Annotated in this window: 55 protein-coding genes (2 of these 55 running past the window's edge); 30 read left to right on the top strand and 25 right to left on the bottom strand. The window is 63.0% G+C overall.

Annotation, left to right across the window (positions count from 1 at the left end):
* The 4 genes from AB7A72_RS12955 to AB7A72_RS12940 form a co-directional block, all read right to left on the bottom strand.
* On the bottom strand, positions 1 to 1145 hold the 5' portion of the coding sequence (locus AB7A72_RS12955) for an MFS transporter (RefSeq protein WP_369460217.1). It extends 499 nt beyond the left edge of the window; only the first 1145 of its 1644 coding nucleotides appear in the window; its start codon is at positions 1143 to 1145; its stop codon lies off the left edge, out of view.
* Between the two features lie 44 nt (positions 1146 to 1189).
* Complete coding sequence (locus AB7A72_RS12950; RefSeq protein ID WP_369460216.1) at positions 1190 to 3088, bottom strand: amidohydrolase; 1899 nt, start codon at positions 3086 to 3088, stop codon at positions 1190 to 1192.
* Positions 3089 to 3177: 89 nt separating this feature from the next.
* Positions 3178 to 3873 carry a hydrolase gene (locus AB7A72_RS12945; RefSeq protein WP_239809874.1) on the bottom strand — a complete coding sequence of 232 codons (696 nt, stop codon included), beginning with the start codon at positions 3871 to 3873 and terminating at the stop codon, positions 3178 to 3180.
* A 65-nt stretch (positions 3874 to 3938) separates the two neighbouring features.
* Positions 3939 to 4649, bottom strand: coding sequence for a pirin family protein (locus tag AB7A72_RS12940; protein WP_312527860.1), 711 nt, complete (start codon positions 4647 to 4649; stop codon positions 3939 to 3941).
* Positions 4650 to 4770: 121 nt separating this feature from the next.
* On the opposite strand from AB7A72_RS12940, the gene AB7A72_RS12935 reads away from it, so the two are divergent.
* Positions 4771 to 5718 carry a LysR family transcriptional regulator gene (locus AB7A72_RS12935; RefSeq protein ID WP_369460215.1) on the top strand — a complete coding sequence of 316 codons (948 nt, stop codon included), beginning with the start codon at positions 4771 to 4773 and terminating at the stop codon, positions 5716 to 5718.
* Positions 5719 to 5732: 14 nt separating this feature from the next.
* Here the strand turns inward: AB7A72_RS12935 and AB7A72_RS12930 are convergent, their stop codons facing one another.
* Positions 5733 to 6689, bottom strand: a complete 957-nt coding sequence (locus AB7A72_RS12930; protein WP_369460214.1) for a DMT family transporter — start codon at positions 6687 to 6689, stop codon at positions 5733 to 5735.
* A gap of 292 nt (positions 6690 to 6981) precedes the next feature.
* Between AB7A72_RS12930 and AB7A72_RS12925 the strand changes: the two genes are divergently transcribed.
* Positions 6982 to 7365: a VOC family protein gene (locus tag AB7A72_RS12925; RefSeq protein ID WP_312412072.1), complete on the top strand. Its 384-nt coding sequence runs from the start codon at positions 6982 to 6984 to the stop codon at positions 7363 to 7365.
* A gap of 53 nt (positions 7366 to 7418) precedes the next feature.
* On the opposite strand, the gene AB7A72_RS12920 is transcribed toward AB7A72_RS12925, so the two are convergent.
* Both AB7A72_RS12920 and AB7A72_RS12915 read right to left on the bottom strand, forming a co-directional pair.
* Entirely contained in the window at positions 7419 to 8615 is a 1197-nt protein-coding gene (locus AB7A72_RS12920; RefSeq protein WP_369460213.1) for a multidrug effflux MFS transporter, read from the bottom strand.
* A 206-nt stretch (positions 8616 to 8821) separates the two neighbouring features.
* Positions 8822 to 10846 carry an acetoacetate--CoA ligase gene (locus AB7A72_RS12915; RefSeq protein WP_369460212.1) on the bottom strand — a complete coding sequence of 675 codons (2025 nt, stop codon included), beginning with the start codon at positions 10844 to 10846 and terminating at the stop codon, positions 8822 to 8824.
* A gap of 746 nt (positions 10847 to 11592) precedes the next feature.
* On the opposite strand from AB7A72_RS12915, the gene AB7A72_RS12910 reads away from it, so the two are divergent.
* From AB7A72_RS12910 to AB7A72_RS12895, 4 genes are all read left to right on the top strand, one after another.
* Positions 11593 to 12651 carry an acyltransferase family protein gene (locus tag AB7A72_RS12910; RefSeq protein WP_407064979.1) on the top strand — a complete coding sequence of 353 codons (1059 nt, stop codon included), beginning with the start codon at positions 11593 to 11595 and terminating at the stop codon, positions 12649 to 12651.
* Between the two features lie 104 nt (positions 12652 to 12755).
* Positions 12756 to 13388 (top strand): DUF924 family protein, encoded by a 633-nt coding sequence (locus AB7A72_RS12905; protein WP_369460210.1) that lies wholly within the window; start codon positions 12756 to 12758, stop codon positions 13386 to 13388.
* 106 nt (positions 13389 to 13494) lie between these two features.
* Positions 13495 to 14037: a ferritin-like domain-containing protein gene (locus tag AB7A72_RS12900; protein ID WP_239809865.1), complete on the top strand. Its 543-nt coding sequence runs from the start codon at positions 13495 to 13497 to the stop codon at positions 14035 to 14037.
* Between the two features lie 61 nt (positions 14038 to 14098).
* Positions 14099 to 14341, top strand: coding sequence for a hypothetical protein (locus AB7A72_RS12895; protein WP_312527879.1), 243 nt, complete (start codon positions 14099 to 14101; stop codon positions 14339 to 14341).
* 418 nt (positions 14342 to 14759) lie between these two features.
* Here AB7A72_RS12895 and AB7A72_RS12890 read toward each other — a convergent pair whose 3' ends face one another.
* The 7 genes from AB7A72_RS12890 to AB7A72_RS12860 form a co-directional block, all read right to left on the bottom strand.
* Complete coding sequence (locus AB7A72_RS12890) at positions 14760 to 15086, bottom strand: DUF4148 domain-containing protein (RefSeq protein ID WP_312412051.1); 327 nt, start codon at positions 15084 to 15086, stop codon at positions 14760 to 14762.
* Between the two features lie 147 nt (positions 15087 to 15233).
* On the bottom strand, positions 15234 to 15551 hold the full coding sequence (locus AB7A72_RS12885) for a DUF4148 domain-containing protein (RefSeq protein ID WP_239809862.1): 318 nt from the start codon (positions 15549 to 15551) through the stop codon (positions 15234 to 15236).
* 371 nt (positions 15552 to 15922) lie between these two features.
* Complete coding sequence (locus AB7A72_RS12880) at positions 15923 to 16708, bottom strand: tRNA-uridine aminocarboxypropyltransferase (protein ID WP_369460209.1); 786 nt, start codon at positions 16706 to 16708, stop codon at positions 15923 to 15925.
* Positions 16709 to 16775: 67 nt separating this feature from the next.
* Positions 16776 to 17387 carry a class I SAM-dependent methyltransferase gene (locus tag AB7A72_RS12875; RefSeq protein ID WP_312412043.1) on the bottom strand — a complete coding sequence of 204 codons (612 nt, stop codon included), beginning with the start codon at positions 17385 to 17387 and terminating at the stop codon, positions 16776 to 16778.
* Between the two features lie 104 nt (positions 17388 to 17491).
* Positions 17492 to 17836: a hypothetical protein gene (locus AB7A72_RS12870; RefSeq protein WP_369460208.1), complete on the bottom strand. Its 345-nt coding sequence runs from the start codon at positions 17834 to 17836 to the stop codon at positions 17492 to 17494.
* 39 nt (positions 17837 to 17875) lie between these two features.
* Positions 17876 to 18409 carry a hypothetical protein gene (locus AB7A72_RS12865; protein ID WP_369460207.1) on the bottom strand — a complete coding sequence of 178 codons (534 nt, stop codon included), beginning with the start codon at positions 18407 to 18409 and terminating at the stop codon, positions 17876 to 17878.
* A gap of 55 nt (positions 18410 to 18464) precedes the next feature.
* A complete protein-coding gene (locus AB7A72_RS12860) occupies positions 18465 to 21401 on the bottom strand; it encodes a DNA topoisomerase III (protein ID WP_369460206.1) in 2937 nt (978 codons plus the stop codon).
* A 162-nt stretch (positions 21402 to 21563) separates the two neighbouring features.
* Between AB7A72_RS12860 and AB7A72_RS12855 the strand changes: the two genes are divergently transcribed.
* Genes AB7A72_RS12855 through AB7A72_RS12845 form a run of 3 tightly spaced genes read left to right on the top strand, consistent with a single transcriptional unit; the run spans position 21564 to position 23978 of the window.
* A complete protein-coding gene (locus AB7A72_RS12855; protein ID WP_369460205.1) occupies positions 21564 to 22268 on the top strand; it encodes an SET domain-containing protein in 705 nt (234 codons plus the stop codon).
* On the top strand, positions 22265 to 23116 hold the full coding sequence (locus AB7A72_RS12850; RefSeq protein ID WP_369460204.1) for a biotin--[acetyl-CoA-carboxylase] ligase: 852 nt from the start codon (positions 22265 to 22267) through the stop codon (positions 23114 to 23116). Before AB7A72_RS12855 ends, AB7A72_RS12850 begins: the two co-directional genes overlap by 4 nt.
* A gap of 40 nt (positions 23117 to 23156) precedes the next feature.
* The gene (locus AB7A72_RS12845; protein ID WP_369460203.1) at positions 23157 to 23978 is read left to right on the top strand and encodes an SPOR domain-containing protein; all 822 of its coding nucleotides are present in this window, start codon (positions 23157 to 23159) and stop codon (positions 23976 to 23978) included.
* On the opposite strand, the gene AB7A72_RS12840 is transcribed toward AB7A72_RS12845, so the two are convergent.
* Positions 23975 to 25429 carry a sensor histidine kinase gene (locus AB7A72_RS12840; protein WP_239809853.1) on the bottom strand — a complete coding sequence of 485 codons (1455 nt, stop codon included), beginning with the start codon at positions 25427 to 25429 and terminating at the stop codon, positions 23975 to 23977. The two genes, AB7A72_RS12845 and AB7A72_RS12840, sit on opposite strands and share 4 nt — an antisense overlap.
* Before the next feature lie 64 nt (positions 25430 to 25493).
* A complete protein-coding gene (locus tag AB7A72_RS12835) occupies positions 25494 to 26180 on the bottom strand; it encodes a response regulator (RefSeq protein ID WP_369460202.1) in 687 nt (228 codons plus the stop codon).
* A gap of 277 nt (positions 26181 to 26457) precedes the next feature.
* Here AB7A72_RS12835 and AB7A72_RS12830 point away from each other — a divergent pair, with 277 nt between their 5' ends.
* Positions 26458 to 27399 carry an SdiA-regulated domain-containing protein gene (locus AB7A72_RS12830; protein WP_369460201.1) on the top strand — a complete coding sequence of 314 codons (942 nt, stop codon included), beginning with the start codon at positions 26458 to 26460 and terminating at the stop codon, positions 27397 to 27399.
* Positions 27400 to 27418: 19 nt separating this feature from the next.
* Here the strand turns inward: AB7A72_RS12830 and AB7A72_RS12825 are convergent, their stop codons facing one another.
* On the bottom strand, positions 27419 to 27907 hold the full coding sequence (locus AB7A72_RS12825; protein ID WP_239809850.1) for a MarR family winged helix-turn-helix transcriptional regulator: 489 nt from the start codon (positions 27905 to 27907) through the stop codon (positions 27419 to 27421).
* 186 nt (positions 27908 to 28093) lie between these two features.
* Between AB7A72_RS12825 and recA the strand changes: the two genes are divergently transcribed.
* The 5 genes from recA to AB7A72_RS12800 all read left to right on the top strand — a co-directional run bounded on the left by recA (position 28094) and on the right by AB7A72_RS12800 (position 31691).
* Positions 28094 to 29170, top strand: a complete 1077-nt coding sequence (gene recA / locus AB7A72_RS12820) for a recombinase RecA (RefSeq protein ID WP_239809849.1) — start codon at positions 28094 to 28096, stop codon at positions 29168 to 29170.
* 87 nt (positions 29171 to 29257) lie between these two features.
* Complete coding sequence (gene recX, locus AB7A72_RS12815; protein ID WP_369460200.1) at positions 29258 to 29707, top strand: recombination regulator RecX; 450 nt, start codon at positions 29258 to 29260, stop codon at positions 29705 to 29707.
* A 97-nt stretch (positions 29708 to 29804) separates the two neighbouring features.
* Positions 29805 to 30782, top strand: coding sequence for a tripartite tricarboxylate transporter substrate-binding protein (locus tag AB7A72_RS12810; RefSeq protein WP_369460199.1), 978 nt, complete (start codon positions 29805 to 29807; stop codon positions 30780 to 30782).
* A gap of 71 nt (positions 30783 to 30853) precedes the next feature.
* A complete protein-coding gene (locus tag AB7A72_RS12805; protein WP_312450940.1) occupies positions 30854 to 31105 on the top strand; it encodes a VF530 family protein in 252 nt (83 codons plus the stop codon).
* 106 nt (positions 31106 to 31211) lie between these two features.
* Entirely contained in the window at positions 31212 to 31691 is a 480-nt protein-coding gene (locus AB7A72_RS12800) for a VOC family protein (RefSeq protein ID WP_369460198.1), read from the top strand.
* 20 nt (positions 31692 to 31711) lie between these two features.
* On the opposite strand, the gene yddG (AB7A72_RS12795) is transcribed toward AB7A72_RS12800, so the two are convergent.
* From yddG (AB7A72_RS12795) to AB7A72_RS12775, 5 genes are all read right to left on the bottom strand, one after another.
* On the bottom strand, positions 31712 to 32632 hold the full coding sequence (gene yddG, locus AB7A72_RS12795) for an aromatic amino acid DMT transporter YddG (RefSeq protein WP_369460197.1): 921 nt from the start codon (positions 32630 to 32632) through the stop codon (positions 31712 to 31714).
* Between the two features lie 130 nt (positions 32633 to 32762).
* Complete coding sequence (locus AB7A72_RS12790; protein ID WP_239809843.1) at positions 32763 to 32912, bottom strand: hypothetical protein; 150 nt, start codon at positions 32910 to 32912, stop codon at positions 32763 to 32765.
* Positions 32913 to 33068: 156 nt separating this feature from the next.
* Positions 33069 to 34007, bottom strand: coding sequence for an aromatic amino acid DMT transporter YddG (yddG, locus tag AB7A72_RS12785; RefSeq protein WP_239809842.1), 939 nt, complete (start codon positions 34005 to 34007; stop codon positions 33069 to 33071).
* A 166-nt stretch (positions 34008 to 34173) separates the two neighbouring features.
* Positions 34174 to 35130 (bottom strand): 2-hydroxyacid dehydrogenase, encoded by a 957-nt coding sequence (locus AB7A72_RS12780; protein ID WP_369460196.1) that lies wholly within the window; start codon positions 35128 to 35130, stop codon positions 34174 to 34176.
* Positions 35131 to 35180: 50 nt separating this feature from the next.
* Positions 35181 to 36026, bottom strand: a complete 846-nt coding sequence (locus AB7A72_RS12775; protein ID WP_239809840.1) for an IclR family transcriptional regulator — start codon at positions 36024 to 36026, stop codon at positions 35181 to 35183.
* Positions 36027 to 36226: 200 nt separating this feature from the next.
* Between AB7A72_RS12775 and AB7A72_RS12770 the strand changes: the two genes are divergently transcribed.
* Genes AB7A72_RS12770 through AB7A72_RS12740 form a run of 7 tightly spaced genes read left to right on the top strand, consistent with a single transcriptional unit; the run spans position 36227 to position 42939 of the window.
* Complete coding sequence (locus AB7A72_RS12770) at positions 36227 to 37300, top strand: ABC transporter ATP-binding protein (RefSeq protein ID WP_239809839.1); 1074 nt, start codon at positions 36227 to 36229, stop codon at positions 37298 to 37300.
* Positions 37297 to 38154 carry an ABC transporter permease gene (locus tag AB7A72_RS12765; RefSeq protein WP_239809838.1) on the top strand — a complete coding sequence of 286 codons (858 nt, stop codon included), beginning with the start codon at positions 37297 to 37299 and terminating at the stop codon, positions 38152 to 38154. Before AB7A72_RS12770 ends, AB7A72_RS12765 begins: the two co-directional genes overlap by 4 nt.
* 17 nt (positions 38155 to 38171) lie before the next feature.
* On the top strand, positions 38172 to 38966 hold the full coding sequence (locus AB7A72_RS12760) for an ABC transporter permease (protein WP_369460195.1): 795 nt from the start codon (positions 38172 to 38174) through the stop codon (positions 38964 to 38966).
* Positions 38966 to 39319: a (2Fe-2S)-binding protein gene (locus AB7A72_RS12755; protein ID WP_230779845.1), complete on the top strand. Its 354-nt coding sequence runs from the start codon at positions 38966 to 38968 to the stop codon at positions 39317 to 39319. Before AB7A72_RS12760 ends, AB7A72_RS12755 begins: the two co-directional genes overlap by 1 nt.
* Positions 39316 to 40749, top strand: coding sequence for an FAD/NAD(P)-dependent oxidoreductase (locus AB7A72_RS12750; protein ID WP_369460194.1), 1434 nt, complete (start codon positions 39316 to 39318; stop codon positions 40747 to 40749). Before AB7A72_RS12755 ends, AB7A72_RS12750 begins: the two co-directional genes overlap by 4 nt.
* Complete coding sequence (locus tag AB7A72_RS12745; RefSeq protein WP_369460193.1) at positions 40742 to 41866, top strand: NAD(P)/FAD-dependent oxidoreductase; 1125 nt, start codon at positions 40742 to 40744, stop codon at positions 41864 to 41866. The genes AB7A72_RS12750 and AB7A72_RS12745 overlap by 8 nt, the downstream gene beginning before the upstream one ends.
* Positions 41867 to 41877: 11 nt before the next feature.
* Positions 41878 to 42939: an ABC transporter substrate-binding protein gene (locus AB7A72_RS12740; RefSeq protein ID WP_312411961.1), complete on the top strand. Its 1062-nt coding sequence runs from the start codon at positions 41878 to 41880 to the stop codon at positions 42937 to 42939.
* 99 nt (positions 42940 to 43038) lie between these two features.
* Here AB7A72_RS12740 and AB7A72_RS12735 read toward each other — a convergent pair whose 3' ends face one another.
* The 3 genes from AB7A72_RS12735 to argC all read right to left on the bottom strand — a co-directional run bounded on the left by AB7A72_RS12735 (position 43039) and on the right by argC (position 45923).
* Positions 43039 to 44169, bottom strand: coding sequence for a c-type cytochrome (locus AB7A72_RS12735; RefSeq protein ID WP_369460192.1), 1131 nt, complete (start codon positions 44167 to 44169; stop codon positions 43039 to 43041).
* Between the two features lie 12 nt (positions 44170 to 44181).
* A complete protein-coding gene (locus AB7A72_RS12730) occupies positions 44182 to 44850 on the bottom strand; it encodes a c-type cytochrome (RefSeq protein WP_369460191.1) in 669 nt (222 codons plus the stop codon).
* Between the two features lie 140 nt (positions 44851 to 44990).
* The gene (gene argC / locus AB7A72_RS12725) at positions 44991 to 45923 is read right to left on the bottom strand and encodes an N-acetyl-gamma-glutamyl-phosphate reductase (protein ID WP_369460190.1); all 933 of its coding nucleotides are present in this window, start codon (positions 45921 to 45923) and stop codon (positions 44991 to 44993) included.
* Positions 45924 to 46483: 560 nt separating this feature from the next.
* On the opposite strand from argC, the gene sucC reads away from it, so the two are divergent.
* From sucC to AB7A72_RS12685, 8 genes are all read left to right on the top strand, one after another.
* Positions 46484 to 47644 carry an ADP-forming succinate--CoA ligase subunit beta gene (gene sucC / locus AB7A72_RS12720; protein WP_021026617.1) on the top strand — a complete coding sequence of 387 codons (1161 nt, stop codon included), beginning with the start codon at positions 46484 to 46486 and terminating at the stop codon, positions 47642 to 47644.
* A gap of 16 nt (positions 47645 to 47660) precedes the next feature.
* Positions 47661 to 48557, top strand: a complete 897-nt coding sequence (sucD, locus tag AB7A72_RS12715) for a succinate--CoA ligase subunit alpha (RefSeq protein WP_021026616.1) — start codon at positions 47661 to 47663, stop codon at positions 48555 to 48557.
* 112 nt (positions 48558 to 48669) lie between these two features.
* Positions 48670 to 49353 carry a TerC family protein gene (locus AB7A72_RS12710; RefSeq protein ID WP_239809830.1) on the top strand — a complete coding sequence of 228 codons (684 nt, stop codon included), beginning with the start codon at positions 48670 to 48672 and terminating at the stop codon, positions 49351 to 49353.
* 336 nt (positions 49354 to 49689) lie between these two features.
* Positions 49690 to 50370: an FHA domain-containing protein gene (locus tag AB7A72_RS12705; protein ID WP_369460189.1), complete on the top strand. Its 681-nt coding sequence runs from the start codon at positions 49690 to 49692 to the stop codon at positions 50368 to 50370.
* Between the two features lie 303 nt (positions 50371 to 50673).
* The gene (locus tag AB7A72_RS12700; RefSeq protein ID WP_369460188.1) at positions 50674 to 51174 is read left to right on the top strand and encodes a pilin; all 501 of its coding nucleotides are present in this window, start codon (positions 50674 to 50676) and stop codon (positions 51172 to 51174) included.
* Positions 51175 to 51366: 192 nt separating this feature from the next.
* The gene (locus AB7A72_RS12695; RefSeq protein WP_369460187.1) at positions 51367 to 53313 is read left to right on the top strand and encodes a FoF1 ATP synthase subunit a; all 1947 of its coding nucleotides are present in this window, start codon (positions 51367 to 51369) and stop codon (positions 53311 to 53313) included.
* A complete protein-coding gene (locus AB7A72_RS12690; RefSeq protein WP_369460186.1) occupies positions 53285 to 54148 on the top strand; it encodes a glycosyltransferase family 2 protein in 864 nt (287 codons plus the stop codon). Before AB7A72_RS12695 ends, AB7A72_RS12690 begins: the two co-directional genes overlap by 29 nt.
* A 69-nt stretch (positions 54149 to 54217) precedes the next feature.
* Positions 54218 to 55306, top strand: the 5' portion of a protein-coding gene (locus AB7A72_RS12685) for a glycosyltransferase family 4 protein (RefSeq protein ID WP_369460185.1). Its footprint extends 114 nt past the window's final position; 1089 of the gene's 1203 nt are visible here — the first part of the coding sequence; it begins with the start codon at positions 54218 to 54220; the stop codon falls past the right edge of the window.

Genomic DNA, 55306 nt, shown 5'->3' with positions numbered 1-55306 from the left:
CTCAGGCTGCCGAAAGTCATCGCGCCGTTGAACACGGTCAGGTAGACGGCCAGCGCACGGCCCCGCACCCAGTTGGGCAGGATGGCCTGGGCGGCACCGTTGAGCGTGGTGAGCGCGGTGATCCAGGACTGGCCCAGCAGCAGCAGCGCCAGCACGGCAGCCCATTGGGGCGGCGACACCGCCAGGAAGGCCATCACGGCAGCCGACACCAGGGCCGACATCAGCAGCAGGCCATCGGACGACAGGCGGGCGCGCAGCTTGGGCAGCAGGAAGGCACCGCCAATGGCACCGACACCAACGGCGCCCAGCAGCACACCGTAGAAGCCGGCACCACCGTCCAGCAGCTGGCGGGCCACCAGGGGCAGCAGCGCCCAGACCGAGCTGGCCAGTGCAAAGAACAGGAAGGCACGCAGCAGCACCACATGCAGCTCGCGGCTGGAGCGGGCATAGCGCAGGCCGGCACGGAAGGCGCCTGCAAAGCGCTCGCTCAGGTCGTCCTGCTCGGCCTTGGGGCGCGGCCACCACAGCAGCGCCGCAATCACAAAGGCGTAGCTGATCACATCCACCCCGTAGGTGACCGAGGCACCCAGGCCGGCCAGCACCACACCACCCAAAGCCGGGCCAATGGCGCGGGCAATGTTGATGCCCAGCGAGTTGAGTGCCACCGCTGACTTGAGGTCGCGCTTGGCAACCAGCTCGGGCACGATGGCCTGCCAGGTCGGGCCCATCAGCGCGGCGCCAATGCCACCCAGAAAGGTCAGTGCCACGAGCGAGCCCACGGTCTGCATGCCCATCGCCGACAGGGTCATCAAGGTGATGCTGACGCAGGCCAGCAGCACCTGGATGGCAATCAGAAACTTGCGGCGGTCCAGGATATCGGACAGCACGCCTGCCGGGATGGCCAGCAAAAAGGCCGGGGCCGAGGCTGCCGCCTGCACCAGCGCGACTGCCGTTGGCGATGGCGACAGGTCGGTCATCAGCCAGGCGCTGGCCACATCGCGCACAAAGCTGCCGGTGTTGCCGACGACGGTGGCGATCCATAGCACGGCAAACAGCTTTTGCTGCAAGGGGGCAAAGCTGCCGCCGGCAGGCGGGGCCGGGGCAGCGGGCTGCGCCGGGGGATGGTCGGGGTGGGAGTGGTTCATGGCGGGTCTCGGATCAGCAGAATTTAAAAACGAGGGTAGGTCGCTCAGGACATCCAGCAGGAGCAGCCCAGTGCGCCAAAAAAGCCTTGCATGTCAGAGGCCGGCACCTTGGAGGCCCAGGCATCGGCATGCTGGTGGCCGTGCATGCCGCAGTGGCTGCCACAGCCGCAACCAGCAGCCAGGCTGCGGTAGCGGGCGGGGTTCAGCGAGTGTTTGCCGGCACCTTCGGGCTCGCCCCAGGCGCCATAGCCACCAAAGCGGCGCACGGGCGACCAGTCGGGCATCGCAGGGGGCAGCGGGTTGTCGTCATGGTGGGCAAAGCTGCCTGCGCCGTACACCACCCGGCCACCGACCACGGTCAGGTCCGAGGTGAGGAAGGAGATTTCATCCTCGGGCACCTGGAAATAGTCCTTGCTCGGCACGATCAGGTCGGCAAACTGGCCCACCTGGATGCGGCCACGCGCACCTTCCTCGTTGGAGAACCAGGCCACGTTCTCGGTCCACATGCGCAGCGCGGTTTCGCGGTCGAGCAGGTTGCGCTCGGGGTACATCTGCATGCCGCCGACGGTCTTGCCGGTCACCATCCAGGACAGCGACACCCAGGGGTTGTACGAGGCCACGCGGGTGGCATCGGTACCGGCGGAGACCTTGACGCCTTTTTCCAGCATCTTCTTCACAGGCGGCGTGGCTTCCATCGCCTGGTGGCCATAGCGCTCGGCAAAGTACTCGCCCTGGTAGGCCATGCGGTGCTGCACGGCAATGCCGCCGCCGAGCGCGGCAATGCGGTCGATCGAGCGGTCGGAGATGGTTTCGGCATGGTCAAAGAACCAGTTCAGGCCGTCGATGGGCGTTTCCTGGTGCACCTTTTCGAAGACATCGAGCGCACGGCTGATGGTCTCGTCATAGGTGGCATGCAGGCGCCAGGGCCATTGGTTCTGCACCAGCACGCGCACCACGTCTTCGAGCTCGGTCTCCATCTGCGGGGGCATGTCGGGGCGGGGCTGGCGAAAGTCTTCAAAGTCGGCCGCCGAGTACACCAGCATCTCGCCAGCGCCGTTGTGGCGGAAGTAGTCGTTGCCCTGCTTGTACTTGACCGACTGCGTCCACTGCAGAAAGTCGTCCTTCTCTTCCTTGGGCTTTTGCGTGAACAGGTTGTAGGCCAGGCGCACGGTGATCTGGCCTTGTTTGTTGAGCTCATCGATGACCTGGTAGTCATCGGGGTAGTTTTGCGAGCCGCCGCCGGCGTCGATGACACCGGTCACGCCCAGGCGGTTGAGCTCGCGCATGAAGTGGCGCGTGGAGTTGACCTGGTACTCGAAGGGCAGCTTGGGGCCCTTGGCCAAGGTGGAATAGAGGATGGTGGCATTGGGCTTGGCCAGCAGCAGGCCCTGCGGGTTGCCCTGGCTGTCGCGCACAATCTCGCCGCCCGGTGGCTGGGGCGTGTCGCGGTGGTAGCCCACGGCGCGCAGCGCAGCGGCGTTGAGCAGGGCGCGGTCATACAGGTGCAGCAGGAACACGGGGGTGTCCGGCGCAATCGCATTGATCTCGGCCAGGGTCGGCAGGCGCTTTTCGACAAACTGGTGCTCGGTAAAACCGCCCACCACGCGTACCCACTGCGGTGCCGGCGTGATCGCCACCTGCTGGCGCAGCATCTCCAGCGCATCGGCGAGTGAGCGCACGCCGTCCCAGCGCAGCTCCATGTTGAAGTTCAGACCGCCCCGGATCACATGGGTGTGGTTGTCAAACAGGCCGGGCAGCGCACTGCGGCCTTGCAGGTCGACCTTGCGGGTGCCGCTGCCGGCCAGCGCCAGCACCTCGGCATCACTGCCCACGGCGACAAACTTGCCATCGCGGATGGCCACGGCGCTGGCCGTGGGTTGGGCCTTGTTCAACGTGGTGAAGCGGCCGTTGTGAAAGATGGTGTCGGGGCTGGAGGTGGTCATGGCAGTGGCGTGCTGGGTGGGTGGTGAGGGGTGGCGGCGGTGGGAGTCTGGGCCTGCGTGCGAAGACGCCAACCCCCACCTGGAAGCAATTAAACAGCAGGCTTGGGGCCGATGGTGTTGCCGTGCTGTGCACGCTCGGGCGCCTTGTGCACCATCGTGTAGGCATAGTCCACGCCCATGCCGTAGGCACCGGAGTGTTCGCGCACGATGTCCATCACCGCGTCATAGGTCTCGCGCTTGGCCCAGTCACGCTGCCATTCCAGCAGCACCTGCTGCCAGGTGACGGGCACCACACCGGCCTGCACCATGCGCTGCATGGCCTGGTTGTGCGCTTCGAGCGAGGTGCCGCCCGAGGCGTCGGCCACCATGTAGATCTCGTAGCCGGCGTCGTGCATGGCGCTCAGTGCAAAGGTGGTGTTGCAGACCTCGGTCCACAGGCCGGAGACGATGATCTTCTTGTGGCCCTTGGCGACGTTGGCAGCCAGCGCATCACGCACATTCTGGTCGTCCCAGGAGTTCATCGAGGTGCGCTCCAGGATGGGGTTGCCGGGGAAGACGTTCAGCAGCTCGGGGTAGGTGTGGCCGGAGAAGCTGTGCGTCTCGACCGTGGTGATGGTGGTCGGCACGCCGAACACCTTGGCCGCCTTGGCCAGGCCCACCACATTGTTCTTCAGGGTCTGGCGGTCGATGGACTGCACGCCGAACGCCATCTGGGGCTGCTGGTCGATGAAGATCATCTGGCTGTTGGCGGGGGTCAGGACTTCGAGGAATCGTTTGTTGGTCATGGTGCGTGCTCCTGGAAAAGTGAAAACGGGGACGGCGTGTGTTTAAAAAAGGAATCTAGGCTGACTTAGTTCAGAGCCGGTGCATCCACCAGCACGATTTCGGTGTCTTCGGTGGCAGTGATGCGGATCGTGGTTTCGCCATGGATGGCGGCACCATCGCGGCTGGACAGCGCCACACCATTGACTGAGGCACTGCCCTTGGCAAGGACCAGGTAGCCATAGCGGTCGGCATGCGCAAAACCGTAGTCCAGGCTCTCACCCGCCTTGATCGTGGCACCCAGCACCCGGGCATTGGCTCGGATGGGCAGCGCGTCGCTGTCGCCATCCATGCCGCTGGCCAGGGTCACGAACTTGCCGCTGCGGTCACCCTTGGGGAAGGGCTTGGCTCCCCAACTGGGCTTGTCGCCCTGGCGGTCGGGCAGGATCCAGATCTGGAAGATGCGGGTCGTCGTGGGCTCCAGGTTGTATTCCGAGTGGCGCACGCCGCTGCCGGCGCTCATCACCTGCACATCACCGGCTTCGGTGCGGCCCCGGTTGCCCAGGCTGTCTTCGTGGGTGATGGCACCTTCACGGACATAGGTGATGATTTCCATGTCGGCATGGCCGTGCGGTGGGAAGCCGGTTTGCGGCGCGATGGTGTCATCGTTCCAGACCCGCAGAGCACCCCAGTTCACGCGCTGGGCGTCACGGTAGTCGGCAAAAGAGAAGTGGTGCTTGGCATCGAGCCAACCGTGGTTGGCACCGCCCAGGCTGTCAAAGCTGCGTCGTTCAATCATGTCTTTCTCCAGGTGTTTGTCGTCGATGAAGAAAGTGTAGGCCGCGTTGACTATGATTAAAATAGAAAATATAGAAAAGCATTCATTCCATATTTGATGTGATCGAGAAAGCGATGAATCCATGAGCAAACTGCCTGACCTGGAAGCCTGGGCCATTTTTGCCAAGGTGGCCGAGACCGGATCGTTCGCGCGCACCGCTGCCGAGCTGGCGCTGTCGCAGGCAACGGTATCGAAGGCCATCACGCGGCTGGAGGGCCGCATGAAGACCAGCCTGTTCCACCGCACCTCGCGCCGCATGGCGCTGACCGATGCTGGCAGCAGCGCGCTGGAGCGGGCCACGCGCATCCTGCAGGAGGGCGAGGCGGTGGAGGCCGACATCACCGACCGATCCACCAGCCTGCGCGGCCAGATCCGCATTGCCGCGCCGATGTCGTTCGGCATCGCGCGGCTGTCGCCGATCCTGCCCCGGTTCATGGCGATGCACCCGGATGTGGAGCTGAACCTGCACTTTGCCGACGAGCAGGTGGACCTGATCCGCGACCGCTTCGACCTGGCGCTGCGCATTGCCAACCTGAGCGATTCGAGCCTGATTGCGCGCACCTTGTGCAAGGTGCGCATCTTGCTGGTGGGGTCACCCGCCTACTTCGAGCGCTATGGCCGCCCGGTGCACCCCCGTGATCTGGCCAAGCACAAGGGCCTGCAGTACAGCCTGGCGCGCTATGGCACCAGCTGGCGCTTTCGCCATGCAAGGCATGGCGAGTACACGCAGGTGATGCCAATACAGATGCAGGTGAACAATGCCGAGGCGCTGCAACCGGCGCTGCTGGCCGGCATGGGCCTGGCCTTGCAGCCCTCGTTTCTGGTGTGGCAGGAGCTGCGCGATGGCAGCCTGCAGACGGCCATGCCGGGCTGGGAGGCGGATGTGCTGTCGCTCAACATCGTCACCCCGCCGGGCCGCAGCCGGCCCGCGCGCGTGCAGGCCTTCATGGACTATGCGGCCCAGCAGTTCATCAACGAGCCCTGGGCAGAGCTGCCGCCGCAGCTGGACGAGAACCCGCTGGCGGTCTGAGGCGAGATAGACCTTTAGCGCGCTCCGGCTGCGGCCACGGCAGCACGTGGCGTGCGCCGGCCCCAGTTCATCACCACGGTGCCGGCAATGGCCATCGCACCGCCGGCCAGCATCGATGCATCGATCTGCTCGCCCAGCAACAGCGCCGAGCAGGCCACGCCAATCACCGGCACCAGGGTGATATAGCCCGATGCCGCGCCAGCGCCCAGTGCCTTGACACCATCAAAGTACCAGGCATAGGCCAGCGCCGTGGAGCCCCAGGCCAGGAACAGCAGCGCGCCCCAGGCGGGTAGGCCGGCATCGAAGGCCTGGGCCATGCCCTGCGTCCCTTCCACCACCAGACTGGCGGCCAGCAGCATGACGGCGCCCATGGTGGCGGTGACCGCAGTGGTGGACAGCGCATCGACCCCGGCCAGAATCGCCCGGCCCAGCAAGGTGTAGCTGACCCAGCAAGCCACGCAGCCCAGGATCAGCAGCTCGCCCTTGCCCAGGCCGCCGGCCAGCAGCTGGGCCGGATCGCCATGCGAGATGACCAGCACGGCACCGAGGGCGGCCAGCACCATGCCCAAGGCGATCGTGCGATTGATGCGTTCCTTGAAAATCCATACCGCCAGCAGCAAGGTCAGCACCGGGTTGAGCGTGATGACCAGCGCCGCCTTGCTGGCGGGCAGGTACTGCAGGCCGCTCAAAAAGCAGGCCGCGTAGCCAAACACCCCGGTGGCCGCAGCGGCCGCCATGCCCAGCCAGCGCTTGGGCGACCATTGCCGGAGCCCGGCCATGCCGCCTGCGGCATACAGCCAGACCAGCAGCACCACAGCGGCGAGCACAAAACGCAGGCCTGACGCCGCCAGCGGCGGCATGTGCTGGGCGACGATGCGGCCGCTGGGCCAGGAGGCGCCCCAGAGCAAGGCCATGCCGATCAAACGCAGGTGCGAGGCGGCCTGCGGGCCGAAGGTATTTTGTAAATTCATGTGTGGATTGCCCGGCCGAACCCGGCACGCACAACGCACCCCAGCAGGCCCGGGGGCGACTATAGCGACTGTGCGGGCTGGGTAGTTGGCAGGCCGGCGACAGGTGACCAGAGCGAGGGGCTAAGCAGTGGCGCAGGCACAGCCCGGCACTGTTGTGTGTTGGCTGCAAACCGGCAGCGATGATGGTGGATACTGCGCGACAAGCGTGCGTTTTCAGCCGCTTGGCAGCGCCGCTATAGTGGCGGCTGCCCGACCGACCCCCTTCTTTTCCCACCCCTGCAAGGAGACTTTCATGTTCAGCCACATCATGCTCGGCACCAGCGATCTGGAGAAATCACGCCAGTTCTACGATGCCTTCCTCGCCGAGCTGGGCGTGCCCCCGGGTGCTGCCAACAAGAACCGCTATTTCTGGCGCGGCAATGGCGGCACCTTCAGCGTCAGCACCCCCATCAATGGCGAGGCAGCCAGCATCGGCAATGGCAGCACCACCGGCTTTGCCGCCAGCAGCACCGAGCAGGTCGACAAGGCGCATGCGGTGGGCGTGGCCCATGGCGGCGTGGCCTGTGAAGACCCACCGGGCTGGCGCGGCGAAGGCCCTGCAGCCCTGTACCTGGCCTACCTGCGCGATCCCGATGGCAACAAGCTCTGCCTGGCCTACCGCCAGCCCAAGGTTTAATCCGCCCCCGTAAAAACGCCCCGCAGCTGCGGGGCGTTTTTCGTTGGCGGGTGTCAGACCTTTGCGCCGCGCCGCCCGCCCAAGGTGATCCAGGTCAGCAGCACGCCACACAGCGCGCCGGTGGCCATGCCCACCACCATCGGCAGCGGTTTGCCGCTGGAGAACACGCCCACAATCTGCATCGCCACCGCACCGGTCAGCATCTGCAAGGTGCCCAGCAAGGCCGACGCTGTGCCGGCGATCTGGCCATGCGCCTCCAGCGCCAGCACCGAGGTCGTCGGGATCACCAGGCCCATCAAGCCGCTGGCAACAAAGTACAGGCCAATCAACACGGCGAGCTGGTCGCCGCCCATCAGGTAATAGGCCAGCAGGCAGCACATCACCACGCCGCTGGCGGTGGCGGCCAGTTTGACAACGGGCACCAGCCCAAAGCGTTTGCCCAGCATGCCGGTGAACTGCGCCGCACCAATGAACGCAATCGCATTGAACGCAAAGGCCATGCTGTACTGCGTGGTGCTGAGGCCATAGTGGTTGATCAGCACAAAGGGCGAACCCGCCAGGTAGACGAAGAAGCCGGCCATCGCGCAGGCGCCGATGAACACCAGCCCCAGGTAGTACCAGTCACGCAGCAGCAGGCCATAGGCTTTGAGCACGCCGCCGAGGCTGCTGTCCACCCCATGGCTGGCCGCGCGGGTCTCGGGCAGGCCACGCGCCATTGCGGCCATGCCGATGAGGGCGGCAGCGGCCACCACCCAGAACACCATGCGCCAGCCGCCGACCGCAATCACCCCGCTGCCGGCCAGCGGCGCGAGGATCGGCGAGACGCTGAACACCAGCATCAGCAGCGACATCATGCGGGCGGCTTCATGGCCGGTGTGCAGGTCACGCACCACTGCACGCGGAATGGCCATGCCCGCTGCAGCGCCCAGGCCCTGGATAAAGCGCAGCACCACCAGGGTGTGAATATCCTGCGCCAGCGCGCAGCCGACACTGGCCAGCACAAAAATGGCCAGGCCCAGGTAGAGCGGCTTCTTGCGGCCCCACATGTCGGCGAGGGTGCCAAACAGCGGCTGGCCCACGCCCAGCGCCAGGAAGAAGGCCGTCAGGCTGGCTTGCACGGCCCCAACGGGCGCTTGCAGGCTGGCGCCAATCTGCGGCAGCGCCGGCAGGTACATGTCGATGGCAAAAGGGCCAATGGCCGATAGCAGGCCCAGGATGAAAACCAGGCGCAGGGAGATGGCTGAAGACATACGCGTTACAGACACGCAGGCCGTGGGCCTGCGGTCGTTCATAGGGTTCGGTGTCGGAAAAGGCCTGTGGGTGCGGAACGCGAGGGTTCAGGCACCCAGGCCGGATGCAGCGTGTGCATCGAGAAGGATCTGCATTATTGCACCAGGCCGCCGCCATCGTCCGTTGCAAGGCTGCTTGGCAGCACCTGCCTCTGCCCCCGTGCCGGCTAGGTGGCGGTCTGCGCGCTGTGCTGCGCCAGATGCCGGGCGGCATAGGCCTCGTACCAGGGCAGGCAGCCGGGGTTGGCCATGGTCTGGGGGTTCAGCACCTTGCCCGCAGGCTGGCCCAGGAGCAACTTCTTGATCGGCAGCTCCAGCTTTTTGCCAGTGAGGGTGCGCGGCACTTCGGCCACCTGCACGATGGTGTCGGGGACAAAGCGGGGTGACAGCGCGGTGCGTATCGCCTGCGCGATGCGGTCCTGGAGGGCGGCATCCAGCACCAGGCCCTCGCGCAGCACGACAAACAGCGGCATATAGCTGTCGCGGCCCAGGTACTCCAGGTCGATGACCATCGAATCCTGCACCTCGGGCAGCGCCTCGATCGCGTTGTAGATTTCGCTGGTGCCCATGCGCAGGCCCTGGCGGTTGATGGTGGCATCGCTGCGGCCATAGATCACGCAGCTGCCGTCGCTGTTGATCTGAATCCAGTCGCCGTGGCGCCAGATGCCGGGCCAGTGGTCGAAATAGCTGTCCAGGTAGCGCTGCTTACCCGGGTCGTTCCAGAAGTACAGCGGCATCGACGGAATGGGCCGGGTACACACCAGCTCGCCCACCTCGTCGCGCACGGGCTGGCCCTGCTCGTTCCAGGCCTCGACCGCATGGCCCAGCCAGCGGCACTGCATGCGCCCAGGTGCCTGGGGCAGGCTGCGGTTGCCGCCGATGAAGGCGCCGCAGAAATCGGTGCCGCCCGAGATATTGCACCAGAACACCTCGGCAGCCCCCGCAGCCGCCAGCTGGGCGCTGCCCCAGCGCTGCACTTCGGGGGCGAGCGGCGAGCCGGTGCTGCCCAACGTGCGCACCTGTTGCAGGCCTGCGATGGCGCCCACGTCCAGACCGGCTTTCATGCAGTTGCTGTAATAGGCGGCCCCTGCGCCAAAGATGGTGGTGCGATGCCGGGCCGCAAAACGCCACAGCACCCCCCAGTCGGGCTGGCTGCTGCTGCCTGCCGGATGCCCGTCGAAGATGGTGATCGTGGTGCCAAACAGCAGGCCGCTGACCTGGATGTTCCACATCACCCAGCCGGTGGAGCTGTACCAGAGAAAGCGCTCGCCGGCATGGCTGTCGCTGTAGCTGGCGCCCAGGTCGTTGTGCAGGCCCGCCACATGCAAGGCCAGCAGGATGCCGCCGGTGCCGTGCACGATGGGTTTGGGCAGGCCGGTGGTGCCGCTGGAGTAGACGATCCAGATCGGGTGGTCAAAGGGCAGCCATTCGGGCTCGAAGCCGGCCACAGCCTGCGCATCCTGGCCGGTGGTGGCCCAGTCCCAGTGGTGGCTGCCCACCGGGGCGGCGGCATAAGGGGTCTGCACGGTCAGGCAGTGCTGCACCGTGGGCAGCTCGGCCAGCAAGGACTGCACCACGGCACTGCGGTCCAGCGGCTTGCCGCCGTAGTACACGCCATCGACGGCGATCAAGGCCTTGGGCTCGATCTGCTTGAAGCGGTCCACCACGGCAGCCACGCCCATGTCGGGGGCGCAGACGCTCCAGACCGCGCCGAGGCTGACGCAGGCCAGCATCGCGACCACCGTCTCGGGGATATTGGGCATGTAGGCGGCCACCCGGTCGCCCCGGCCAATGCCCAGGCTGCGCAGCGCCACCGCCACCGAGGCCACCTGGCGCTGCAGCTCGGGCCAGGCCATCTCGCGCACCTGGCCCAGCTCGTTGTCGCTGACGATCGCCGGCACCCCGGCTTGATGGGCTGCTGCCGCATGGCGCAGCAGCTGGCGCGGCAGGCTGACCTGGGCACCGCTGAACCAGCGCGCATCGGGCATTGGATCGGCGCTCAGTACCTCGGTGATCGGCGTCGGGGATTCGAGCTGGTAATAGTCCCAGATGCTGCGCCAGAAATCGGCCAGATGCGCCACGGACCAGGCGTGCAGGGCCTCGTAGTCCTCAAACTGCAGGCCATGCTGCTGGCTGAGCCATTGTTCGTAGTGCTGGATCTGGGGCAGGGGGGAGGAAGCAGAGGTGGTCATGGCAGATGAGAAAGCTTTTGCCGAGCGTACGCAAAGCGGGGCCCGCTTGCACGAGGGGAAGCACGCAAGCTGTCACCCTGGCAGCAGGGACTGTTTTTCACAGGGATGGACCCGCCGCTGCTGCTTTGCAATGTTATTTTTTGTCAGCCTGCTCAAGCCCTTTGCCGGCGCAGCGATTGGCTTGCTGGCACAATTCGCGCCCGGGTGCTGACGGGCGCCTTTCGTTTTTTCCTACACGGCGCTGACCTGCCTGCAAGCGATCATCACCACGCAGGCGCTGCATGTCGTGCAGCGCAGGCAGAGGCCCCGGGCGCAGACCCCGGGAGCCAGGCAAGGCAGAGGGGATGGAAGGCGAGGAGCCCGCGTGCTGCGTCCAAGGACGCAGCGCTGCAAGGTGACTGCAAGATGCATGCAATTGCACTGCATTGGTCACAAAATAAAGCATCCACGCCGGAACTTACTCGATAGGCTCGGGTTCTCAACCGTCGCGCTTTGGCGCATGGTTGGTCTTCCCTGCACGCCCTGTAAACCAGTGGCAACGCGGGAACCGCAAAGCCCGATGGGTCAGCTTTCGTGCCGCTTGGCGCGTTAAGCACAGATGTTTAATTCCCAGCAAGCACTGCTGGGGGCGGCCTTCGGGCCTGGCCCCGGCAGCGCAAAGAAACGACACCCAGTCTGGGAGCGCAGCAACGGCCATGGGGCCTGCTGCGGTTAGATGGAGATCATTGGTTTTGTCTGGATTCCGTATGAAATACAACCCTGCGCTGGACGGTATGCGCGCAGTGGCAATCGTCCTGGTGTTTCTGTCGCACGCCCATGCGCCGATGTTTGATGGCGCTTTCTTTGGCGTGGATCTGTTCTTTGTGCTCAGCGGTTTCCTGATCACCTCGCTGCTGCTCAAGGAGCACCAGCAATCGGGCCGCCTCGACTTCTGGCGCTTTTACAAGCGCCGCTTCCTGCGCCTGGGCCCGGCGCTGCTGCTGTTCCTGGCTGCCTACTGGCTGTTTGCGCCGCTGATCTGGCCGGGCCTCGATGATGTAAACCAGGATGTGGTGGTCTCGGCGCTGTACCTGGCCGACTACGGCATCGCCTTCTTTGACAGCCCGGACACCCTGCTGCACATGTGGTCGCTGTCGGTGGAAGAGCACTTCTACCTGATCTGGCCACCGCTCCTGGTGCTGCTGCTGGCGCATACCGCGCGCAAGCAGCTGTGGCGCCCGGTGCTGCTGCTGGTGGTGCTGATGTTTGTCTGGCGCGCCTACTGGGTGGCCCAGGGCCAGCACTTCTATGAAATCTTCTTCCGCTTCGACACCCGCGCCACCGGCATGCTGCTGGGCAGCGCGCTGGCCGCTGTCGCCGTGCACCGCCCCGAGTGGATGGATGCCCTGCATGCCCGCCAGAAATACTTGCTGTGGCTGCTGCCGGTGCTGCCCTTTGCGGTGATTGGCTACGGCTGGGACGACGCCGGTGCGCTGCTCTGGGGTTTTGCGCTAGTCGAACTGGTCGCCGCCGCCATCATTGTTGCGGTGAGCAAGCAAAAGGGTGTGTTGTTTGACATGCTGAGCCTGCCGGCGCTGGTCTGGGTCGGCAAGATGTCCTACGGTATCTACCTGTGGCACTACCCTGTGGTGCGCCTGCTGCGCGCCCATACCGACTGGCAGTGGGTGGTGATTTTGGGCCTGCCGATCTCGGCTGCCTTTGCTGCGCTGTCCTTCTACACGATCGAGCGCTGGGCACTGGGCCTGCGTGACCGCTCCGGCAGCAGCAAAACGGTGGCGCAGCCAGCGGGCTCGCGCACCGCATAAGCGGCCGTCTCTCCCCACAAAGCCGGGCCTTGCCCGGCTTTGTGGTTCTTGCAAGGCACTCCTGCATGGTAAAAAAGCGGGGTTTGATTTACACAGGCCTTGCCATGACCTCAGCGTCCCCCTCAGCACCCATCGCCTCATCCGACGAGGTACTGCAATTCTGGTTGGGCAGCACCCGCCCCAGCAACGGCGAGGCCTTGCAGCACAAGCAGCAATGGTTCAGCAAGTCCGATGCATTCGATGCGCGCATTCGCGAACGCTTTGGCACGACCGTGCAGGCGGCGTTGAGCGGCGAGCTGCCTGGCTGGACCGATGGCGTCTGTGACACGCTGGCCCGCATCCTCTTGCTCGACCAGTTCACGCGCAATATCTACCGGGGCACGCCGCAATCCTTTGCCGGGGATCCGCAGGCGCTGCAGCTGGCCCTGGGCTTGTGCGACAGCGGCCTGGACCAGCAACTGCCGGCAGTGGTGCGGGTATTTGTTTATCTGCCACTCGAGCATGCCGAGGATGCGGTATTGCAGCAGCGCAGCGTGGATCTGTTCACCCGATTGCGGGACAGCCACCCCGAACCTGCCGAGCTGCAGACCTACCTGCAGGGCACCTGGGACTATGCGCTGCGCCACCAGGACGTCATCGCCCGGTTTGGGCGTTTTCCACACCGCAATGCGGTCCTGGGCCGCAGCAGCACCGCCCAGGAGCAGGCCTATCTGGCCCAGCCCGGCGCCGGCTTCTGAACTTTTTGCGCAAGCACTGTAGACCTTGTCTCACAGACGCGGACGGTGTGGGCGCGTACCTTGTCAGGGTAGTGTTCAATAACAGCCACCCCCAAAGGAAGCCGCGATGCTAGACAAAACCCGCACCCCGCTGGCGCTTGATACCAAGCGTCTCGACGCCGCCAAGAACAGCCTGGAAGAAGGCGCCGTGCTGCCGGATGACACGCCTTTCCGCGAGGACATCATTCGCCTGCTCAACGATTCTCTCGCCACCGAGCTGGTCTGCGTGCTGCGCTACAAGCGCCACCACTTCACCGCCACCGGTCTGGAATCGCCTGCGATTGCAGAGGAGTTTCTGGTGCATGCGCAAGAAGAGCAGGCCCATGCCGACCGCATTGCCACGCGTATCGTGCAACTGGGCGGCGAGCCGGACTTCAATCCTGACAGCCTGAGCGGCCGCAGCCATGCCGACTACAACGACGACATGGACCTGCATTCGATGATCCGCTCCAACCTGGTGGCCGAGCGTGTCGCCATCGAGGCCTACACCCAGATGGTCGATCTGATCGGCGACAAGGACCACACCACGCGCCGCCTGATCGAGCAGATCCTGGAGCAGGAACAGGAACATGCCGATGAGCTGTCCGACTGGATGAAAAAGGCCCAATAAGGACCACCACCCGAGCCGCAACCGAGTTGCGGTTTTTTTATGCCGATGGAGAACGACAGGGATGACCGATACCGAAGCAACACGCAAGAATGCCAAGCACCTGCTCTACCTGATGGTCAATGAGGAACTGCTGCGCGCAGGCGATGGTCTGGACGCGGAGTCATTGGGCAACGTGCTGGAACGCCATGGCGTCGGCGCCGCCGAGCAGCAACCTGCACTGGACTATGCCTGTGAGCAAGGCTGGTTGCAGAAAGGCGAGAACGGCCAGCTGCAGATCACCGAAACCGGTTTTGCATTGGATTGAAAGCCGTGAGCGCAGCCCAGCAAACCGCAGGTTTGCGGTTGAAGCTGGGCGTCCCCAATGAGGCGCCCCTACTAGCGTCCCCTACTAGGCCTCCCCGACTAGGCGTCCCCGACCAGGCATCGAGCCGCAGACCGTACGGGCGTACGACAAGGTGAGGTGCGGCCGGCCAGGCAACCACGTGCCGAGGCTGGTGGTCGCGGAGCGAGACGTAAAAAGACCACTGCCGGCGAACCGGCAGTGGCTACCAAGAGCACGGCCCAGACACAATGGGACAAGGTCTGGCCGGGCTACGCACTAAATGCGTTTTCGTTGTGTGGCGGGCGATGCCCGCTGTCATGCTTCTCCAGGCCTCAGCTTCTACAGAGAGCCTGGAATCTGACCGCTCTGCAAGCGTCTGCGTTGCAGAGCGATTTTTCACTTATTCGCCGAAGGACTCGCCTTCAGGCAAGGTGCCAGCAACCAGGGCGTCATGGGCTTGCTGTTGCACCTGGGCGCGGCTCAACGTGGAGGGGGCGCTTTCCGCACGGAAGGTGTTCATGCGGTCACCGATCACGGCCATCGAGCCATTGCGCTGGGCTTCGGTCACCTTGGCCTGCACTTCGGCGCGGGTCAGGGTGCTTTGGGCGGCAGGGTAGGCGGGGTAGTCCGAGCCATTGCCCACAGGGGCCGTCGTGGCGGCGCTGGCAGCACCGGCAAACACCAGGCCAGCGGCCATCATCAAAGCGGACATATTGCGTGCAAACATGGTTTCTCTCCACGGACCCGCGCTGCTGGCAAATCGCTGATTTGCGCTATGGGAGCGGCGGCGTCCAAAAAATAGGTTGTTGATTCGGAATTCGGGGGTTGGATGCGAGAGCGGCCTGCGGCCCACTCTCAGCGCGGTTGCCTGGGCTTATTCGCCGAAGCTTTCGCCTTCAGGCAAGGTGCCGGCAACGCGGGCGTCGTGGGCGGCTTTCACCACTTCGGCGCGGGACAGGTTGCTGCTGCCCTTTTCAAAGGCATTGGCCTGCAGCTGGTCACCCTTGAACAGCAAGGTGCCGTTCTTTTGGGCTTCGACGAACTGTGCTTGCACATCGGCGCGGCTCACGGCGCTGGTGGCAGCCACGGGGGGCGCAATCGAGCGGTCGCCTTCAAAGGGGTTGGCCTGGGCAACACCGGCACCCAACATCAGAGCAGCTACACCGGCGATCGAGAAAATACGTGCGTTCATTTTTAACTCCTGGAGAACTCCAGCGACTCACCATGAGGGGCTGGTTCGCTCAACGGGTGGTGCGGTGCACCTTGTGTGGTTCTCGTTGATCGATGTAGTCAGTGTATGCAGTGCGCCGCCGCCGATAAATAGCCTAAATCGGAATAGATTGTTCTGAAATACGATCTAATTTTTTTGGCACTGTGTAATCACCCCTAGCGGCTGGAGTGTGCCGTCTCCATGCCGGAGAGGCGCTCACGTAGGAGGATTCCGGCAGATATGGGATTTTGCGGGGCGGGAGAACCCAACGGCAAACCCTGTCAGGGTTGACCCGAGATGCTGGCTGCCATAGCAACCAGATTAGCTTGTTTTATACGACAGTGACAGCGCTGTCACAGCCCGTTTTGCAGGCGCTGGAGCTGCTGGTGGGCCGCGCTGTGCCAGTCGGGCGGCAGCTGGTGCTTGGCCTGCAGGTAGTGGTGGGTGTAGATGTCCAGGTAGGTTTCCAGGGTCTGCGCTGCCCGCTGGTCGCCGGCGAGATCCAGGCACAGAGCAGCGACCTCGGCGGTGCAGAAATGGTCGTCGCGGCGCGAGCGCCGCAGCTGGTAGCGCGAGATCTGCTCGGGGTGCAGGCTGAGCACCGGAAGGCGGTCCAGGTAGGGGCTCTTGCGGAACATCTTGCGTGCCTCGGGCCAGGTGGCGTCCAGCAGGATGAACAGCGGCCTGCGATCCGTGCCCTGCTGCGCGGAGGGTGCCAGTTGCTGCACGGCGCGGCCGGGCTCATGCACAAACTCCTGCGGAAAGACGACATAGGGCTGCCATTGCGGATCGGCCAGCACGGCCTCCAGCCCGGCATCCATCTCCGTGCGCGACCAGCCAAAGGCCCAGGTCTGCGCCACCACGTCGGCGATCAGCCAGCCGGTGTTGCTGGGCTTGAGCGGCTCGGCATCGTGCATCAGCAGGCACATGCCTGCCGTTGTGGCCTGCGTGGGCCGCAGCGCGCAGAGGCAGTGGCTCGGGCGCAGGCGGCAGCCTTCGCAGCGCTCGCCCTTGGGGCCGCCCCGCGCCAGAAAAGGGCGGGTGCTGCGCTGCAGCCGTTCAGCGCGCAGGCGTGAGACGGCATGGGGGACAACGGCGCCAGCGGTGCTGGCAGCGGCAGAAGATGGGGAAGAAGACACGGGCGCTATTGTCGTCGCCCTGCCCAACCCAGCAGCGCAGCGGGTTTAGCGCCGCGCGATGTGCCGCTCAGTTCTGCACCGCTTCGAGCGCAAACAGCGGCACATCGGCGCGTTGGCTCAGCCAGACGCCGCCGCCCAGCTCGGTAAAGCCCTGGGCCAGACCGCGGCGGTAGAGCTCGGCGCGGTGGCGGTACAGGCGCGGGTCGGTCAGCTCGTCGTCGATGATGTCGCGCTCATAGTCTTCGCGGGCAACGGCTTCCACATAGAGCGCGCCCCGGCTCAGCCGCGCCAGATTCGCCAGCGCCAGCTTCAGGTCGGCGGGGCTCAGATACGGCAGCACGCCTTGGCAGATCACCAGGTCAAAGGGCTGGCCATCGGCCGGCGCATAGTCCACGACCGAGCCCCGCTCCCAGCCGTAGCGCTGGCACAGGTAGTCGCTGTACTCCACGCCGTGGTAGCTGGCCTGCGGAAAATGCTGCGCAATCGCATCGCGCCACAGGCCGATGCCGCAGCCGACATCCAGCACACGCTGCACCGGCACGCGCACATACTGCAGATAGCTGCAGACAAAGGCGCCCAGGCGCGCGGCATGGGCAGGGTCGACCACGCTGGTTTTCTTGTCGAAATAAAAGCGCTGGTAGTACGCCTCGTCAAACCATTGCCTGTCCGCTGATTGCACGCATGTCCTTTATCGATGCCATGCAGCACCACGCTGCATTGCGCAGGCAGTATCGCGCAGATGCTGCGCACCGGTGGGGCGCTGCGGTATTGCGGCGGGCCGTTTCAGCGCGGGATGACGGACAGGTTCTCCGGCACGAGCTGCTCCTGGCTGCCTGCCGGGCAGGGGCCGTCGGTATAGATTGTCTGGCCGTTCAGCTGGCATTTGCGCGGCACGGCAGCGGGGCGTGTGTGGCCGGTGCCGCCGTCGGGTGCCGCACGCCGTGCCTGGCCGCGTTGCAGCGCTTCGTCGCTGGGGGGTGGAGGGGCCGAGGCCTTGCGCCACAGGGCGCTGGCGGCCTGCTCGGCGTCGCCAATGATCGCCGGGCCACGCCAAGCGTATAGCGCAGCAGCGCAGGCAGCCACCAGGGCCAGCCAGATCAGCCGGCGGTAGGCAGGGCGCAGGTACATGGCGGTGGTAAAGGGCGTTGGGGCATTCCAGGCACTGTATCAGCCTTCTTGGTAGAAGCGCACATCCAGGTACAGCAGCAGGAAAGCCAGCAGGCTGATGCCCCTGTTCAGGCGCCGGGCCAGCGGCAGGTAGGCCGCGCTGAAATACCACTGCCGGTGCGCGGGCAGGTGGCGCAGGATGTAGAGCAACTCCATCTCCTGCATATTGCTGAAATGCGGATGGCTGTCCTTCTTGAGCTTCTGGATGATGGAGGCATCGCAGAGCATCACCACCGACAGCACGGTGGCGATGAGGACCGCGCCGAGCAACCACTGCTGCCAGGGCTGCGCATGCGGGCCATTCAAGCCGAGGCTGAACCAGTGGCTCAGCATCAGCACCGCAAGCACTGCAAACAAGCGGTAGAAGATGGCCCGCCAATGCGCAGGGCTGGGCTCGGCCGGTTGGCCTTGGCGGCGCGCCTCCCGGTCAATGATGCGGGCGAGCAGCCAGGCCATGCCATGAAAGCTGGCCTCCAGCAGCAGGTAGATGCCCAAGGCCAGCGCGAGCAACTGCAGCGGCTCGCCCTTGGCCATGCTCAGCACGTATGGCAGGCCCGGCGGGCGGTGCGGTGGTGCTGCATCCCGGCGCTCAGCTCACATGCTTGCCAACAATGCCGGCGATCTCGAACATGCTGATCTGGTCCTTGCCAAACAGCGGCTGCAGCTTGGCGTCGGCGTTGATCGCGCGCTTGTCCTTGGCATCCTGCAGACCATTGGCCTTGATGTAGTCCCACAGCTTTTTGATGACCTCGGGGCGCGAGGTGGCCTCGCTGCCGATCACCGCTGCCAGTGCGGGGCTGGGGGTCAGCGTCGCGGCAACCTTGCGGGGCGTTTTGGCGGCGGTCTTGGTGGCCGACTTGGTAGCGGTTTTGGCCGCCGTCTTTGTGGCCTTGGCAGCGGTCTTGCTTGCGGTCTTCGTGGCAGTCTTGGCCGCCGTCTTGGCGGCCGCGCCCTTGCGCGGCGGGAACTTGCTGTCGCGCGGCTCGAACTCGAAGTTCACCTTGCCGGCCTCCTTGTCCCAGGCCAGGAAGGCCTTGAAGCTGCGGCGTGTGCGGTTGGAGACGAACTTGTCGAGCAGGTCGGTCTTGCCGGTCGCCAGCAGCTTGGCCATCTGGTCGCGCTCGATCGGCTGCTGCAAGATGATCTGGCCGCTCTTGAAGTCGCAACTGGGCGTGGGCTGCTGGGCCGTGGGCACGGCTTTGCTGCAGACATAGTTGGCGCCGTGCTCGAACACCGGAGCGCCGCATTTGGGGCAGGCGCCCAAGGCGTTCTGGTTGCCAAAATCCACCAGCTCGCCCGATTCTTCATCGGACTTGTTGTCTTCGAACAGGAACTCGAACTTGAAGTTGTTGTTGTCCTCGTCGCGCACGATGGCCACTTCGGCAGCAAACGGCCAGCCGGCCTTGGAGCGGAAGCCGTCGAGCGGGCCCAGCTTGCGGTCGCGCAGCAGCTGGTCGGCCTCGGCGGTCTCGAAGGTGCGGCCCGCAGGCGATTTGGTGAACGAGAAGCCGCAGCCCTCGCCATTGCCGCCCACGCCGGTGCAGGCATAGCGGCGGTAGTTTTCCTTGACGACGCCGCCGCAGTTCGGGCAGGGCGCGGACAAGGTGGCGTAGTCGCCCGGGATGGTGTCGCGGTCGTATTCCTTGGCCTTCTTCACCAGGCGCTCGGTCATCGACTGGATCTCGGCCATGAAGGCTTCGCGCGAGAGCTGGCCCTTTTCCATCTGTGCGAGCTTATACTCCCACTCGCCAGTCAGGTCGGCGCGCGAGAGCTCTTCCACCTGCAGGCCGCGCAGCAAGGTCATCAGCTGGAAGGCCTTGGCCGTGGGGATCAGCTCGCGGCCTTCGCGCAGCATGTATTTCTCGGTCAGCAGACCTTCAATGATGGCTGCGCGCGTCGCAGGCGTGCCCAGGCCTTTTTCCTGCATGGCTTCGCGCAGTTCGTCGTCGTCGATCTGCTTGCCGGCGCTCTCCATCGCGCCCAGCAGGGTCGCTTCCGAGTAGCGGGCGGGCGGCTTGGTCTTCAGGCCCTTGGGGTCGACCGGGTCGGCCACCGGCTTCTCGCCAGGCTGCACCGGCACCAGGTTCTGGCCCTTGTCGCCTTCCTTGGCGTCTTCCACTTCGTGGGCCGCTTCCTTGCCGTAGATGGCCAGCCAGCCGGGCTTGACCAGCACCTTGCCTTCGGTCTTGAAGTGGTGCTCATCGACTTGACTAATACGGGTGGTGACCTGGTACTCGGCGCTGGGGAAGAACACCGCCATGAAGCGGCGCACCACCAAGGTGTAGAGCTTGTGCTCGGCCTCGCTCAGCGCGCCGGGCGCCTGCGTGGTCGGAATGATGGCAAAGTGGTCCGACACCTTGCTGTTGTCGAAGATGCGCTTGTTCGCGCGGATGTAGTTGGCGCCAATGGCCTGCTGCGCAAACGGCGCGAGCTGCTGCATATTGCTGTGGGCCAGCATCTCGAAGGTCTGGCGGGCGACCGGCAGGTAGTCTTCGGGCAGCGCGCGCGAATCGGTACGCGGGTAGGTCAGCGCCTTGTGGCGTTCGTACAGCGCCTGGGCCAGTGCCAACGTGGTCTTGGCCGAGAAGCCGAACTTGCTGTTGGCCTCACGCTGCAGGCTGGTCAGGTCAAACAGCAGCGGCGATGCCTGGGTGGTGGGCTTGGACTCTTCGGTCACCGTGGCGGGCTTGCGGCGCACGGCATCTGCAATGGCTTGGGCCTCTTGCTGGGTCCAGACGCGGTCGGCCTTGGCCTCGGCGTCGTCGCTCTTCTTCCAGCCCGGGTTGAACCACTTGGCCGGGTAGGCGCCCGCCTGGGCGTTGAACTCGGCGTGGATTTCCCAGTAGTTGCGGCTGACGAACTTGCGGATCTTTTCCTCGCGCTCGACCACCAGCGACAACGTGGGCGTCTGCACGCGGCCCACGGTGGTCAGGAAGAAACCACCATCGCGCGAGTTGAACGCGGTCATCGCCCGCGTGCCGTTGATGCCGACGAGCCAGTCTGCTTCGGAGCGGCTGCGGGCGGCATCGGCCAGGCCCAGCATCTGGTTGTCCGAGCGCAGCTTGTTGAAGCCGTCGCGGATGGCTTGCGGCGTCATCGACTGCAACCACAGGCGCTGGATCGGCTTGCCCAGGCCACCCTTGGCACCCCCGGCATATTGCTCGATCAGGCGGAAGATCAGCTCACCCTCGCGGCCCGCGTCACAGGCGTTGATCAGCGCCGTGACATCCTTGCGCTTGGCCAGCTTGACGACGGCATTCAGGCGCGTCTTGGTCTTGTCGACCGGCTTGAGTTCAAAGTAGGGCGGGATGACCGGCAGATGGGCAAAGCTCCATTTGCCGCGTTTGACATCGAATTCTTCGGGGGCCTGGATCTCCACAAGGTGACCCACCGCGCTCGTCACGATGAAGTTCTCGGCTTCAAAGTAGTCGTCGTGTTTGGCAAATTGGCCTGCCACCGGCGTCAGTGCACGGACGATGTCCTGTGCAACGGACGGCTTTTCTGCAATGACCAGGGTCTTGGACATGGGTTCACTCTCATCAAACTGGGGTCTGCCAGCACTGTGGGTTGCTGGCTCTCTGAGCACGCTCTTACAATGCACGCTTTACGCGCATGTGCGCGGGCGCCTGCATGTGTACGTGTGCGCACATGCGCATGTGCTTATTTTTAAAGTAGCAGAAAAAATCCCATGCCGAACCATGTTCCCCATTTTTCAACAGGTCGCCGTATCCAGGTACGGCGTTCGGGCGTGCACGGCAGGGGCGTTTTTGCGTTGCAGGATATCGCAGAAGGTGAAGTCATTGTCGAATATGCGGGCAAGGTCATCAGCTACGAAGAAAGCCAGCGCCGCCACCCGCACGACCCGGACCACCCCAACCACACTTTCTTTTTCCAGATCGATGGCGACCGCGTCATCGACGGCGGTGATGGCGGCAACTCGGCCCGCTGGATCAACCACAGCTGCGACCCCAACTGCTTTGCCGAAGAGGTGGATGACCGCATCTTCATCAGCGCGCTGCGCAATATCAACGCCGGCGAGGAACTGGGTTATGACTATGGCCTGATCATCGAAGAGCGCTACACCGCCCAACTCAAGGCCGACTACGCCTGCCACTGCGGCGCGGCCGAATGCCGGGGCACGATGCTGGCGCCCAAGCGCGGCTGGAAGCCCAAGGTGCCCGCGTCGGATTTGCCCGAGCCGGTGCTGCCCAAAAAGCGCAAGGCCAAGGCGGCCGCCGATGGCGCAAAGACCGCCAAGCCTGCCAAAGCGGAAAAGCCCAAGGCCAAGGCAGCAGATAAGGCACTGAGCAAAGTCAAGGACAAGAAAAAGAGCGGCCAGAAAGCCAAGGCGGACAAGACCAAGGGCCAGAAGACGGCCAAGGCGGGCGCATGAGCGACACACCGAACATGCCCATCCGCTGGCCGGCCGAAGCCATCTGGGAAGCGGTCGAGCCGCAGCTGCCGGGCTTCACGATCGAGGTGCTGCCCAGCATCGACTCGACCAACACCGAGCTGATGCGCCGCGCCCGTGCGGGCCGCCAGGAGCCCATCTTGCTGGTGGCCGAGCAGCAGACCGCAGGCCGTGGCCGCATGGGCAAGCCCTGGCGCAGCGAGGCCGGTGATTCGCTGCTGATGTCGCTGGGCCTGCCGCTGGCGCCGGCCGACTGGTCGGGCCTGTCGCTGGCTGTTGGCGTGTCGGTGGCGCAAAGCCTGCAGCCTCAGCTGCCCGAGCCCGGCTCCAGCACGCCTACCATCGGCCTCAAGTGGCCCAACGACCTGTGGCTGACCGGCGACCACAAGCTGGCCGGCATCCTGGTCGAGACCGCGAGCTTTGTTTCGGCCCGCACGCATGGGGGCGATGGCCAGCAGCAGGCCGAGCGCTATGTGGTGATTGGCATCGGCATCAATGTGCGGGCGCCGCAGGCCGAAGGCCTGTCGACCATCCCGGGCAGCCTGCAGATGCTCGACAGCCGCTGGGACGCGCCGCAGGCGCTGCAGGCCGTGGTGCCGCCGCTGGTCGCTGCGATCCTGGCTTTTGCGCAGCAGGGCTTTGCGCCGCTGCAGGCGGCCTATGCGGAGCGCGATGCGCTGGCTTGCCGCGAGGTCGGCCTGAGTGACGGTACGGCCGGCCTGGCCATGGGTGTAGGCGCCGATGGCGCGTTGCGCGTGCAGACCGCTGCGGGTGTGGTGGATGTGACCAGCTCGGAAGTCAGCGTGCGGCCCAAGGCCGGCGCGGCCTGAGTGCGCTGCAGGACCAGAGAATGAAGAGACAGGAGCGGAGATGATTCGTTTTGCCATCGTGCTGCTGCTGCTGGCCAACGCCGGCTACTACGCGTTCTCGCAAGGCATGCTGCGCAGCCTGGGCTGGGGCCCGGAGGACCCGTCCGAGCCCGAGCGGGTGCAGCAGCAGGTCAAGCCCGATGCGCTGCGCATTCTGACCCCGCAAGAGGCCCAGCAAGCCCAGCAGCAGCCGGCGCGTACCGTGCCTGCCGAGCCCGCCCCGGCACCGGTGGCGGAGCCGGCTGCCCCGGCCGCTGCCGAGCAGCCCGCAGACCCTGCCGACAAAACCTCCGCCGATGCGGACAAGCTGGCTGCCAAACCAGCCGAAAAGCCGACTGAAAAGCCGGAAAAACTGGAGAAGGCGGAAAAGCCGGAGAAAAAGGAATGCCTGGTCGCCGGCAGCTTTGATGCCAAGCAGGTCGAGGCGCTGCGCCTGCAACTGGCCAAGCTGCCCGAAGGCAGCTGGCGCCTGGACAGCAGCACCAGCGCCGGCCGCTGGATGGTCTATGTGGGCAAGTTCAGCAGCCAGGAGGCGCTGGATACGCGGCGCGACGAGCTGCGCGCGCTCGATATCAGCACGGACCGCGCCCGCATTGCCAGCCTGGAGCCAGGCATCTCGCTGGGGCGCTTTTCCAGCGAGGAGGCGGCCGAGCGCCATTTGGCCACTATCGGCAAAAAAGGCGTGAGCGGCGCCAAGGTGGTGGTCGAGCGCCCCGAGACCGTCAGCTACACCGTGCGCCTGCCCAAGCTCGATGCGGCGACCAAGAAGCGTGTGCAAAGCTGGCATGTGATGGACGGCAAGGACCTGCGCAGCTGCTCCTAGACCTGGGGCTGCGGGGCCCGTGTGGTCGGAAAGCAGACGCTGAACACCACGCCGCGCTGGGCCTGGCGCGGGTGGGCATCTTCCAGGCCCACGGTGGCGCCATGCTGGCGCGCGATTTCCTGCACGATGGGCAGGCCCAGCCCCGAGCCATCGACCTCGCTGCCCAGCACGCGGTAGAAGGGCTGAAAAATACGTTCGCGCTCTTCTTCGGGAATGCCGGGGCCGGAGTTTTCCACCTGCAGCACGATCACGTGGCCAAAGGGGTCGGCCATCAGCCGCACATTGATGATGCCCGGCGCGCCGGCGCTGGAGGGCGTGTAGTTGATGGCATTGTCCAGCAGGTTGCGCACCAGCTCGCCCAGCAAGGTGGCATTGCCGTTGACCCAGACCTCGCGGTCATCCACCTGCATGCCGTCGTAGCCCATGTCGATGTGCTTGGCCAGCGCCCGGTCGATGCCGTCATGCATGGCATCGAGCACAATCTCGGCCAGGTTGCAGGGCGTGCGCTGCAGCAGCGCGCTGGGGCCTTCGGCGCGGGCCAGTGACAGCAGCTGGTTGACGGTGTGGGTGGCGCGCATGCTCGAACGCCCGATCTGCTGCAAAGACAGCTTGAGGTCGTCCTCCTTGGCATCGGCGCGCTGGGCCATCTCGGCCTGCATGCGCAGGCCGGCCAGCGGTGTCTTGAGCTGGTGCGCGGCATCGGCGAGAAAGCGCTTTTGCGTCGCCAGCGAGTGGTTGAGGCGCTCCAGCAGGCCATTGACCGAGTCGACCAGCGGCACCACTTCCAGTGGCACATCCTTGTGGTGGATGGGCGAGAGGTCTTCGGACTTGCGCGCGCGGATGCGCTCTTCCAACAGGTGCAGCGGCTTGATGCCGCGTGCCAGCGCCAGCCATACGAGCAGCACCGCCAGCGGCAGGATGACGAACTGCGGCAGCATCACGCCCTTGATGATTTCGGTGGCCAGCACGCTGCGTTTCTCGCGCGTCTCCGCCACCTGGATCAGCGCCAGATTCGGCTCGGGCAGCGACAGCTGCACCCAGATCCAGGCGATGCGCACATCCATGCCGCGCAACTCGCCATCGCGCAACTGCACGACGCCGATGCTGCGCTCGAGGTCCTTGGCAGGCATCGGCAGCGCCGATTCACCGGCGAGAAACATGCCCGCCGGCGTCGTGACCTGGTAGTAGACCGTGTCGGCATCGTCGGCCCGCAGGATCTCGCTGGCTGGCTGGGGCAGGTTGAAATAGGTCTTGCCGCCCTGCACGCCGACGAGCTGCGCCAGTGCATGGGCGTTGTATTCCAGCGCGCGGTCGAAAGGCTTGTTGGCCAGGTCCTGGGCCACCAGCCAGGTCAATGCCAGCGATACCGGCCACAAAAGCAGCAGCGGTGTGAGCATCCAGTCAAGGATCTCACCGAACAAAGATCGCTGCTCGCTGCGAAACAGGGCCAAGGCTGTCCTTGCGTGATGGGGGCCGGGGGCGGCCATCGCCCCGCAGTCACCCGGTGGTGGATGCTCAGTGTGCTGCGGGCGGGTGGATTTTTTCCAGGCAGTAACCCAGGCCGCGCACGGTGGCTATGCGGATGGGGCCCTTCTCTATCTTCTTGCGCAGGCGGTGGATATAGACCTCGATCGCATTGGTGCTGACCTCTTCGCCCCATTCGCAGAGGCGCTCGACCAGCTGGTCCTTGCTGACCAGGCGGCCCGAGCGCTGCAGCAGCACTTCCAGCAGGCCCAGCTCGCGCGCCGACAACTCCAGCATGCGGCCGTCGAAGGTGGCCACCCGCCCGGCCTGGTCGTAGGCCAGCGGGCCGTGCTGGATCAGGCTGGTGCTCATGCCCACGCCCCGGCGCGTGAGGGCACGCACCCGCGCTTCCAGCTCGGACAGCGCAAACGGCTTGGCCATGTAGTCGTCGGCGCCCAGATCCAGGCCCTGGACCCGGTCATCGACGCTCTCGGCGGCGGTGAGGATCAGCACGGGAATGGCCGAGCCCCGGGCGCGCAGCTTTTTCAGCACCTCCAGACCATGCATGCGGGGCAGGCTCAGGTCGAGGATCAGCAGGTCAAACGCATTGTTGGCCATCAGCGCCGCATCGGCTTCGGTGCCGCTGGCGACATGGTCGACCACGGCGCCGGAGTTGCGGAGACTGCGCAGCAGGCCATCGGCCAGCACCTGGTCGTCTTCGGCAATCAGTATTCGCATGCGGTCTCCTATCGCTGTTGTAGTGGTGATACGTGCTGTGCCAATGATTCTAGGACAGGCCATGACCCTGATGGCGGCACTGGGATAGATCACTGCCAGAAGGCGCCAGCGCGGGGGCATGCCGCTGGTGAGCGCCGTCATTTTTGTTGCAGAGACGTAAAACACCCGCAGACGTCACCAAAGCGCCGCGTCGCTCACGTAGGATAACGCCTCGTCTTGACGGCGTCGCAAGGGCAGCAGGCCCGTGGCTGGGGGCGGCGTTTGGCAACCCATCGTGATGAAAGCAGGTTCAACAGTGCGCAAAGGATCGCAGTCTTCGGTACGGCAACGCCGCTGGGTGGTGGTGGCGGCCCTGGTCGTGCTGACGGCGCTGTACCTGCAATGGCACCACATCGTCGCGATGCCCGGCCATGCCCATGCCTGGCAATCGCCACCCCCGTCGGCGCCGGCGGCCCACTTGCCGCACTACCTGGCCAGCATCGATGCCAAGGCGGTCAGCGGCATTGCCGACAACCTCTCGGGCCTGACCTACAACCCGGAAACCAAGACCTTGTTTGCGGTGACCAACCGGCCGCCCCAGATTGCCGAGCTGACGACCGATGGCGCGCTGCTGCGCCTGGCCCCGCTGCACGGCGCCAGGGATACCGAAGGCATCGCCCATATCCAGGGAGACTGGTTCGCGATTGCCGATGAGCGCAACAACCGCATCCACTGGGTGCAGTTTGGCAAGGGCGTGACGGACGTATCGCTGGACAACAGCCCCTATGTGCAGCTGGGCGATATCGCCATCAAGAATTTTGCACTGGAGGGCCTGGGCTGGGATGCCAAGCGCCAGCAACTGGTGGCGGTGACCGAGAAATGGCCGATGCAGGTGCTGATGATGGAGGCGCCGCTGTCCAGGCTCAAGCCGGGCCCGGTCGATCTGAAGGTCAGCGTCTGGGACGTGCCGGCCGTGGAGGACATGCCCAGCACCGACCTGGCTGCCGTCGAGGTCGACCCGCGCAGCGGCAACCTGTTGCTGCTCGGGGAAGAGTCTTCGGTGCTCTACGAATACAGCCGTGCCGGAGAGCTGCTCAGCGTGATGCCGCTGTGGGCCGATATGGCCGGGCTGGCCAACCGCATCCCGCAGCCCGAGGGGCTGGCCATGGACAATGGCGGCAATATCTACATCGTCTCCGAGCCCAACCTGTTCTACAAGTTCGAACGCAAGCGCGGCTGAATGCAGCACATGCAGCCGCTCAGCTGTCGGCCCCATACACTTCCAGCCCGAGTTTGACCACGGTAGCGACCTGCTCGCCCACTTCAGCGCGGAACTCCGCCTCGGCCTGGGTGACCGCCCGCTCGAATGCCTGCAGCCACAGCAGGCCCGTCTCGGTAAAGCGCACGATGCGGGCGCGTGCATCGCGGGGGTCGCGCTCGCGGGTCACCAGGTTCCAGGCTTCGCACTGGTCCACCAGCTGGGCCATCGCCTGCTTGCTCATGCCCGCGCGCTCGGCCAGGTCGACCAGACGGTCGCCTGCCAAGGACAGGTGCCGGGTGATATGGATATGGGCGGCGCTGACCTGGTCGCGCTCGGCCAGATGCGACAGCGCCAGCGGCACGGCGTCATCCCGCACCATCAAGTGCAGCACGCGGGCGTCGAAGCGGCGCATCGCATGGCCCAGCAGCCGGCCCATGTGGGTCAGGCGCCAGCTGTCATCAGGCAAATGGGGCAGAAGTGTCGGCATGATGGGCCCTCCCGAGGGTGTTGTGCGGCGTTTTCAGTATGCTGCATTTAGTCAAGCAAACTGACTAAAAAAATGCTTTTATAAAATATACCCATCCCCTAAACTACTGTTCAAGCATCCAGGCTGTATATGCAAACAGCAGGATCCCAGACCCAAGACATGACTATCAAACGCAAGGAGAAATCCATGAACGCCACCGCAACCAAGCCCGAAGCCAACAGCGAAAAAGCCAAGGCGCTGGCCGCCGCACTGGCCCAGATCGAAAAGCAGTTCGGCAAGGGCACCATCATGAAACTCGGCGAAGGCGAGGCCGTCTCGGACATCCAGGTGGTGTCCACCGGCTCGCTCGGCCTGGACATTGCGCTGGGCGTTGGCGGCCTGCCGCGCGGCCGCGTCATCGAGATCTACGGCCCTGAATCCTCGGGCAAGACCACCTTGACCCTGCAGGTGATTGCCGAGATGCAGAAACTGGGCGGCACCTGCGCCTTCATCGATGCAGAACACGCACTCGATACCGGCTATGCCCAAAAGCTGGGCGTGAACCTGGGCGATATCCTGATCAGCCAGCCCGACACCGGTGAGCAGGCGCTCGAGATCGTTGACAGCCTGGTGCGCTCCGGCGCGGTGGACCTGATCGTTGTCGACTCGGTGGCGGCCCTGACCCCGAAGGCCGAAATCGAAGGCGAAATGGGCGACCAGCTGCCCGGCTTGCAGGCCCGCCTGATGAGCCAGGCGCTGCGCAAGCTCACCGCCACGATCAAGAAGACCAACTGCATGGTCATCTTCATCAACCAGATCCGCATGAAGATCGGCGTGATGTTCGGCAGCCCAGAAACCACCACCGGCGGTAACGCGCTGAAGTTCTACGCCTCGGTGCGTCTCGATATCCGCCGTACCGGCACCATCAAGCGCGGCGATGAAGCCATCGGCAACGAAACCAAGGTCAAGGTGGTCAAGAACAAGGTATCGCCTCCGTTCAAGACGGCCGAGTTCGACATTCTGTTTGGCGAAGGCATCTCGCGCGAAGGCGAAATCCTGGACATGGGTGTCAATGCCCGCATCATCGAGAAAAGCGGTGCCTGGTATGCCTACAACGGCGAGAAGATCGGCCAGGGCCGTGACAACTCGCGCGAGTTCCTGCGTGAAAACGCCGACCTGGCGATCGAGATCGAGAACAAGGTGCGCGAGAGCCTGAACATCAGCCTGCGCCCCGCTGAAGACGGCGTGGTCGATGGCCCTGCGGCCAACGGCACCGAGGGCTGACCGCTTCTGAAGCGAGAACGCTGAGATAGCTGCTTGTGCACAGATGCTGTGCGCAAGCAGCTATTTGTTTTATAGCAATGAGGACGAATGTCTTTTAGCAAACTCTCCCTCAAAGGCCGTGCGCTGCGCTATCTGGCGCAGCGCGAGCATTCGCGCGCTGAACTGCAGGGCAAGCTTGCCCCCCATGTGGAAGAGGACGAGGACCTGGCGGCCATCCTCGACGAGCTCGAAGCCAAGGGTTTCATCAGCGCCGAGCGCTTCGTCGACAGCGTGATCCACACCAAGGCCGCCCGCTATGGCGCCAGCCGGGTGCTGCAGGAGCTGCGCCACAAGGGCGTGGATGCCGAGCTGATAGCAGATGCCCGGGAGCGCTTGCGCAGCACCGAGTTGCAGCGGGCCCGCGAGGTCTGGCAACGCCGTTTTGGCACACCGCCCGACAGCCCGCAGGAGCGCGCCCGGCAGATGCGCTTTCTGGCGAGCCGGGGCTTTGGCGGCGATGTGGTGCGTAAGGTGCTGCGCGGCGGGGACGGGGACTAGCCCGGCGCTATGCCGGTTTGTTATAGCTGTTAGTGGCGTGTGGCACTGCCTCACAGCGCGGCGTTGGCCCATAGTCGGTCTCCTCAGGAGACCCATGATGCAAAGACGACAGTGCAGCGCCGCGCTGCTGGCGCTGGGCGCGCTACCGTATACAAGCGCTGCGCAGCCGCGGCTGCCTTCACGTCCGATCCGCCTGGTGGTGCCGTTTGGCCCCGGCGGTGTTGCCGATCTGATGGTGCGTATCGTGTCGCGGACCCTGAGCGAGATGCTCGGCGGCCCGCCCATCGTGGTGGACAACCGGCCTGGTGCCGGTGGGGTGCTGGCGGCCGAGCAGGTGGCCCGCGCCGCGCCGGATGGCCAGGTACTGCTGCTGATGTCCAACGCCAATGCGGTGGCCGAGTCCTTGTTCGCTTCGCTGACCTACAGCACCGTCCGCGATTTTGCGCCGATCTCGCTGCTGGGGCGCTTTGACCTGGCCATGGTGGTCGCACACACCAGCCCGCTGCTATCTTTCCAGGGGCTGCTGGCACAGGCCCGGGCCCGGCCAGGGCAGCTCAACATCGGTACGTTGTACAGCGGCAGCACGCCCCATCTGGCGGCAGAACTGCTCAAGAGCACGCTGGGTCTGGATGTGCAACTGGTGCCTTATAACAGCTCTGCCGCGCTGTTCCATGCGCTGCGGGGCCAGCAGGTGGATGCCGCGGTAGACATGCTCGCGCCGGTGCTGGCGCATGTCGAAGGCCGGTTGCTCCGGGCGCTGGTGGTCATGGGCGGCAGGCGTGCAGCGGCCCTGCCTGGCGTTCCAACGGTGAGCGAAAGCGACGCAGCGGCCAGCGGCTTTGATGTGACCTCGTGGAATGGACTGGCGGCACCCGCCAATACCGCCCCTGCGACCATTGCCAGGCTCAGCGCGGCTGCCAATGCAGCGCTGGCCTCGGCCGATGTCGCTCAGCGGCTGCAGCGTCTGGGCGTGGTGCCGGAAGGCAGCACCCCGGCGGAGCTGGCAACGCTGCTGCAGCGCGACATACAGCGCTGGGCGGGCGTGATCGCGCGTGCCGGTATTGCCAGGCCCTGAGCGCTCAACGGCCCTGCCGGGATCGCCGCAAAAGGCCCGCCAGGCCTGCTGCCGGTGCGTGCTCGGCGACAATGGCGGCCATGAGCAATGCCGAACAGCCCAACAATCCTCTCCATGGCCTGACGTTGGAGAACCTCCTGAACGAGCTGGTCGCGTACTTTGGCTGGGAAGAGCTGGGCGAGCGCATACCGATCCGTTGCTTTTGCCTGGACCCGAGCATCAGCTCCAGCCTGCGGTTTTTGCGCAAAACGCCCTGGGCGCGTGAGAAGGTCGAGGGCCTGTACCTGTTCATGCTGCGCGAGAAAAGGCGCAGCGGCGGCTGAGGCCTGACCGCCGGCAGCGGGCTGCCCGTCGCCGTGCAGCGCTGTCCTACTTGCGGGCGGGCCGTGAGCCGCTAGGCTGGTCGTCTGTGCAAACAGGAGACCGACGATGACCGCGAAAAATACCGTATGCCTCTGGTACCGGGGTGATGCGCTGGATGCCGCGCAGTTCTACGCCCAGACTTTTCCCGACAGCTCGGTAGGCGCCGTGCACCGCGCGCCGGGCGATTACCCCGATGGCAAGCAGGGCGATGTGCTGGTCGTGGCGTTCCATGTGGCCGGTGTGCCGTGCATAGGGCTCAACGGCGGCCCGCATTTTCAGCACAATGAATCCTTTTCCTTCCAGATCGCCACCGACGACCAGGCCGAGACCGACCGCCTGTGGAACGCCATCGTCGGCCATGGCGGGCAGAAAAGCGCCTGCGGCTGGTGCAAGGACCGCTGGGGCATCTCCTGGCAAATCACCCCGCGCATGCTGACCGCTGCACTGTCCGACCCCGACCGCGCAGCCGCCAAGCGCGTCTTTGAGGCGATGATGGGCATGACCAAGATCGATATCGCCGCGCTGGAGGCGGCGCGCAAGGGCTGAGCAATCAGCGCTGTTTCGTTCTACTTGCTGCGGGTACACCACCAGCAGATCAGCGAGCCGGCCGTTACCAGCACCACCCCTTGCCAAAAGCTCCAGGAGGGCTGCACCTGCAGCCAGACGGTGCCGACCAGCGCCGACAGCACAGGGGTGAAGTAGGAACCCACGGCCATCACCGTGAGGTTGCCGGCGCGCAGGCCGTGGTCCCAGCAGCTGTAGCCCAGGGCGGTGAGGCCGCTGAGCATGCACAGCTGAGCGGCGGCGGGCAGCGAGAACTGCAGCGCCGGCTCTGCGCTGAGTGCGTACTTGACCCACAGTACCGCCCCGACGGCCCAGAGAAATGCAGGCAGCGCATTGGCGCCATGGGCATAGCGCTTGGCCATGACCGAGTAGCAGGGCCAGAGCCAGGCGGCCGAAAACGCCAGGCCATAGGCGAGCGGGTTGCTTTGCACATTGGCCCACAGGCTGGCGATGGACAGCGCGCTGTCCCCCTTGAGCACCAGCACAATGCCGGCCATGGCCAGCAAGACCCCGGGCACCAGGCCGGCGCGAAAGCGCTGCAGCCCAAAGGCGGTCGCCAGCACGATCGTCAGGCTCGGCCAGAGGTAGTTGATCATCCCCAGCTCCAGGGTCTGGCCGCGGTTGCTGGCAAAGCCCAGCGACAGCGACAGTGCGATCTCATAGAGCACAAACAGCAGGCCACAGCCCCAGAGATAGGCCGGGTGCATGGCGCGCAGCTGGGCCAGGCGCGGCATGCCAAAGCGCAACGTCACCAGCAAGGCCCCCAACGTAAACACCGCCGCGGCCCCGCCAATGGGGCCCAGGTGCTCAGCCACGCTGCGGAACAGGCCCACCGACGTGGACCAGCACAGCACGGCCGACAGGCCAATCAGGGTGGCGCGCTGCGAAGGGGCCTGGGGAGCGGGAATCGGAGAGGAAGACATGGACGCGGGCAGGTGCAGAGGGAGCGGAAGGCGCCCTGCATCCTAGCCGGAAAAGCGCAGCGCTGCAGCCACGCTACCGCACGGCGGTGCCAGGCGGGTGGGCGCAGTGGGGCGTTGGGTTGCGGTGTCTTTAAACGATGTGGCTGCCAAAGACCAGGGCGGCGGCGATGGTGGCCACGACGGTCAGCGCCGCAAATGCGATCAGGCCGCGCAGCTCCAGGCGCTTTTCGGCCTCTTGCTCGGCGGTGGTGGGGATATGGTTGGGGCGGGTGTAGTCCATGGGCAGTTCGGAAAAAACGCGGGCAACCCACCCACTATAGTGCGGCGCCCGCCGTTGGCGATGGGGTGCCGCCTAGGTGTTTGCATGTGTATACAAGGGCTGGCGATGCTGCCCGGCCCGGGTGATGAGCGCGCAGTGCTGGACGGCGTGCGGCCCTCAGCCCGCCAGCTTTTTGATGTCGGCCGGCGCCGGGCTGCGGGTGGTCCACCAGCAGACCAGCGAGCCCAGTGTGACCAGCAGCACGCCTTGCCAAAAGCTCCACGATGGCTGCACCTGCAGCCAGAGGGTTCCCACCAACGCAGACAGCACCGGCGTGAAGTAGGAGCCCACGGCCATCACCGTGAGGTTGCCGGCGCGCAGGCCGTGGTCCCAGCAGCTGTAACCCAGGGCTGTCAGACCGCTGAGCAAGCCCAGTTGCAGCAGCGCCGGCAGCGTAAAGCGCAGCGGTGGTTCAGGGCTGAGCGCGTATTTGATCCAGAGCACGGCGGCCACAGCCCAGAGGAAGGCCGGCAGCGCATTGGCGCCCTGGGTGTAGCGCTTGGACACCACCGAATAGCAGGGCCAGAGGCAGGCTGCACACAAGGCCAGCGCATAGGCCAGCGGGTTGCTTTGCACATTGGCCCAGAGGCTGGCCAGCGACAGCGCGTTGTCGCCCTTGACCACCAGCACAATGCCCGCCATCGACAGCAGCACCCCCGGCACCAGGCCGGCGCGAAAACGCTGCAGGCCCATCACCGTGGCCATCACCAGGGTCAGGCTGGGCCAGAGGTAGTTGATCATGCCCAGCTCCAGGGTCTGGCCCCGGTGGCTGGCCCAGCCCAGCGACAGCGAAAAAGCGATTTCGTTGAGCACAAACAGCAGGCCGCAGCCCAGCAGGTAGGCCGGGTGCATGGCCTTGAGCTGCGCGGCGCGCGGCAGGCCAAAGCGCCAGGTGACGAGAAAGGCGCTGAGCGAGAACACGCAGGCGGCCCCGCCTATCGCCCCCAGGTGCTCCGCAACGCTGCGGAACAGGCTCACCAGTGCAGACCAGCAGAGCACGGCAGAAAGCCCAATCAGCGTCGCGCGCTGGCTGGGCACAAGAGGAGGGGTGGACATGGGAGGAGGGGGATGCAGACGAGGGCGGCTCGCATCCTAGCGGCTATTGGGCAGCCCTGGTTTTGCTGAGGGCTTGGCACTGCAAAACGCTCGGATATGCGGCCAGCGGCTGCGCTGCACCGGCCCGGCTAGAGGCGCCCTGGCCGGCTTCCTTTATCGGCCTGGATCAGTAACCGCGCGCCCGGTCAAAGCAGTTGTCCAGCGCCTGCCCGGCCTGCCACTGCGCCATCGACAGGGCCACCTGGCGTGCCTTGGCGCGGCGGCTGGCGCTGGCGGCGATGTGCGGCGTGAGGATGACGCGGGGATGCGTCCACAGCGGCGAATCGGCTGGCAGCGGCTCCGGCTCGGTCACGTCCAGCAGTGCGCCGGCCAATTGGCCGCTGTCGAGCGCGGCCACCAGATCGGCGCTGTTGAGCTGGGTGCCCCGGCCCGCATTGACCAGCTGGGCGCCGGCCGGCAGCTGGGCAAACAGCGCGGCATTGAGGATGCCCCGGGTCGAGGGCGTATCGGGCAGCAGGCAGATGAGCACCTGGCTGCTGCGCAGAAACTCGGCCAGCTCGTCCTGGCCGCAGTAGCTGGTGACGCCCTCGATCTGCTTGCGCGTTTGCGACCAACCCTGCACCGGGTAGCCGACGGCGCGCAGCATCTGCGCGGCTGCAGCGCCCAGGGTGCCCAGGCCCAGAATGCCCACCCGCAGCTCGCTGGCCACATAGGGCGGGTTGAACTCGATCCACTGCTGCTGGCGGTGCTGGGCCAGTGCGCGCGGCATGTTCTTTTGCAGCATCAAGGTGGCCATCAGGCAGAACTCGGCCATGCGCTGCTGTGATTCGCCCGTCACCATGCGCACGATGGGCAGGTGGGCCGGCAGGTCGCCGTCGGCCAGGATATGGTCCACGCCGGCCGCCGAGCTGAAGATGGCCTTGAGCTGCGGAAAGCTGGCCAGCACGCCGGTATCGGGCTCCCAGACCATCGCAAAATCTACCAGGCTGCGGTCGGCGGGTGGCGTGTTCCAGTCATGCACGACCACATGGGGCGCCAACTCGGCAAACAGCGCCGTCCATTCCGGAATGGCGGCGCTGCCGCCGCTTTTGATGATGAGGTGCAAGGGGGTGCTGGGGTCCATGGCGTGGGATGCGTTGAAGTGCAGAAAGACGGAAGGTGGCAGGGCCGGGCTCACATCGAGCGGGTGCGGTCCCCGGTGGAGATCGCATGCATCGGGTGGCGCAAGGTCGGGTCAAAGGGGTTGATCTGCGCGCTCAAGGTCTTGGCTTCGCGCAGCAGCATGTCGCGCACGATGGGCAGGCGCTCGTCACTCAGGCGCGCGGTGTGCGTGCCGATCGACAGCGCGGCCACCACCTGGCCATTGCGGTCAAACACCGGCACCGCCAGGCCGGCCATGCCTTCGAGCAGGCCGGAGTTCTTCGCGGTATAGCCCTGGCGGTGCGCCTTGTCGATCTCGGTGCGCATGTAGACCTCGTCATAGACGTTGTAGTGCTGCATGCGCGGCAGGTTGAAGCGCAGCACCTCCTCGCGCTCGGCCTCGGGCAGGTTGGCCAGGATGACCAGCGAGCCCTGGCCCACACCCAGCGCCACACGGCCGCCGATATCGCCGGTAAAGGTGCGGATGGGGAACTGGCCTTCGATGCGGTCCAGGCAGACCGCGTCAAAGCCCGAGCGCACCATCAGGATCACCGTGTCATTGAGGCTGGCGCACAGCCGCAGCAGCACCGGGCGCGCCAGGCTGCGCAGGTCGCTCACCGCACCGGCCTGGGCGGCCAGCGAGAACAGATCCAGGCTCAGCCGATAGAGCTTGTGCACCTGGTCCTGCTCGACCATGCCCTCCTGGATCAGACCCTGCAGCAGCCGGTGGGTGGTGGCCTGGGTCAGGCCGATTTCCTTGGCCAGGTGGGTGACCCGCACACCTTCGTTCTGGTGCGCGGCCAGCGCGCGCATCACCAGGAAGCTGCGATGCAGGGTGCCGCGCTGGTGGCTGTTGTCCTCAGAGGTGTCTGTGCTCATGGTTTTCCGGAATAAAAATTCTGCGACACTCGTTTTTATTCCATTTATCGGAATAAATCAAATTTATCTTCCATTATCAGTGTTTACACCGTGTATGGATTCAAACCACATTCCGAAAATAGATAAATAGTTGCAAATGTCGTTCATCCCAGCGACATGGCCGACGGGCCCTGCAACCCTGTGCCACCGAGGTGATTTCCATGAGTTTTCTGCGTCTCCACAACGTCTCCAAACAGTACGGCCCCAACCGGGTGGTCAGCCAGTTCAACCTGGATGTGCAAAAGGGCGAGTTCGTCTCCTTGCTCGGCCCCTCGGGCTGCGGCAAGACCACGAGCCTGCAGATGATTGCCGGCTTTGTGGATGTGACCGAAGGCCGCATCGAGCTGGATGGCAAGGACATCACCCGCGCCAAGGCCAATGAGCGCGGCCTGGGCATCGTGTTCCAGACCTATGCGCTGTTTCCGCACATGACCGTGCGCGAGAACGTCGAGTTCGGTCTGGAGATGCGCAAGGTGGCGCAGCCCGAGCGCAGCGAGCGCGCCACCGAGGCACTGGCCCTGGTGCACCTGGGCCCCTATGCCGACCGCTACCCGCGTGAACTTTCCGGCGGCCAGCGCCAGCGCGTGGCGCTGGCCCGGGCGCTGGTCATCAAGCCGCCGGTGCTGCTGCTCGATGAACCGCTGTCCAACCTGGATGCCAAGCTGCGCGAGGAGATGCAGTTCGAGCTGCGCGAGATCCAGCGCAAGGTGGGTACGACCACCATCATGGTGACCCATGACCAGAGCGAAGCCATGTCGATCAGCGACCGCGTGGTGGTGATGGAGGCTGGCCGCATCACCCAGGTGGACACGCCGCACACGGTGTACGAGCATCCGCACAACGCCTTTATCTCCACCTTTGTCGGCAAGGCCAACCTGCTGCAGGCCACCGTGCATGCCCAGGGCAACCAGTGGCTGGCCCATGTGGGCGATGTGCAGATGGCGGTGCAGGATGTGCCGGCTGCAGCCGCCAGCCATGGCACGCGTTTGCTGCTGGGCCTGCGCCCCGAGAAAATCCAGCTCTCGGCCACCTCGGCCGGCCGCACCCAGGGCACCGTGCGCGAGCGCTTCTTCCTGGGCAACCTCTGGCTCTACACGGTGGAATGCCCGCTGGGCAGCATCACCGTGACGGCGGCCAACGATGGCGAGGCACCCCACCAGGTGGGCAGCCAGGTAGGTATCGACTGGTCCGACCGCAATGTGCGCCTGATCGCCGGTGACGGGGTGGCCGCATGAGCGAGCGCCGCACCTGGGCCCCCTGGGCCATGAGCGCGCCGGCGCTGCTGCTGTTTGCGGTGATGCTGGCGGTGCCGCTGCTGCTGACGACCATCCTGTCCTTCAATGCCTACAACGTGGACACCGGTCCGGTCGCGGGCAGCTTCACGGTCGAGCACTATGTGCACATCGTCACCGACAGCTACTACTACGAGATCTTCTGGCGCACCCTGTGGATTTCGGGCCTGGTCACCTTGATCTGCATCGCCATCGGCGCGCCCGAGGCCTACATCCTGAGCAAGATGCGCGCGCCGTGGCGCTCCATCTTCTTGCTGATCATCCTGGCGCCGCTGCTGATTTCGGTGGTGGTGCGGGCCTTTGGCTGGAGCATGCTGCTGGGCCCCGAGGGGCTGATCAACGACATCTTCCGCCTCGTGGGCATTGGCCCGGTCAAGCTGCTCTACAACGAGACGGCCATCGTCATTGCGCTGGTGCATGTGATGCTGCCCTTCATGGTGATCCCCGTCTGGACCTCGCTGCAAAAGCTCGATCCGTCGGTCGAGAGCGCCTCGCTGTCGCTCGGTGCCTCGCACTTCACCACCCTGCGCCGCGTGGTGTTTCCGCAGGTGCTGCCCGGCATTCTGTCGGGCAGCCTGATCGTGTTCGGCCTGGCCGCCAGCTCGTTTGCGATTCCCGGCCTGCTGGGCGGGCGCCGGGTCAAGATGGTTGCCACCCTGATCTATGACGAGTACCTGCACGAGCTGAACTGGCCGCTGGGCGCGGCCATCGCCTTTGTGCTGCTGGCCGCCAATCTGGTGATCATGCTGGGCTGGAACCGCATGGTTGAAGGCCGCTATAAGAAGACCCTGGGCTGAGAGGCGAGGTGACTGACATGCAAAAAAACGGACCCCTTGCCCTCATCTTCAACGCGCTGGTCATCATCTTCATGCTGGCGCCGCTGGTCGTCGTCTGCCTGGTGGCCTTCACCCCGGCTGAAACCTTGACCCTGCCGACCACCAGCTTCTCGCTGCGCTGGTTCGAGCAGGTGCTGCACCATGCCGACTTTGTCCAGTCGTTCTGGAACAGCCTGGGCCTGGCCGTCGCCGCCGCATCCATCTCCACCGCGCTGGCTGTGCCCGCCGCCATTGCGCTGGTGCGCTATGAGATCCCCGGCCGTGGCGCGCTGCAGGCGCTGTTCCTGTCGCCGCTGATCATCCCCCACCTGGTGCTGGGTGTTGCCATGCTGCGCATGTTCTCGCTGGTCGGCGGCCAGGGCAGCTTTGGCTGGCTGATCTTTGCGCATGCGCTGGTGGTGATGCCCTACACCATGCGCCTGGTGATGGCCGCGCTGATCGGCTTTGACCGCAGCGCCGAGCAGGCCGCCTACTCGCTGGGCGCCAGCAATGCCACGGTGTTCAAGCGCATCACCTTGCCGATGATCCTGCCCGGCATCACCGGCGGCTGGCTGCTGGCCTTCATCAACAGCTTTGATGAGCTGACCATGTCGATCTTTGTGGTCTCGCCCAGCACGGTGACCTTGCCGGTGCGCATGTACATGTATGCCACCGAGTCGCTGGACCCGATGATGGCAGCGGTATCGGCGCTGATCGTGTTCATCACCTTGGGGCTGATGCTGCTGCTCGACAAGGTCTATGGTCTGGACCGCATCCTGATTGGCAAGCACTGATGGCACACGCAATCCCTCTTTTGCCGGCCGGCCAGCTGCAGCGCCTCAAGGAGCAGGGCCGCCAGCCGCTGCAGTTTGTGCTCAACGGCCAGCCTGCCCAGGCGTTGCAGGGCGACACGGTGCTGACGGCGGTGCTGACCCAGTCGGCCCAGCTGCGCAGCCACGAGTTTGCCCATAGCCCGCGCGCTGGCTTTTGCATGATGGGCGCCTGCCAGGACTGCTGGGTTACCCTCGGCGGCGAGCAGGCCGGCCGCAAGCTGCGCGCCTGCTCCACCTTGCTGCAGCCGGGCATGCAGATCTGCACGACGGCAGAGGCCGTGGCCCAAGCTACCGCCACCCAGGTGCAACCATGATTGCCAGCGATTTCTACCTGGACGACCCCCGGCCCGCAGACGGCCCGCCCGTCATCGTGGGCGCCGGGCCTGCCGGCATCCGTGCCGCACAAACCCTGCTGGCCCACGGCCTGCGCCCGGTTGTCATTGACGAGGCGCCCAAGGCCGGTGGCCAGATCTACCGCCGCCAGCCCGATGGCTTCAGCCGCAAGCCCAAGGACCTGTATGGCTTCGAGGCCGGCCGCGCCAGCGACCTGCACCAGACCTTTGACCGCCTGCGCCCGCAGCTGGACTACCGGCCCGACACCCTGGTCTGGAACGCCCAGGGCCACAGCCTGGACCTGCTGCACACGGCGCAGCGCACGGCAGACAGCCTGCGCTGGCGCGATCTGATCGTGGCCACCGGCGCTACCGACCGGGTGCTGCCTTTGCCGGGCTGGACCCTGCCCGGTGTCTACACCCTGGGCGGCGCCCAGGTGGCCCTCAAGTACCAGGGCTGTGCGATCGGTGATGCGGTGGTGTTTGCCGGCACCGGCCCCTTGCTCTACCTGGTGGCCTACCAATATGCCAAGGCGGGCGGCCGGGTGCTGGCGGTGCTGGACACCGCCCCGGCCGTGCAGCGCTACAAGGCTGCGCCCGCGATGCTGGCCCAGCCGGCAGTGGCCGCCAAGGGCCTGTACTTGGTGAGCTGGCTGATGTTCCACGACGTGCCGGTGCACCATGGCGTGCAGCTGCTGCGCGCCGAAGGCGCCGACCGGGTGCAGGCGCTGGTCTGGAAGGATGCACAGGGCGCCGAGCAGCGCACTGCCTGCAGCGCCATCGGCCTGGGCTATGCGCTGCGGCCCGAGACGCAGCTGGCCGACCTGCTGGGCTGCGAATTCGCCTTTGCACCGCTGCACCGCTGCTATGTGCCGCAGATCGATGCCGACCGGCGCAGCAGTGTGCCCGGTGTCTATTTGGCCGGCGATGGCGCCGGCATCATGGGCGCCGATGCGGCCGAGATGTCCGGCGAGCTGGCTGCGCTGGCTTTGCTGCAGGACCGGGGCATTGCGACCGATACAGCGCGCCAGGCCAGGCTGCGCCAGCAGCTGGACAAGACGCAGCAGTTCCGCCAGGCGCTGGAGGTGGCGTTTCCCTTTCCCGACGACTGGGCCGCGCGTGCACCTGACGAGCTGGTGGTCTGCCGCTGCGAAAACATCACCGCTGGCGAGCTGCGCGCCACTGCGGCGACCCAGCCGCAGGGCGATATCAACCGCATCAAGGCGCTGTGCCGGGTGGGCATGGGCCGCTGCCAGGGCCGCATGTGCGGCGTGGCGGCAACCGAGATCCTGGCCGACACCTTGAAGGTGCCGGTGGCGCAGATCGGCCGCATCCGGGGCCAGGCGCCGATCAAGCCGCTGCCGCTGGACATGACGGTGCTGCCGCAGGACCAGGAGGCCTCCCATGGTTAAGCAACTGGCCACCGAGGTGGTGGTGATCGGCGGTGGCATCATGGGTGCGAGCACGGCGCTGTTCCTGCGCCGGCGCGGCATCCAGGTGGTGGTGCTCGAGCGCGATCTTTGCGGCTCCCGCTCCAGCGGCGTCAACTTTGGCGGTGTGCGCCGCCAGGGCCGCTCGTTGGCGATGCTGCCGCTGTCCCAGCGCGCCCACCAGCACTGGGGGCGGCTGACCGAGCTCATCGGCACCGAGGCCGAGTACGAGCGCTCGGGCCACTTCAAGATTGCCCGCTCGCAGGCGGACATGGAGTCCCTCGTGCGCTATGCCGAGAGGACGCGCGACTGCGGGCTAGACCTGCAGCTGCTCGATGGCGCGGCGCTGCACAAGCGCTTTCCGGTCGGCGGCGCCAAGGTGGTGGGCGGCTCCTTCTGCCCAGATGACGGCCAGGCCAATCCGCGCCTGCTGTCCCCGGCCTTTGCCACGGCGGCCGTGCGGGCCGGTGCCCAGGTGTTGGAGCACTCGCCGGTGCTGGAAGTGGCGCACAATGGCCAGCGCTTTGTGGTGCGCACCCCGGAGATGGAGATCCGTGCGAATGTGGTGGTCAACGCTGCAGGGGCCTGGGCCGGCCAGTTTGCCGAGCAGTGCGGCGAGCCGGTGCCCATGCGCATCCGGCCACCGGCGATGGGGGTGACCGAGCCCTTGCCGTTCTTCTTGCACTGGAGCCTGGGCGTGGAAGGCGGCAGCATCTACTGCCGCCAGGTGCGCCGGGGCAATGTGGTGTTTGGCGGCGGGCCCGGCCTGGTGCTGGACGACACCCGCGCCCGCAACCGCCACACTACCGTCTGGGCACAGCTGCCGCAGCTGGTGGAGCTGCTGCCCCAGTTGAAGAACGCCCAGTTGATCCGAACCTGGAGCGGCAATGAGGGCGCCTTGCCCGACCACGAGCCCATCATCAGTGCCAGCAGCCGCCAGGCCGGCCTCTACCATGCCTTTGGTTTTGCCGGCGGCGGCTTCCAGCTGGGGCCGGGCGTGGGCGATGTGATGGCCGAGCTGATCGCCGAGGGCCGCAGCAGCACGCCGATTGACGCTTTCCGCATAGACCGATTTACCGACCCCGCATGTTCTACCTGAAAGGAATCCACATGTCTTCTTGGACGACGACCCTCAAAACCCCTGTGCGCGCCATCGCCCTGTTGGCCTCTGTGGTGGCTGCGGCCAGCGCGGTGCAGGCGCAGACCAAAACCATTTACATCGGCATGAATGGCGGCAACATGGAGCGCACCTACTCGCAGTTCGTGTTCCCCGCATTCGAGAAGGCCAACAACGTCAAGGTGGTGGTGGTGCCGGGCACCTCGACCGACATCCTGGCCAAGGCCCAGGCCTCCAAGGACAAGGCCCAGATGCAGGTCATGACCCTGGATGACGGCGTGATGTACCGCGCCATCAGCATGGGCCTGTGCGAGAAGCTCAAGCCCGCTGCCAGCTACGGCGACATTCCGGCCATCGCCAAGATCAAGGACAGCGCGATTGGCCTGTCGATGGGCCTGACCGGCCTGGCCTACAACACCAAGATGTTTGCCGACAAGGGCTGGGCGGCTCCCACTTCCTGGAACGACCTGGCGGACCCCAAGCTCAAGGGCAAGGTGGTCGTGCAATCGATGCCGGCATCGTCGTTTGGCCTGCATGCCTTCCTGATGTTCAACCGCCTGAAGGGCGGCACCGAGAAGAATGTGGACCCGGCCTTCAAGGCCTGGCCGACGACGATCGGCCCGAACGTGGTGGAGTACATCCCCAATTCGTCCAAGGTGGTGGAGATGATGCAGGCCGGCGATGCGGCCATCTTCCCCTACACGCTGACGCAGGCCGAGCTGATGAAGTCCAAGGGCATTCCGATGGAATATGTGGCGCCCAAGGAAGGCGCGGTGGTGCTGATGACCGCCATGTGCGTGCTCAACAACAACCCCGAGTCCGATCTGGCGCAAAAGCTGGTGGAGTACCTGGTGAGCCCTGAAGCCCAGGCGCTGGCGATGGAAAATGGCAGCTACAACCCGGTGAACCCCAAGACCAAGCTGCAAGGCAAGCCGGCCGAAGAGCAGAACAAGATGAACGCCATCTTGAAGAACGCCGTGGCTGTGGACTGGGATGTGGTCAACGCCGACCGCCCCGAATGGAACAAGCGCTGGAACCGCACGGTGGAGCGCTGATAGCTGGCAGGTGCCTGGCGGCATAGCGCCAAGCATCTGGTGGGACCGATAGCAAAGCTGCCAACGCATGCCCTTCACCGGATCGGCGTTGGTAGCTTTTTATTTTGTGCCCTGGCCCAGTTGCTGGCCGTTGACGGTCTGGCCGTAGAGCGAGAACGCGCTGTCGTGGAAGCGCTTGCGCGTGTCTGCGATGTTGCCGGTAAAGCGCGGATCCTGCGGGCGCTCGTGGCTGTTGATGTAGGTGGCCACATCCCAGGCTTCCTGGTCGCTGAGCGTATGGCCCTTGCCCAGCGGCATATTGGCCTGGATGAAGCCGGCCGCCTTGTCCACCTCATGCATGCCGGCGCCCCAGTTGTACGACTGCTTGCCCCACAGCGGCGGGAAGACCTGCACATCGCCGCTGCGCTGGCCCTGGCCGTCATCGCCATGGCACAGCGCGCACTGGGCGTTGAACACCTTCTGGCCGCGTGCATAGTCAGGCGCCTGGGCGGGTTTGGCCAGCTTGGGATAGCTGGCGCCGGGCAGCTTCTCGCCCACCGGCGCGCCCTTGGACATCCAATAGGCATAGGCCTCCAGGGCCACCAGCACCTCATCACCAGGGGGCGGGGCCTTGCCGTTCATGCTGTACATGAAGCAGCCGCGCAGCCGCTCGGAGAAGGTATCGACGCTCTTGGTCTTGCTGCGGTAGGCAGGGTATTGGGTGTAGGCGCCCCACAGCGGCGCGGAGTCGGCAGCGCGCCCTGCATCCAGGTGGCAGTTGACGCAGTTGAGCGTATTGCCGACAAAAGCCTTGGCCTGGGTGCTGGTGTGCAGAAAGATCTGCTCGCCCCGGCGGATCACATCGCCCATCGGGCCTTCGGGAATCGCATCGGCAGCGGGTGGGGCGAAGGCGGTAGGGCTGGCTGCAGTTGGCGCTTTGGCTGCGCTGGCGGCGGGCGTGGCAGCTGCAGGGGCTGGCTTGGGTGCATCCGCTGCGGCAGTAGCGGGTGCCGGGCTGGGGGTGGCGGGTGCTGCTGCTGGTTTTTGCGCGGTCTGGGCGGGCGCTGCGGCGGGCCGCTCATCGGCCAGCTCACCCATGCTCTTGTTCACCTGCATGCCAAAGCTGATGGCGGCCACCAGCACGATGGCGACGACGACCACTACAAAGATCTTGAGGTACTGCCACTCGCTGTGCTGGACGCGGGCCTGCTCCTCGGGCGTTTCGACATGGTTGGGGCGCTGGTAATCCATGCTGTTCTCCGCTCAAGGCTTGGCGGCGCCCGAGGCGCCCACGTAGTACTGGGCGATGGCGTTGACATCATCGCTGCTGAGCTTTTTGGCAATGCCTTCCATGAGGCCCAGCGGCCCGGGCGGGCGGCTGCCTTTTTTCCAGGCATCGATCTGCTCTTGCATATAGCTGGCGCTGAGCTTGGCAATGGCGGGGAAATGCGCACCCACGCCAGCCCCACCGGGGCCGTGGCAGCTGTTGCAGGCGGGGATGCCCTCTTGCATGCGGCCACGCTCCACCAGCCAGGCGCCCTTGTCTTTGGCACCGGCCTGGCCGGCTGTGGCGGCGATGCCCGAAGGCAGGCTGGCAAAGTAAGCGGCAACATCGGCGCGCTGCTGCGAGGTCAAGCCCTTGGCAATGGGCGCCATGATGGGGTTGCCGCGCGAGCCATCGGCAAAGGCATCCAACTGGCTGCGCAGATAGCTGCTGCCCTGGCCGGCCAGCGGCGGGAAGGCGGCCATGCCCTGGCCTTTGGCGCCATGGCAGCTGGCGCAGGAGGCCACGCTGGGCGGCAAGCCGTTGTTGGCGATCTGCTCGCCTTGCTGGGGGTTGGCGGTTTGGGCCTGGGCTGCGGCGCACAGCAGCAGCGCCCAGGGCCAGACTGCGCCAAGCCGGCGCATAAGGCGTGTGGGGGTGTGTCTCATCGTGTTATGGCTGTAGTTTGGACACATGGTAGGCAGGGATGGCCTGGGGCAGTGTCGGCCAATGCCGATGGTGCTGCACGCGCTGCGCACATGAAAAAAGCCGCTGGCAAGCGGCTTGGTGGGGGGAAGCGGTCTCGGACTCAGAGGCTCAGCATCAACTTGAGGTTTTGCACCGCTGCGCCGCTGGCGCCCTTGCCCAGGTTGTCCAGGCGGGCGATGACCACGGCCTGGCGCAGCTGCTCGTTGCCGAACACGCGGATTTCCAGCTTGTTGGTGCCCGCCAGGGTATCGGCGGCCAGCTTGTTGTCGTCAGTAGGCGGCAGCACCTGCACCCATTGTTCGTCCTGGTTGGTTTGGGCGTAGTGGGCGGCCAGGGCGTTGTGCAGGTCGCTCAGCAGCGGCTTGCCGGGCAGTTCATCGAGGTGCAGCGGCAGTTGCACCAGCATGCCCTGGGCGAAGTTGCCGACCGCAGGGATGAACACCGGGCGGCAGGTCAGTCCGGTGTATTTCAGGATTTCGGGGATGTGCTTGTGCGTCAGGCCCAGCGCATAGGCCTCATAGGGCGCGGCACCACCGGCCTCGTAGGCTTCCATCATCTGGCGGCCGCCACCGGAGTAGCCGGACACCGAAGGCAGCGCCAGCGCGGCATCGGCAGGGACCAGACCGGCATCGATCAACGGGCGCAGGATGGCGATGGCGCCGGTGGCATAGCAGCCGGGGTTGGAGACGCGCTTGGCCGCTTGCACGGCGGCTTTCTGGCCGGCGCTCAGCTCGGGGAAGCCATAGACCCACTGGTCGTTGACGCGGTGGGCGGTGGAGGCATCGATGATGCGAATCGTGCGGCCGGTTTCCTGCTCGATGGCATCGACCATGGCCGTGGTGTCCTTGGCGGCATCGTCGTGCAGGCAGAGGATGACCAGATCCACGCCCGCGATCAGCGCGCGCTTGGCCTCCGGGTCCTTGCGCAGCTCGGGGGCAATGCTTACCAACTCCACGCCGGGCATATCCACCAGGCGTTCGCGAATCTGCAGACCGGTGGTGCCAGCTTCGCCGTCGATAAACACTTTTGCCATTGCCATCACTCCTGCTGTGCGTTGGCCCCCTGCACGGGCAGCGGGCACTTGGGTTCGGGAAAGTGCTTATTGTCATACAAAGCTGCGTAAGACGTGCAGGACGATGGCAAATTTGCCTGTGCGCAAGGCCGGGGCGCGAGTTGCGCTGGGTATGCCGTTGTGGCATCTGCGATGGCCAGATGCCGGGATCCAGCGCAGTGCGCACTAGCGCAAAAAGGGTCAGCGCTGGGCGGTTGTGCCAAAAATCCTGCACTGCCGAGGTTTTTACAGACAAGTTTTGCGCCCGCCTCCGACATGCGTTGACTGCAGTGGCTGACGGACGCATTGGACGGAGATGGCTGCTGAATCTGGCTGGCTAGCTATACAAATAATAGCTATAAGCATTCCAACGGCTGCCAAACCCCGGAAGCGCGTTAGGGCTCCTGCAGGCGCTGCCGCCCATGGCGCAGTGCAGCATGGTAAATTCGCGGACTGCCAGGCCTTCTGCCTTGTTTGCGAGTTCTTTGTTCTGCGCGCTCGGCCGCCGGGTTTTTTCCCATTTTGTTTTACTGAGAGACATCATGAAAATTCATGAATACCAAGGCAAGGAAATCTTGCGTCAGTTCGGCGTGCCCGTTCCGCGCGGTATCCCCGCCTTCACTGTGCAAGAAGCAGTGGAAGCAGCACAGAAGCTGGGCGGCCCCGTGTGGGTGGTGAAGGCCCAGATTCACGCAGGTGGCCGCGGTAAGGGCGGTGGCGTGAAGGTTGCCAAGACCATCGACGACGTGAAGGCGCTGTCCGAGCAAATCCTCGGCATGCAGCTGGTGACCCACCAGACGGGCCCTGAAGGCCAGAAGGTGCGCCGCCTGTACATCGAAGACGGTGCCGACATCCAGCAGGAATACTACCTGTCTGCCGTGACCGACCGTGGCACGCAGAAGGTGGCCTTCATCGCTTCGAGCGAAGGCGGCATGGACATCGAGGAAGTGGCGCACAGCACCCCTGAAAAGATCATCACCGTGCTGGTCGACCCCATTGCTGGCTTCACGCAAGCCAATGGTGAAGAGCTGGCCAAGGGCATCGGCATGCCTGCTGATTCGGTGGCCCAGTTCATCGATATCTGCCAAAAGCTGTACAAGTGCTACATGGACACGGACGCTTCGCTGGTGGAAATCAACCCGCTGAACCGTGACTCCAAGGGCAACGTGATTGCACTGGACTCCAAGTTCAACTTCGATCCCAACGCGCTGTTCCGTCACCCAGAACTGGTGGCCCTGCGCGATCTGGACGAAGAAGATCCTGCTGAAGTGGAAGCTTCGAAGTTCGACCTGGCCTACATCAGCCTGGACGGCAACATCGGCTGCCTGGTGAACGGCGCTGGCCTGGCCATGGCCACGATGGACACCATCAAGCTGTTCGGCGGCGAGCCTGCCAACTTCCTGGACGTGGGCGGCGGTGCCACCCCCGAGAAGGTCACCGAAGCCTTCAAGATCATGCTCAAGAACCCCAAGGTCAAGGGCATTCTGGTCAACATCTTCGGCGGCATCATGAAGTGCGACACCATCGCTACCGGCGTGATCACCGCTTGCAAGGCGGTGAACCTGAGCGTGCCACTGGTCGTGCGCATGAAGGGTACCAACGAAGAGCTGGGCAAGAAGATGCTGGCCGAATCGGGCCTGCCCATCATCTCGGCCGACACCATGGCCGAAGCCGCCACCAAGATCGTTGCCGCAGTGAAGTAAGCCCTGGAGAACACACATGTCTATCTATATCAATAAAGACACCAAAGTCATTACCCAAGGCATCACCGGCAAGACCGGCCAGTTCCACACTGAAAAGTGCCAGGAATACGCGAACGGCAAGAACTGCTTCGTCGCTGGCGTGAACCCCAAGAAGGCTGGCGAAAAGATTTTCGACATCCCCATCTACGGTTCGGTCAAGGATGCTGCCAAGGACACCGGTGCTACCGTGTCCGTGATCTATGTGCCACCTGCAGGCGCTGCTGCTGCCATCTGGGAAGCGGTGGAAGCCGATCTGGATCTGGCCATCTGCATCACCGAAGGCATCCCAGTGCGCGACATGCTGGAAGTGCGCAACAAGATGAAGGCCAAGGAAGCGGCTGGCGGCAAGAAGACCTTGCTGCTGGGCCCTAACTGCCCTGGTCTGATTACCCCCGGTGAAATCAAGATCGGCATCATGCCCGGTCACATCCACAAGCCAGGCCGCATCGGCGTGGTGAGCCGTTCGGGCACCTTGACCTATGAAGCGGTGGCACAGCTGACCGAGCTGGGCATTGGCCAGTCGTCGGCAGTCGGTATCGGTGGTGACCCCATCAACGGTCTGAAGCACATCGACGTGATGAAGGCGTTCAACGACGACCCGAACACCGACGCGGTGATCATGATCGGCGAAATCGGCGGTCCAGACGAAGCGGAAGCCGCGCTCTGGTGCAAGGCCAACATGAAGAAGCCTGTGGTGGGCTTCATCGCTGGTGTGACTGCCCCTCCCGGCAAGCGCATGGGCCACGCTGGCGCGCTGATCTCCGGCGGCGCCGACACGGCAGATGCCAAGCTGGCCATCATGGAAGAGTGCGGTTTCACCATCACCCGCAACCCATCCGAAATGGGCCGCCTGCTGCAAGGCCTGCTGAAGTAAGCAAAATTACGCATGCCAGGGGCTGCGTGCCCCGCTAAACTGCGTACTCCATAAAAAGAAGACGCCAGATCGTTCAGGTCTGGCGTCTTTATTCATAACTACGGAGCGCAACATGGATTACGTCAATCATCCCGACTTCTGGATCGGGCTGGTCAAGATCATCTGGATCAACATCATTCTCTCGGGCGACAACGCCGTCGTCATCGCGCTCGCAGCGCGCTCCCTGCCCCCTGAACAACAGAGAAAAGCCATCATGTTCGGCTCCGGTGCCGCCGTGGTGCTGCGCATCGTGCTGACCGTGGTGGCGGCCAAGCTGCTGGAGCTGTCCTTCCTGCAGATCGTTGGCGGCTGCCTGCTGCTGTGGATTGGCCTGCAGCTGCTGACCAGCCACGACGAAGAAGAGGGCGCGGGCAAGGGCACCGGCACGATGATGGCTGCCATCCGTACCATCCTGATCGCCGACCTGGTGATGAGCCTGGACAATGTGATTGCCGTGGCGGCTGCTGCTGGCGGCAATATGCTGCTGCTGATCCTGGGCTTGGCTATCTCGATCCCGCTGGTGATCTTTGGCTCCACGTTGATGATCAAGCTGATGGAGCGCTTCCCGGTCATCGTGATTCTGGGTGCCGGCCTCATCGGCTGGGTGGGTGGCGAGACCATCATGAACGACAAGCTGCTGCACGGCTTTGTCGAAGCGAATCCTGCACTGCACTACCTGGCTGCCGCTGCTGGCGCCGCGCTGGTGGTGGGCTTGGGCCTGTGGCTGCAAAAGCGCAATACAGCGCCTGCACACTGACCGGGTCTGCATTTCTCTCTCGCTAAAGCGCCTTAGGGCGCTTTTTGCTTTTCAGGGCTTCTGTTTTGCACGGGCCACGTGTACCGCCCCGGTGCGCCCCTGCGGCAGCTACGGCGTGAGCAGCGCAACGCCCGCGAACCCATTGCAGGCATCAAGATAAACCGCTGCTGCGCTTGGCGATGTGCTTCAGGGGGCGCATCGATCAAGGGTATTTATAGGGTTAACCATTAGCTAAATCACGGGAGTCCGCAACACATCGTGATCCTTTGTCAACAGCGTATCGCCAACGTCATTTGTATAGCTTATTTGCATATAATCGCGCTGAGGTTTATCAATATGCCAAGACTCATAGTTTCGTTAGATGGTGTGGTGATACAGGACTACGTGCTGACCGAGTCCAGGGTCACCCTGGGGCGCCGTTCCACCAATGACATCGTGCTGACCGACATGGCGGTCAGCGGCGAGCATGTGGCGTTCACCTATGAGAAGAAGATCGGCATCGTCGTCGTCGAAGACCTGGGCAGCACCAACGGTACCAAGGTCAACGGCTTGAAAGTGCGCCGCCAGGTGCTGCAAAGCGGCGACCTGCTGGACATCGGCAAATGCCGCATTCGCTTTTTGATGAACTCGTTGGTGCCCGAGAGCCACTACCTGCATGCCAGCGAAGCCGGCAGCCTGACGGCCAAGCCCGCGCATGCCGATGACGGCGAAGACAGCCCCACCGTTCCCGCAGACTTCCCCCCCGCCGAAGGCCAGCCCTATACCCCCAGCCCCTACCTGCGCGCCGTCAGCGGCGCGAGCGAAGACATCATTTTGTCCAAGGTCGTCACCACGGTCGGCCGCCCCGGCATCGCCGTCGCTGCACTGACCAAGCGCGGCAAGGGATACGTTGCTACCAAGGTTGATGGCTCGGCCGAGGTGGTGTTGAACGGCCAGGCGCTCAATGGCGTGGCGTTGTCGATGCACAAGGGGGATCGGATTGAGCTGGCGGGGATGGCTTATGAGTTTTGGGGGTAGGCTGGCTTAGGGCTTGAACTTTCGCTCACAAAGAGAATGGCACCTGCGGGTGCCATTTTTTGTTAGTTCTTCGCAGATCCTGTCGCACAGCGCTACCGGTGGCATGACAAAAATGGCAGAACAAGGCTGAGGTTGACATTTATGAACGTATTCAACAATAAGTTAACAAAACGCCGCATTTTTGTCAGTGCACGCCGCGCCCTTCAGGCGTCCAGAAGTTGGCACAGCACTTGCTGTCTACATCACACGCCAAGTCAGTTCGACAAGGCTACCTAATCAATGGTTACATAGAGAGGATTCAACATGCTGCGTACTATGCAAAAGGGTTTCACCCTGATCGAACTGATGATCGTTGTGGCGATTATCGGTATTCTGGCTGCTGTGGCTCTGCCTGCTTATCAAGATTACACGGTGCGGGCGAAGGTAACTGATGGTATCAGCCTGTCTGGATCGGCTAAGGCTGCAATTTCTGAGAATGCAGCGAACGGTGCACCTTTCCGTTCTGGATGGACGGCTCCAGCCGCAACCCGCAATGTTGCAAGCGTTTCCATCGCTCAAGCCACCGGACAAATTATCATTACCTACCAAAGCGCTATTGACGGTGGTAAAACTCTGATCATGACTCCCTTGAATGGTTCGCGTGATGCTGGTACCGCATTGGCGGGTACGGCAACTGGTTCCACAATCCCGACTGCTGGATCTATTACTTGGGTTTGTGCTTCCGCAGGCAGCACGGTGACAAACAGTGCAGTTGGTAAGGGTACCATTGCATCTAAGTATGTGCCAGCTGAGTGCCGTACTTAATATTTTAAAAATCCAACTATAAAAAAGGACCGGCATAAATGCCGGTCCTTTTTTACATTTGGCTAGTCTGAATAATTAAAGTCACTAGTCACTAACTGTTGATTAGCTAGTTCAAAAAAATCCATCAATTACAGGTAATAGTTTGCCATGGAGCTAATAAAAAATAATTCACGGTCCATAAGAAGAGTGTGGATGATATTTTTTTGTCTCATGCTAATGCTAGTCTTCATTTTATATACACCCGGCCTAAAAGGTGGATATTTATTTGATGATGAACCGAATCTGTTTCCGATGGGTATCCGTGGCGGAGTAACCACTTGGGAAGCATTTAGAGCATTTGTATTTCAAGGTCACTCTGGACCGCTTGGTAGACCAATATCCTTGGCAAGTTTTTTGCTAAATGCCCAAACTTGGCCGGTAGATCCCTATGCATTTAAGCTTACAAATATATGTATACATCTTCTAGCTGGTGCAATGCTGTGCTGGGCGACGCTTAACCTCTTGAGATTTTATGGTGTGCCAGAGCAGCATGCGAGATGGGCAGCTCTTTTGAACATGTCATTTTGGATGTTACATCCATTTATGGTTTCGACAACACTGTATATAGTGCAGCGGATGGCACAATTGTCGGCACTATTTATATTTGCAGGATTGGGTGGTTATCTGCACGGGCGCATACTGCTGAAAAAAGGGGGAGAGAGGAGGGTAGCTTATGTATGGATGACTACCTCATTGATAGTCGCCACGACTTTAGCAACTCTCAGTAAAGAAAATGGTGCATTACTCCCCTTGTTAGCTTGGGTAATAGGTCTATGTCACCCTAGATCAAAAAACACAAATCATGCATCCGACAACCCTGACTGGAAATGGAGTCTTTTATTTCTCTGGCTTCCTACCTTCGCAGTTTTAGGGGTTTTAGGTAGAAGTATAAATTTTTCACCAGATGCCTGGCCCACAAGGCCTTTCAATCAGATGGAAAGAATACTGACAGAGGGAAGAATCATATGGGAATATCTCTATCAGCTATATATTCCACGTATCGAAGGTAGAGGTTTATTCCAGGACGGATATTTATTTTCAACAAGTTTGATAAAACCGATAACTACCTTATGGAGTTTTCTGGGTGTTGCAGCTCTCATTGGTTTACCTTTCTGGTTTCGACGCAAGGGCCCACTAGGGGCGTGTGCGGCCATAGCATTGCTCTTTTTTCTTGCTGCACACTTGATGGAGTCTACAGTCATTGGCTTGGAGCTGTATTTCGAACATCGTAACTATGTAGCTGCTGCTTTTCTCTTTCTTCCGGTTGCCATGGGGCTAATAGTGCTGGCAAAAAAGCGTAGTGTAGTTTTGGCGGGAAGCGTATCATTTCTCATAGTTCTTACACTGGGCTGGCTTACTTGGCAACGCTCAACTCTCTGGTCAGATACTGAGTTTTTACAAAACTATTGGGCAGTAAATACTCCTGATTCGCCTCGTGCAAAAAATAGGCTTTCCTCATTTCTATTTGATGAAGGTCGTGATGACGAAGCGTTTGGTATTTTAGAAACTGCCATGGTCCAATTTCCTAATAGCTCCCTCATTTCTATGCAATGGTTGCTACAAAAGGTTCTGAGGGGTCAAGCACATCAAGAGGATTTTAAGAGAGTGCAAGAAGGCCTGTCCCAGCAGCGGCTAGATGCTCAAACTGTAGGGGGTATTCGTGCAATTGTGGAATTTTTAGTAAATTCCCCCGATAGCTCAAAAGAAAGAAAAAGTGTATTATTGATATTGGATAAAATGGACTCGATAAAAAGTTATCGAGCTGTGGATGCATTCAATAAAATATCTCCCTATCTTCGAGGTCTTTTATTGATTTCTGAACGCGAACCAGTAAAAGCAATCCCATTTCTTAAGAAAGCCATTTATCTTTATAAAGATATGGATTTTGCGTTATCAATCGTCCATTTTATGGCCGCTAATGGGTATGCAGCCGAAGGACTAATTCTTCTAAATGAAACCGAAAAAATGTTGTACACGCTACCCGATAACGGTATAGTGATGTCAAAGTCAGCTTATGAAGTTGAGATAAATCAGCTTGGGTATCGACTGCAAAATGCAGTGAAAAATAATAATGGAAGTAATGATAATGTTAAGCGTTAGTGTGGTAATCCCTGCCAAGAATGAAGAAGACTCGATCGGAAAAGTCATTGAGACTATTAAAGAAAATATTGAAAAAGTTGAGATAATAGTTGTAGATGATGGATCCACCGATAACACTGCAGCGGTAGCAAAAGCTGCTGCCGCGAAAGTTATATCACATCCATACTCAAAAGGTAACGGCGCCGCTATAAAAACTGGAGCTAGAGAGGCCGCTGGTGAGCTGATAGTCTTCATGGATGCTGATGGGCAGCATAAGGCAGAAGATATATCGAGGTTATTGGCTAAAATTGAATGCGGCAACGATATGGTAGTCGGGGCTCGGCAAAAGGGATCCCAGGCCAGCTGGGGGCGAGGAATTGCCAATGGTTTTTATAACTTCTTTGCTAGTTGGATGACTGGGCATAGAGTTAAAGATTTGACATCTGGGTTTAGAGTTGTGCGCTCAGAAAAATTTAGAGAATTTTTATATCTATTGCCCAATGGGTTTTCCTATCCAACGACCAGTACAATGGCATTTTTCCGTGCCGGCTATTCGGTGTCCTATGTGCCCATTCACGCAGAAAAACGTGTTGGCAAAAGCCATATCCGTCCTTTGCGCGATGGTGCTAGATTTTTAATTATCATATTTAAAATTGGCACCTTGTTTTCACCTCTAAAGATTTTCGCTCCAGTAGCTTTATTGTTGTTTTCTTTGGCGTCGGTATGGTATGGTTGGACGTGGTGGAATTACCACCGATTTACCAATATGAGCGCGCTGTTATATACAGGTAGCGTAGTAGTATTTTTGATGGGTTTAATTTCGGAACAAATAACAGCGCTGATGTATCGTGATTGATGTGAATGAGCTAAACATTGAATAATATCGAATAAATCTGCTATAAATTATTTATTTTATATCATGACAATGACGGATGATCTACTAGCTGGAGAGGGCAGTTCGAGTGTTCGTGTGCTCGTGTTGGTAGATGCTTTTCCTGTTGTGTCTCAAACTTTTATAGTTGATCATATAGAGGGTCTCGCGCAAAGAGGAATTCTAGTAACTTTAATTTCTAGACAGTTATATGATGCTAGTTTCCAACCGCTGCAAAAGGGGATTGCGGTATATGGTACGCCTAAATGGTCAAGGCGCGCACTTTACAATTTTATTTCAATAATATTTGAAAGACCTTCTTGTCTTTTCAGTGCTCTCTTAATTCGATGTGCATGGCACGCTGCAAGGTTGAGAGACACGCAGGCCATATTTGGAGTATGGAACGCCGTACACGCGCATTTTGCGAATAACGGCATAATTGCTTTGCTAACCAATCCCAGTTGGAAGTCACGCTTACTTGTGAATTTTCACGGTCATGATGCAACATCACTGCCTTATCGGTATGGGTGGTGGCCGTTTCAATCGGTGCTTGGCCGCGCGCACGCCATAGTACACAGCAAGTTTTTAGCTGATTGCGTCTCTCAGAACACATCGATGGAAGTACACGATGTATGCATGGGTGTGAACACTCAAAAATTCCGCGGCCCTCAGCGTGGGAAAGAGTGGCCAGTTCCACTACGCCTGCTATTTGTCGGTCGGTTGGTCGAGCAAAAGGGTGCGCATATAGCGTTGCTTGCTCTAGCACTTTTTCGTGAGCACCATCCCGGCTATGATGCGCATCTTTGTATCTTGGGCGAAGGACCCGAGGAGGCGCGGTTGCAAAGTCTTATTAAGAAGTTGAATATGGATTCTGTGGTGGAGGGGCCTCGTCCTGCATCACATCAAGATGTAGCAGACGCAATGTTCAATGCCGATATTTTATTAATGCCTTCCCAAATTGGAAAAGATCACTCGCAGGAATCCTTTGGGCGTGTAGCTATAGAAGCAATGGCATGTGGAATGCCTGTTCTAGGATGTCCTAGCGGAGGATTGGTTGATACGATCAGCGATGCTGGATTGATTGCATCAGGGTTCGATGCCGCTAGCTTTTATAGGGCTCTATTTAATATGGTTGCAGACGCC

Origin of the sequence: Comamonas sediminis, assembly GCF_041107495.1 — a bacterium.
Taxonomy (GTDB): domain Bacteria; phylum Pseudomonadota; class Gammaproteobacteria; order Burkholderiales; family Burkholderiaceae_C; genus Comamonas; species Comamonas sediminis.
The sequence above is the reverse complement of the archived record's forward strand: the minus strand, read 5'-3'. Positions and strand labels throughout refer to the sequence as shown.

Excerpts from the sequence above, each read along its gene's own strand:
- AB7A72_RS12950 (WP_369460216.1), bottom strand. The coding sequence starts at position 3,088 with ATGACCACCTCCAGCCCCGACACCATCTTTCACAACGGCCGCTTCACC.
- AB7A72_RS12945 (WP_239809874.1), bottom strand. The coding sequence starts at position 3,873 with ATGACCAACAAACGATTCCTCGAAGTCCTGACCCCCGCCAACAGCCAG.
- AB7A72_RS12940 (WP_312527860.1), bottom strand. The coding sequence starts at position 4,649 with ATGATTGAACGACGCAGCTTTGACAGCCTGGGCGGTGCCAACCACGGT.
- AB7A72_RS12935 (WP_369460215.1), top strand. The coding sequence starts at position 4,771 with ATGAGCAAACTGCCTGACCTGGAAGCCTGGGCCATTTTTGCCAAGGTG.
- AB7A72_RS12930 (WP_369460214.1), bottom strand. The coding sequence starts at position 6,689 with ATGAATTTACAAAATACCTTCGGCCCGCAGGCCGCCTCGCACCTGCGT.
- AB7A72_RS12925 (WP_312412072.1), top strand. The coding sequence starts at position 6,982 with ATGTTCAGCCACATCATGCTCGGCACCAGCGATCTGGAGAAATCACGC.
- AB7A72_RS12920 (WP_369460213.1), bottom strand. The coding sequence starts at position 8,615 with ATGTCTTCAGCCATCTCCCTGCGCCTGGTTTTCATCCTGGGCCTGCTA.
- AB7A72_RS12915 (WP_369460212.1), bottom strand. The coding sequence starts at position 10,846 with ATGACCACCTCTGCTTCCTCCCCCCTGCCCCAGATCCAGCACTACGAA.
- AB7A72_RS12910 (WP_407064979.1), top strand. The coding sequence starts at position 11,593 with ATGAAATACAACCCTGCGCTGGACGGTATGCGCGCAGTGGCAATCGTC.
- AB7A72_RS12905 (WP_369460210.1), top strand. The coding sequence starts at position 12,756 with ATGACCTCAGCGTCCCCCTCAGCACCCATCGCCTCATCCGACGAGGTA.
- AB7A72_RS12900 (WP_239809865.1), top strand. The coding sequence starts at position 13,495 with ATGCTAGACAAAACCCGCACCCCGCTGGCGCTTGATACCAAGCGTCTC.
- AB7A72_RS12895 (WP_312527879.1), top strand. The coding sequence starts at position 14,099 with ATGACCGATACCGAAGCAACACGCAAGAATGCCAAGCACCTGCTCTAC.
- AB7A72_RS12890 (WP_312412051.1), bottom strand. The coding sequence starts at position 15,086 with ATGTTTGCACGCAATATGTCCGCTTTGATGATGGCCGCTGGCCTGGTG.
- AB7A72_RS12885 (WP_239809862.1), bottom strand. The coding sequence starts at position 15,551 with ATGAACGCACGTATTTTCTCGATCGCCGGTGTAGCTGCTCTGATGTTG.
- AB7A72_RS12870 (WP_369460208.1), bottom strand. The coding sequence starts at position 17,836 with ATGTACCTGCGCCCTGCCTACCGCCGGCTGATCTGGCTGGCCCTGGTG.
- AB7A72_RS12865 (WP_369460207.1), bottom strand. The coding sequence starts at position 18,409 with ATGGCCAAGGGCGAGCCGCTGCAGTTGCTCGCGCTGGCCTTGGGCATC.
- AB7A72_RS12860 (WP_369460206.1), bottom strand. The coding sequence starts at position 21,401 with ATGTCCAAGACCCTGGTCATTGCAGAAAAGCCGTCCGTTGCACAGGAC.
- AB7A72_RS12855 (WP_369460205.1), top strand. The coding sequence starts at position 21,564 with ATGCCGAACCATGTTCCCCATTTTTCAACAGGTCGCCGTATCCAGGTA.
- AB7A72_RS12850 (WP_369460204.1), top strand. The coding sequence starts at position 22,265 with ATGAGCGACACACCGAACATGCCCATCCGCTGGCCGGCCGAAGCCATC.
- AB7A72_RS12845 (WP_369460203.1), top strand. The coding sequence starts at position 23,157 with ATGATTCGTTTTGCCATCGTGCTGCTGCTGCTGGCCAACGCCGGCTAC.
- AB7A72_RS12835 (WP_369460202.1), bottom strand. The coding sequence starts at position 26,180 with ATGCGAATACTGATTGCCGAAGACGACCAGGTGCTGGCCGATGGCCTG.
- AB7A72_RS12830 (WP_369460201.1), top strand. The coding sequence starts at position 26,458 with ATGAAAGCAGGTTCAACAGTGCGCAAAGGATCGCAGTCTTCGGTACGG.
- AB7A72_RS12825 (WP_239809850.1), bottom strand. The coding sequence starts at position 27,907 with ATGCCGACACTTCTGCCCCATTTGCCTGATGACAGCTGGCGCCTGACC.
- recA (WP_239809849.1), top strand. The coding sequence starts at position 28,094 with ATGAACGCCACCGCAACCAAGCCCGAAGCCAACAGCGAAAAAGCCAAG.
- recX (WP_369460200.1), top strand. The coding sequence starts at position 29,258 with ATGTCTTTTAGCAAACTCTCCCTCAAAGGCCGTGCGCTGCGCTATCTG.
- AB7A72_RS12810 (WP_369460199.1), top strand. The coding sequence starts at position 29,805 with ATGCAAAGACGACAGTGCAGCGCCGCGCTGCTGGCGCTGGGCGCGCTA.
- AB7A72_RS12805 (WP_312450940.1), top strand. The coding sequence starts at position 30,854 with ATGGCGGCCATGAGCAATGCCGAACAGCCCAACAATCCTCTCCATGGC.
- AB7A72_RS12800 (WP_369460198.1), top strand. The coding sequence starts at position 31,212 with ATGACCGCGAAAAATACCGTATGCCTCTGGTACCGGGGTGATGCGCTG.
- yddG (WP_369460197.1), bottom strand. The coding sequence starts at position 32,632 with ATGTCTTCCTCTCCGATTCCCGCTCCCCAGGCCCCTTCGCAGCGCGCC.
- AB7A72_RS12790 (WP_239809843.1), bottom strand. The coding sequence starts at position 32,912 with ATGGACTACACCCGCCCCAACCATATCCCCACCACCGCCGAGCAAGAG.
- yddG (WP_239809842.1), bottom strand. The coding sequence starts at position 34,007 with ATGTCCACCCCTCCTCTTGTGCCCAGCCAGCGCGCGACGCTGATTGGG.
- AB7A72_RS12780 (WP_369460196.1), bottom strand. The coding sequence starts at position 35,130 with ATGGACCCCAGCACCCCCTTGCACCTCATCATCAAAAGCGGCGGCAGC.
- AB7A72_RS12775 (WP_239809840.1), bottom strand. The coding sequence starts at position 36,026 with ATGAGCACAGACACCTCTGAGGACAACAGCCACCAGCGCGGCACCCTG.
- AB7A72_RS12770 (WP_239809839.1), top strand. The coding sequence starts at position 36,227 with ATGAGTTTTCTGCGTCTCCACAACGTCTCCAAACAGTACGGCCCCAAC.
- AB7A72_RS12765 (WP_239809838.1), top strand. The coding sequence starts at position 37,297 with ATGAGCGAGCGCCGCACCTGGGCCCCCTGGGCCATGAGCGCGCCGGCG.
- AB7A72_RS12760 (WP_369460195.1), top strand. The coding sequence starts at position 38,172 with ATGCAAAAAAACGGACCCCTTGCCCTCATCTTCAACGCGCTGGTCATC.
- AB7A72_RS12755 (WP_230779845.1), top strand. The coding sequence starts at position 38,966 with ATGGCACACGCAATCCCTCTTTTGCCGGCCGGCCAGCTGCAGCGCCTC.
- AB7A72_RS12750 (WP_369460194.1), top strand. The coding sequence starts at position 39,316 with ATGATTGCCAGCGATTTCTACCTGGACGACCCCCGGCCCGCAGACGGC.
- AB7A72_RS12745 (WP_369460193.1), top strand. The coding sequence starts at position 40,742 with ATGGTTAAGCAACTGGCCACCGAGGTGGTGGTGATCGGCGGTGGCATC.
- AB7A72_RS12740 (WP_312411961.1), top strand. The coding sequence starts at position 41,878 with ATGTCTTCTTGGACGACGACCCTCAAAACCCCTGTGCGCGCCATCGCC.
- AB7A72_RS12735 (WP_369460192.1), bottom strand. The coding sequence starts at position 44,169 with ATGGATTACCAGCGCCCCAACCATGTCGAAACGCCCGAGGAGCAGGCC.
- AB7A72_RS12730 (WP_369460191.1), bottom strand. The coding sequence starts at position 44,850 with ATGAGACACACCCCCACACGCCTTATGCGCCGGCTTGGCGCAGTCTGG.
- argC (WP_369460190.1), bottom strand. The coding sequence starts at position 45,923 with ATGGCAAAAGTGTTTATCGACGGCGAAGCTGGCACCACCGGTCTGCAG.
- sucC (WP_021026617.1), top strand. The coding sequence starts at position 46,484 with ATGAAAATTCATGAATACCAAGGCAAGGAAATCTTGCGTCAGTTCGGC.
- sucD (WP_021026616.1), top strand. The coding sequence starts at position 47,661 with ATGTCTATCTATATCAATAAAGACACCAAAGTCATTACCCAAGGCATC.
- AB7A72_RS12710 (WP_239809830.1), top strand. The coding sequence starts at position 48,670 with ATGGATTACGTCAATCATCCCGACTTCTGGATCGGGCTGGTCAAGATC.
- AB7A72_RS12705 (WP_369460189.1), top strand. The coding sequence starts at position 49,690 with ATGCCAAGACTCATAGTTTCGTTAGATGGTGTGGTGATACAGGACTAC.
- AB7A72_RS12700 (WP_369460188.1), top strand. The coding sequence starts at position 50,674 with ATGCTGCGTACTATGCAAAAGGGTTTCACCCTGATCGAACTGATGATC.
- AB7A72_RS12695 (WP_369460187.1), top strand. The coding sequence starts at position 51,367 with ATGATATTTTTTTGTCTCATGCTAATGCTAGTCTTCATTTTATATACA.
- AB7A72_RS12690 (WP_369460186.1), top strand. The coding sequence starts at position 53,285 with ATGGAAGTAATGATAATGTTAAGCGTTAGTGTGGTAATCCCTGCCAAG.